This window comes from Flindersiella endophytica, from assembly GCF_054779015.1.
The window spans coordinates 54,178-111,848 of the sequence record NZ_BAAGYY010000009.1; the positions used below are offsets into that span (position 1 = coordinate 54,178).

Annotated in this window: 46 protein-coding genes (2 of these 46 only partly in view); 19 read left to right on the plus strand and 27 right to left on the minus strand. The window is 70.1% G+C overall.

Features of this window, described 5'->3' with window-relative positions; all coding sequences use genetic code 11:
• A protein-coding gene (locus ACYVF6_RS05575; protein ID WP_460516562.1) for an amidase crosses the window boundary here: on the plus strand, positions 1-869 show its 3' portion. It extends 562 nt beyond the left edge of the window; only the last 869 of its 1,431 coding nucleotides appear in the window; its start codon lies off the left edge, out of view; the stop codon is at positions 867-869.
• Here the strand turns inward: ACYVF6_RS05575 and ACYVF6_RS05580 are convergent.
• The gene (locus ACYVF6_RS05580; protein ID WP_460516565.1) at positions 845-1,759 is read right to left on the minus strand and encodes a S41 family peptidase; all 915 of its coding nucleotides are present in this window, start codon (positions 1,757-1,759) and stop codon (positions 845-847) included. The genes ACYVF6_RS05575 and ACYVF6_RS05580 overlap by 25 nt on opposite strands.
• A gap of 53 nt (positions 1,760-1,812) precedes the next feature.
• Between ACYVF6_RS05580 and ACYVF6_RS05585 the strand changes: the two genes are divergently transcribed.
• Positions 1,813-2,319 carry an ArsR/SmtB family transcription factor gene (locus tag ACYVF6_RS05585; RefSeq protein ID WP_460516568.1) on the plus strand — a complete coding sequence of 169 codons (507 nt, stop codon included), beginning with the start codon at positions 1,813-1,815 and terminating at the stop codon, positions 2,317-2,319.
• 118 nt (positions 2,320-2,437) lie between these two features.
• Here the strand turns inward: ACYVF6_RS05585 and ACYVF6_RS05590 are convergent, their stop codons facing one another.
• Positions 2,438-3,232, minus strand: coding sequence for a phytanoyl-CoA dioxygenase family protein (locus tag ACYVF6_RS05590; RefSeq protein WP_460516571.1), 795 nt, complete (start codon positions 3,230-3,232; stop codon positions 2,438-2,440).
• A 39-nt stretch (positions 3,233-3,271) separates the two neighbouring features.
• Entirely contained in the window at positions 3,272-6,286 is a 3,015-nt protein-coding gene (locus ACYVF6_RS05595) for an AfsR/SARP family transcriptional regulator (protein ID WP_460516574.1), read from the minus strand.
• A gap of 94 nt (positions 6,287-6,380) precedes the next feature.
• Here ACYVF6_RS05595 and ACYVF6_RS05600 point away from each other — a divergent pair, with 94 nt between their 5' ends.
• Together ACYVF6_RS05600 and ACYVF6_RS05605 are read left to right on the plus strand one after the other, a co-directional pair.
• On the plus strand, positions 6,381-7,694 hold the full coding sequence (locus tag ACYVF6_RS05600) for a VWA domain-containing protein (protein ID WP_460516577.1): 1,314 nt from the start codon (positions 6,381-6,383) through the stop codon (positions 7,692-7,694).
• The gene (locus ACYVF6_RS05605; protein WP_460516579.1) at positions 7,691-8,614 is read left to right on the plus strand and encodes a hypothetical protein; all 924 of its coding nucleotides are present in this window, start codon (positions 7,691-7,693) and stop codon (positions 8,612-8,614) included. Before ACYVF6_RS05600 ends, ACYVF6_RS05605 begins: the two co-directional genes overlap by 4 nt.
• Here ACYVF6_RS05605 and ACYVF6_RS05610 read toward each other — a convergent pair.
• Genes ACYVF6_RS05610 through ACYVF6_RS05620 form a run of 3 tightly spaced genes read right to left on the minus strand, consistent with a single transcriptional unit; the run spans position 8,598 to position 9,688 of the window.
• Positions 8,598-8,777 (minus strand): CsbD family protein, encoded by a 180-nt coding sequence (locus tag ACYVF6_RS05610; RefSeq protein WP_460516582.1) that lies wholly within the window; start codon positions 8,775-8,777, stop codon positions 8,598-8,600. The two genes, ACYVF6_RS05605 and ACYVF6_RS05610, sit on opposite strands and share 17 nt — an antisense overlap.
• A gap of 41 nt (positions 8,778-8,818) precedes the next feature.
• Positions 8,819-9,280 carry an SRPBCC family protein gene (locus tag ACYVF6_RS05615; RefSeq protein ID WP_460516584.1) on the minus strand — a complete coding sequence of 154 codons (462 nt, stop codon included), beginning with the start codon at positions 9,278-9,280 and terminating at the stop codon, positions 8,819-8,821.
• 36 nt (positions 9,281-9,316) lie between these two features.
• Entirely contained in the window at positions 9,317-9,688 is a 372-nt protein-coding gene (locus tag ACYVF6_RS05620) for a VOC family protein (protein WP_460516587.1), read from the minus strand.
• A 215-nt stretch (positions 9,689-9,903) separates the two neighbouring features.
• Between ACYVF6_RS05620 and ACYVF6_RS05625 the strand changes: the two genes are divergently transcribed.
• The 4 genes from ACYVF6_RS05625 to ACYVF6_RS05640 all read left to right on the plus strand — a co-directional run bounded on the left by ACYVF6_RS05625 (position 9,904) and on the right by ACYVF6_RS05640 (position 16,063).
• On the plus strand, positions 9,904-10,926 hold the full coding sequence (locus tag ACYVF6_RS05625) for a Gfo/Idh/MocA family protein (protein WP_460516590.1): 1,023 nt from the start codon (positions 9,904-9,906) through the stop codon (positions 10,924-10,926).
• Between the two features lie 32 nt (positions 10,927-10,958).
• Positions 10,959-12,365, plus strand: coding sequence for an alpha,alpha-trehalose-phosphate synthase (UDP-forming) (locus ACYVF6_RS05630; protein ID WP_460516593.1), 1,407 nt, complete (start codon positions 10,959-10,961; stop codon positions 12,363-12,365).
• A complete protein-coding gene (locus ACYVF6_RS05635; RefSeq protein ID WP_460516596.1) occupies positions 12,362-13,768 on the plus strand; it encodes an FGGY family carbohydrate kinase in 1,407 nt (468 codons plus the stop codon). Before ACYVF6_RS05630 ends, ACYVF6_RS05635 begins: the two co-directional genes overlap by 4 nt.
• 108 nt (positions 13,769-13,876) lie before the next feature.
• Entirely contained in the window at positions 13,877-16,063 is a 2,187-nt protein-coding gene (locus ACYVF6_RS05640) for an ATP-binding SpoIIE family protein phosphatase (protein ID WP_460519390.1), read from the plus strand.
• On the opposite strand, the gene ACYVF6_RS05645 is transcribed toward ACYVF6_RS05640, so the two are convergent.
• Together ACYVF6_RS05645 and ACYVF6_RS05650 are read right to left on the minus strand one after the other, a co-directional pair.
• On the minus strand, positions 16,056-16,466 hold the full coding sequence (locus ACYVF6_RS05645) for a nuclear transport factor 2 family protein (protein WP_460516599.1): 411 nt from the start codon (positions 16,464-16,466) through the stop codon (positions 16,056-16,058). The genes ACYVF6_RS05640 and ACYVF6_RS05645 overlap by 8 nt on opposite strands.
• 105 nt (positions 16,467-16,571) lie before the next feature.
• A complete protein-coding gene (locus ACYVF6_RS05650) occupies positions 16,572-17,090 on the minus strand; it encodes a calcium-binding protein (RefSeq protein ID WP_460516602.1) in 519 nt (172 codons plus the stop codon).
• Positions 17,091-17,237: 147 nt separating this feature from the next.
• Here ACYVF6_RS05650 and ACYVF6_RS05655 point away from each other — a divergent pair, with 147 nt between their 5' ends.
• The gene (locus tag ACYVF6_RS05655; RefSeq protein ID WP_460516605.1) at positions 17,238-19,592 is read left to right on the plus strand and encodes an ATP-binding protein; all 2,355 of its coding nucleotides are present in this window, start codon (positions 17,238-17,240) and stop codon (positions 19,590-19,592) included.
• Here the strand turns inward: ACYVF6_RS05655 and ACYVF6_RS05660 are convergent.
• Positions 19,577-19,942: a winged helix-turn-helix transcriptional regulator gene (locus tag ACYVF6_RS05660; protein ID WP_460516608.1), complete on the minus strand. Its 366-nt coding sequence runs from the start codon at positions 19,940-19,942 to the stop codon at positions 19,577-19,579. The genes ACYVF6_RS05655 and ACYVF6_RS05660 overlap by 16 nt on opposite strands.
• A 53-nt stretch (positions 19,943-19,995) precedes the next feature.
• On the opposite strand from ACYVF6_RS05660, the gene ACYVF6_RS05665 reads away from it, so the two are divergent.
• Together ACYVF6_RS05665 and ACYVF6_RS05670 are read left to right on the plus strand one after the other, a co-directional pair.
• Positions 19,996-20,631, plus strand: coding sequence for an NAD(P)-dependent oxidoreductase (locus ACYVF6_RS05665; RefSeq protein ID WP_460516611.1), 636 nt, complete (start codon positions 19,996-19,998; stop codon positions 20,629-20,631).
• Positions 20,632-20,674: 43 nt separating this feature from the next.
• Positions 20,675-21,307: an HAD family hydrolase gene (locus tag ACYVF6_RS05670; RefSeq protein WP_460516614.1), complete on the plus strand. Its 633-nt coding sequence runs from the start codon at positions 20,675-20,677 to the stop codon at positions 21,305-21,307.
• Here ACYVF6_RS05670 and ACYVF6_RS05675 read toward each other — a convergent pair.
• The 5 genes from ACYVF6_RS05675 to ACYVF6_RS05695 form a co-directional block, all read right to left on the minus strand.
• Positions 21,304-22,056 carry a M28 family peptidase gene (locus ACYVF6_RS05675; RefSeq protein WP_460516616.1) on the minus strand — a complete coding sequence of 251 codons (753 nt, stop codon included), beginning with the start codon at positions 22,054-22,056 and terminating at the stop codon, positions 21,304-21,306. The two genes, ACYVF6_RS05670 and ACYVF6_RS05675, sit on opposite strands and share 4 nt — an antisense overlap.
• A 201-nt stretch (positions 22,057-22,257) precedes the next feature.
• On the minus strand, positions 22,258-23,355 hold the full coding sequence (locus ACYVF6_RS05680) for a sugar kinase (protein ID WP_460516619.1): 1,098 nt from the start codon (positions 23,353-23,355) through the stop codon (positions 22,258-22,260).
• Positions 23,348-23,998 carry a beta/alpha barrel domain-containing protein gene (gene eda, locus ACYVF6_RS05685; protein WP_460516622.1) on the minus strand — a complete coding sequence of 217 codons (651 nt, stop codon included), beginning with the start codon at positions 23,996-23,998 and terminating at the stop codon, positions 23,348-23,350. Before eda ends, ACYVF6_RS05680 begins: the two co-directional genes overlap by 8 nt.
• 77 nt (positions 23,999-24,075) lie before the next feature.
• On the minus strand, positions 24,076-25,026 hold the full coding sequence (locus ACYVF6_RS05690) for a sugar kinase (protein WP_460516625.1): 951 nt from the start codon (positions 25,024-25,026) through the stop codon (positions 24,076-24,078).
• The gene (locus ACYVF6_RS05695; RefSeq protein ID WP_460516628.1) at positions 25,023-25,655 is read right to left on the minus strand and encodes a bifunctional 4-hydroxy-2-oxoglutarate aldolase/2-dehydro-3-deoxy-phosphogluconate aldolase; all 633 of its coding nucleotides are present in this window, start codon (positions 25,653-25,655) and stop codon (positions 25,023-25,025) included. Before ACYVF6_RS05695 ends, ACYVF6_RS05690 begins: the two co-directional genes overlap by 4 nt.
• A 125-nt stretch (positions 25,656-25,780) precedes the next feature.
• Here ACYVF6_RS05695 and ACYVF6_RS05700 point away from each other — a divergent pair, with 125 nt between their 5' ends.
• A complete protein-coding gene (locus ACYVF6_RS05700) occupies positions 25,781-27,217 on the plus strand; it encodes an Nramp family divalent metal transporter (RefSeq protein WP_460516631.1) in 1,437 nt (478 codons plus the stop codon).
• An 11-nt stretch (positions 27,218-27,228) separates the two neighbouring features.
• Here the strand turns inward: ACYVF6_RS05700 and glsA are convergent, their stop codons facing one another.
• The 9 genes from glsA to ACYVF6_RS05745 all read right to left on the minus strand — a co-directional run bounded on the left by glsA (position 27,229) and on the right by ACYVF6_RS05745 (position 36,637).
• Positions 27,229-28,182, minus strand: coding sequence for a glutaminase (gene glsA / locus ACYVF6_RS05705; protein WP_460516635.1), 954 nt, complete (start codon positions 28,180-28,182; stop codon positions 27,229-27,231).
• A 47-nt stretch (positions 28,183-28,229) separates the two neighbouring features.
• Entirely contained in the window at positions 28,230-28,985 is a 756-nt protein-coding gene (locus ACYVF6_RS05710; RefSeq protein ID WP_460516638.1) for an SDR family NAD(P)-dependent oxidoreductase, read from the minus strand.
• Positions 28,986-29,022: 37 nt separating this feature from the next.
• Positions 29,023-30,021 (minus strand): hydroxyacid dehydrogenase, encoded by a 999-nt coding sequence (locus tag ACYVF6_RS05715; RefSeq protein WP_460516641.1) that lies wholly within the window; start codon positions 30,019-30,021, stop codon positions 29,023-29,025.
• A 13-nt stretch (positions 30,022-30,034) separates the two neighbouring features.
• Complete coding sequence (locus ACYVF6_RS05720) at positions 30,035-30,766, minus strand: SDR family oxidoreductase (RefSeq protein ID WP_460516644.1); 732 nt, start codon at positions 30,764-30,766, stop codon at positions 30,035-30,037.
• A complete protein-coding gene (locus ACYVF6_RS05725) occupies positions 30,763-31,578 on the minus strand; it encodes a sugar phosphate isomerase/epimerase family protein (protein ID WP_460516647.1) in 816 nt (271 codons plus the stop codon). The genes ACYVF6_RS05720 and ACYVF6_RS05725 overlap by 4 nt, the downstream gene beginning before the upstream one ends.
• Positions 31,575-32,609 (minus strand): LacI family DNA-binding transcriptional regulator, encoded by a 1,035-nt coding sequence (locus tag ACYVF6_RS05730; protein WP_460516649.1) that lies wholly within the window; start codon positions 32,607-32,609, stop codon positions 31,575-31,577. Before ACYVF6_RS05730 ends, ACYVF6_RS05725 begins: the two co-directional genes overlap by 4 nt.
• Positions 32,610-32,771: 162 nt before the next feature.
• Positions 32,772-34,241 carry an aldehyde dehydrogenase (NADP(+)) gene (locus ACYVF6_RS05735; RefSeq protein WP_460516652.1) on the minus strand — a complete coding sequence of 490 codons (1,470 nt, stop codon included), beginning with the start codon at positions 34,239-34,241 and terminating at the stop codon, positions 32,772-32,774.
• Positions 34,238-35,161, minus strand: coding sequence for a fumarylacetoacetate hydrolase family protein (locus tag ACYVF6_RS05740; RefSeq protein ID WP_460516655.1), 924 nt, complete (start codon positions 35,159-35,161; stop codon positions 34,238-34,240). The genes ACYVF6_RS05735 and ACYVF6_RS05740 overlap by 4 nt, the downstream gene beginning before the upstream one ends.
• Before the next feature lie 231 nt (positions 35,162-35,392).
• Positions 35,393-36,637, minus strand: coding sequence for an MFS transporter (locus tag ACYVF6_RS05745; RefSeq protein ID WP_460516657.1), 1,245 nt, complete (start codon positions 36,635-36,637; stop codon positions 35,393-35,395).
• A 323-nt stretch (positions 36,638-36,960) separates the two neighbouring features.
• Between ACYVF6_RS05745 and ACYVF6_RS05750 the strand changes: the two genes are divergently transcribed.
• From ACYVF6_RS05750 to ACYVF6_RS05765, 4 genes are all read left to right on the plus strand, one after another.
• Positions 36,961-38,757: an IlvD/Edd family dehydratase gene (locus ACYVF6_RS05750; RefSeq protein WP_460516660.1), complete on the plus strand. Its 1,797-nt coding sequence runs from the start codon at positions 36,961-36,963 to the stop codon at positions 38,755-38,757.
• Positions 38,758-38,779: 22 nt separating this feature from the next.
• Complete coding sequence (locus tag ACYVF6_RS05755) at positions 38,780-40,777, plus strand: acyltransferase family protein (protein ID WP_460516663.1); 1,998 nt, start codon at positions 38,780-38,782, stop codon at positions 40,775-40,777.
• Between the two features lie 374 nt (positions 40,778-41,151).
• Positions 41,152-41,715 carry a hypothetical protein gene (locus ACYVF6_RS05760; protein ID WP_460516666.1) on the plus strand — a complete coding sequence of 188 codons (564 nt, stop codon included), beginning with the start codon at positions 41,152-41,154 and terminating at the stop codon, positions 41,713-41,715.
• 30 nt (positions 41,716-41,745) lie between these two features.
• Positions 41,746-42,624, plus strand: a complete 879-nt coding sequence (locus ACYVF6_RS05765) for an SMP-30/gluconolactonase/LRE family protein (protein WP_460516669.1) — start codon at positions 41,746-41,748, stop codon at positions 42,622-42,624.
• 10 nt (positions 42,625-42,634) lie between these two features.
• On the opposite strand, the gene ACYVF6_RS05770 is transcribed toward ACYVF6_RS05765, so the two are convergent.
• Positions 42,635-44,299, minus strand: coding sequence for a phosphodiester glycosidase family protein (locus ACYVF6_RS05770; protein ID WP_460516671.1), 1,665 nt, complete (start codon positions 44,297-44,299; stop codon positions 42,635-42,637).
• A gap of 86 nt (positions 44,300-44,385) precedes the next feature.
• Positions 44,386-47,757, minus strand: coding sequence for a S8 family serine peptidase (locus ACYVF6_RS05775; RefSeq protein WP_460516674.1), 3,372 nt, complete (start codon positions 47,755-47,757; stop codon positions 44,386-44,388).
• Positions 47,758-48,092: 335 nt separating this feature from the next.
• Here ACYVF6_RS05775 and ACYVF6_RS05780 point away from each other — a divergent pair, with 335 nt between their 5' ends.
• Together ACYVF6_RS05780 and ACYVF6_RS05785 are read left to right on the plus strand one after the other, a co-directional pair.
• The gene (locus ACYVF6_RS05780; RefSeq protein ID WP_460516677.1) at positions 48,093-51,419 is read left to right on the plus strand and encodes a phosphodiester glycosidase family protein; all 3,327 of its coding nucleotides are present in this window, start codon (positions 48,093-48,095) and stop codon (positions 51,417-51,419) included.
• A 367-nt stretch (positions 51,420-51,786) separates the two neighbouring features.
• A complete protein-coding gene (locus ACYVF6_RS05785) occupies positions 51,787-53,574 on the plus strand; it encodes a S15 peptidase family protein (RefSeq protein WP_460516680.1) in 1,788 nt (595 codons plus the stop codon).
• Between the two features lie 18 nt (positions 53,575-53,592).
• Here ACYVF6_RS05785 and ACYVF6_RS05790 read toward each other — a convergent pair whose 3' ends face one another.
• Entirely contained in the window at positions 53,593-55,998 is a 2,406-nt protein-coding gene (locus ACYVF6_RS05790; protein WP_460516682.1) for an excinuclease ABC subunit UvrA, read from the minus strand.
• Positions 55,999-56,047: 49 nt separating this feature from the next.
• Positions 56,048-56,458, minus strand: coding sequence for a VOC family protein (locus ACYVF6_RS05795; protein WP_460516685.1), 411 nt, complete (start codon positions 56,456-56,458; stop codon positions 56,048-56,050).
• Positions 56,459-56,757: 299 nt separating this feature from the next.
• Here ACYVF6_RS05795 and ACYVF6_RS05800 point away from each other — a divergent pair, with 299 nt between their 5' ends.
• Positions 56,758-57,671, plus strand: partial view of an MFS transporter gene (locus tag ACYVF6_RS05800; protein ID WP_460516688.1) — the 5' portion only. The gene runs 415 nt beyond the window's last position; 914 of the gene's 1,329 nt are visible here — the first part of the coding sequence; its start codon is at positions 56,758-56,760; its stop codon lies off the right edge, out of view.

Consider the following 57,671-nt stretch of genomic DNA (forward strand, 5'->3'; position numbering starts at 1 on the left):
CGACGGTCGGGCTGGTTCCCGGCGCCGGCATCCTGCCGGTCGCCCACAGCCAGGACACCGCCGGGCCGTTCGCGACGAACGTACGCGCCGCGGCGACCCTGCTCGATGTGCTCGCCTCACCTGAGTACACAGGCCACTTCACCTCCGCATGTGCCATCGACGGCCTGCGGGGCGCTCGAATCGGAGTCCCCCGTAAGGCGCTGTGGGGATACAGCGCCCGCACGGACATCGTCGTCGAAGCCGCGATCGGGTTACTCGCCGAGCAGGGCGCGACGATCGTCGACCCCGCCGACCTGCCGAGCATCGACGAGCTCGCCGCCTCCGAGGCCGAGGAAGTCGTCCTCCACACGGAGTTCAAGGCCGACCTGGAGGACTACCTCGCCGGCTGCGTCGCGGACGGACCGCGCACGCTGGCCGAACTGGTGGCGTTCAACCAGGTGCACGCGGCGCAGGAACTGCGGCACTTCGGCCAGGACCGCTTCGAGCGGGCCTTGCTGACCGGAGGTCTCTCCGACCCGGCCTACACCGCCGCCGTCGCCGACTGCCGGCGGCTGGGCCGCGACGAGGGCATCGACGCCGTACTCCACGCGTTCGACCTGGACGCACTGGTCATGCCGGCCTACCCGCCCGCATGGAAGATCGACCTGGTCAACGGCGACCACGTGACCGGCGGCTGCCCGCAGCCGGCAGCCGTCGCCGGCTATCCGATCATCACCGTCCCCTGCGGTGACGTCGACGGGCTGCCGGTCGGGCTGGCGTTCATGGGCACCGCGCTCAGCGAGCCCGTGCTGATCCGGCTGGCGTACGCGTTCGAGCAGGCGCTCGGCTGGTCGCTCGAGCCGTCCTACCGTCCCGCCGAGATCGGCTGAACCGGCTGGGCGGCGCGCCGGATCGCTTCGTCCAGCGCCTGATCGGCCGGCATCTTCACGTCGGGCTGGATCCCGGTGCCTTCCCAGTTGGTGCCGCTCTCCGGATGCACCGAACGCGCGAACGGGATCGTCGCCGCCAGCCGCGGGTGCACGCGGAAGCTCTTGCACGGATGCGCCCCGCCCATGGTGGTCTCACCGATCACGAGCCCGCGCGAGCGCTGCTGCAGGTTGTAGGCCAACTCTTCCGCTCCGGAGAACGACGTGGCGCTGGTCAGCACGTAGACCGGCTTGGTGCCGCCGAACTTGCGACCCGGCACGTACGGCAGCGACCACGACTGCCAGAGGTTCGCGCCGTCTCGCTCCTCGATGCTGTTGAGGTGGACGCTCTCGTCGAAGAAGTAGCTGCAGACGAACTGCACGGTCTCCGGCGAGCCACCGCGATTGGAGCGCAGGTCGATGATCAGCGCGTCCGTCGACGCCAGGATCGTGAACGCGGCCGTCAGCGACTCGGCCGACACCGACAACGGGTAGAGGATCGGGCACAGGTCGAGGTATCCGATGTTGCCCTCCAGCCGCTCGACCTTGGCGACCCCGCCGGTGTTGCGGGCGGCCGACTCGGTCAGCTCGGCGAGCATTCGCGCCTCGTCGTCCTGGTCGGGCAGATCCTCGGCGCTGTATCGAAGCCTCAGGTGCTTGTCGCCGTTCACCGACTGCAGCTCGGCCGTGACGAGGGTCGCGAGCTCCTCAGGCTCGAGCTGGTCGGTCTGCCAGGCGGCTGTGCCGGCTCGCAGGACCTTGCTGATGGCCGCGGCCGCGTCCTCGAACACATAGTGCTCCTCGACCAGCCGGCTGACCTGCCCGATCACATCGTCGATCTCGTTCGATCGCATGGGTTCCCTCCCAGGGCTTGACTAAAGCGTCAAGAATTCTCGACACTTAGATTGTGGCAGACGCAGACCAACTTCGCCAGGTCCTCGACATCGCGGAACCGGAGCACTTCAAGGCACTGTCGCATCCGGTGCGGCATCGCCTGCTGTTCGAGCTACGCGACCGGGCCGCGACTATCAGCCAGCTCGCGGCAGGGCTCGACCTGCGCAAGGGCACAGTCGCCCATCACCTCAAGGTCCTCGCCGAGGCCGGGATGGTGCGTGTCGTCTCGACCCGGCAGGTACGGGGCGGGACCGAGCAGTACTACCGGCGAACGGCCGAACGGTTCCGCTACGTCGGTGAGGAGTCGGGCGAGATCCACGCCGCGATGCTGCGCACCATCACCGGTGAGATCGCGACGGCCACGAGCACGCCGGTGCTGACGTTGCGCCAGGTCCGGCTGACCGCCGAGCAGGCCGAGGAGCTGGCCAGGACGCTGGAGGAGCTGGCCGAGAACGTCGAGCAGGCAGACGAAACCCAGCCGCGATACGGCTTGCTGCTCGGGCTCTACCAGCCGGAGTGAACGGCGGCGCTCAGCCCATCGGACGCCCACGGCGTCGGCCATGTGGTCGGGCTCGTCGAAGCCACACTCGCCGGCGGTCGAGCGAGCCGTCCTTCGGACCGAAGACGTGGACGGCGTCTCAGAGCCCGTCACGGTCGTGCCAGTGGTTTTGCCAACGCGTGTCGATGTCGTCGTCGGAGCGCTGGTAGCGGATGTCGGTCGACAGCCGCACCACGCCGTCGGGATCGACGTTGTCGAGCGAGGCGTGCACGGTGTACGCCGAGTGCACCACGACGTCGCCGGCTTCGTAGTCGGCGAGCAGCCAGCGGCTGTCGTAGCGGTTGGCCAGGCCGGGCAGGTCCGCGGTGATCGACGCGGCCGGCGGGCGGTCGCCGTCGCCCTCGGACACCCGCGTACGCAGGTGACTGCGCTCCAGGTAGATGAGGCTGCCTCGCGTCGTCGGGCAGTCGCCGAGCGGGATCCACGACGTCAGCACCTCGTCGGTGCCGCCGCGGAGGTAGAGCAGGTCGTAGTGCGCCTGCGTCGCCGTGCCGATGCCCGTCTCGCCGGGACGCAGCGCACGCAGGATCTTCCGCCTGTGCAGGAACGGTGATCCGGCCAGGAACCAGGCGTACCAGTCGCGGATCGCCGGCTGCGTGCAGAACGCGTGGTACTCCTCGCCCGGCACGATCTCGCGGAACAGCGTGCGCCGCAGGCTCGCCGGATCGGTCGCGGACGCGAGCGTGTCGAAGTAGTACTGCCGAAAGCCCCGCACCCGTTGCGGATCCAGCGCACCCTTCAGGAAGAGGTAGCCCTCCGAGCGCAGCCGCCGCCAGAGCGCGTCGCGGTCGCTTCGTTCGGAGTCGGGCACCGGCGAAAGCTCACCCAGCCGCGCCGGACTCTCGTCCAGGACGTAGCCGTTGGACGTCAGCATGCCTTCCAGCCTGCCAAGTGCCCGTTACCCGAGCCACGCTCACGCCGGTTCCGGCCGCGCCGGTACGCCGAGCTGGGTGTAGAGCTCCTGCGCCCACTGCCGATGCTCGTGCGCCTCGCCCGATCGCCCGAGCTCGGCCACGGCGGCGCCGAGCACCTTGTGTTCCCGGGCCTCGTCCAGCGGTTGCTCGAGGCGCACAGCCAGGTCGAGCGCGACGGTCAGGTGCTCGACCGCCTCTTCTGCCCGCCCGCAAGCCAGCAGCACCTCACCGAGCGAGTGGCTGGCCTCCAGCTCGCCGTTGCCGAACTGGATCTCCCTGGCCAGCGCCAACCCGCGCTCGGCCGACTCCAGAGCTTCGCCATCCCGCCCGAGCCCGCACAGCGCCGTGCCGATCAGCGCGTGGATGATGCACTCGTCATGCCGGCGGCCGCTCTCCACGCCGAGCCGCAGCGCCACCCTGAGGTGCTCGAGTGCGGACTCATGGCGCGCCATCGCGACGTAGGTGAAGCCGAGCGAGTGGTGGCTGTACGCCCGCGTCCAGCTGTCACCGAACTCCTCGGCCAGCGCGACCGCCCGCAGGCCATGCTCCTCCGCCGCCTCGAACTCGCCGAGGACCTGCGCCACCTCACTCATCCCGCACAGTGCGTGGGCCTCCCCCTTGCGATCACCATGCTCCCGATACAGCTCGGCGGCCGTCCGCAGACAGTCGCGGGACTCGGAGAACGCCGAATGCGCGCGCAGCGCCGCGCTCAGGTCCGCGAGCAGGGACGCGCGCCGCGTCCTGTCGTCCTCCGGCAGCAACGCCAGCGCCTGCCGGAGGTAGTCGACGGTGGTGGCCTTGCCGGAGGTGTGGAAGGAGATGCTGCCGAGCAGCCAGAGCGCCAGGGCCTCCTCGGTCCGGTTCCCTTCGGCCCGGGCCGCCCGCAGGTGGTGCTCGTGCAGAGCCATCGCGTCGGAGTTGAACGGGCCGTTGCGCAAGTAACGGCTGACCACGTTGGAGAGCTGATAGGCGCGGGCCGGGCGACCCGCGTCGGCCGCGCAGCCGCCGGCGGCGACCAGGTTGGCTCGTTCGCGGTCGAGCCAGGCGAGTGCACGGCGATTCCCGGCGCCGAAGTCCGGTGTCTGAACCTCGGCGGCTCCCACCTCCGGGCGTTGCCTTCGCCGGTCGGGCACACATGCGTCCATCGCGTCGGCGGCGGTACGGGTGTAGTAGCTGAGCAGGCGGTCGATCGCGGCGGCGCAGTCGGGCTCGGGATCCTCGGACTGCGCGGTCTCGGCGGCGTACGCGCGAACCAGGTCGTGGAAGGTGTAGCGGGCGAACGAGTGCGACTGCAGCAGGTTGACGTCGACCAGTTCTTCCAGCGCGCACTCGGCCGTCCGCAGGTCCAGGTCGGCGAGGGCCGCCGCCGCGTAGGCGTCGAAGTCCGCTCCCGGATGCAGGCCCAGCCGCCGGAACAGCCTGCGCTGGTCCGGGTCGAGCGGTTCGTACGACAGCGCGAAGGCCGCGGCGACACTGCGTTTGCCGGTGTCCAGCTCACCGACCCGGGCGTGGTCCTGCCGTAGCCGGTCGAGCAGGTCGGCGAGCCGCCAGGCCGGACGTTTGCGCAGCCGGCCGGCCAGCAGCCGGATCGCGAGCGGGAGACGGCCGCACAGCTCGACGGCTTCGGCGACGGACTCCTCCGGCTCGCCGTCGAGCCGGCCCGGTCCGGCCGCCAGCCGGAACAGGTCGATCGCGGCATCGGACGAGAGCACGTCCAGCGCCACCGGGACCGCGTCGTCGAGGTCGCCCAGCCGGTGCCGGCTCGTCGCGAGGACCAGGCAGCCTGACCCCGGCAGCAACGGCCGTACCTGGCTCTCCGACACGGCGTTGTCCAGCAGCAGGACGAGCCGTTTGCCGGCCAGCCGGCTACGCCAGAGCGCGGCACGGTCGTCCACACCGTCCGGAACGGCCTCGCCGGGTACGCCGATCGACCGCAGCAGCCGTTCCAGCGCGGTCGCCGGTGCGAGCGGCTCCAGGCCCCGGGTGAAGCCGTGCAGGTCGAGGAACACCTGCCCGTCGGGTAACGCGTCCGCGACCCGATGCGCGGCGTGCACCGCGAGCGCGGTCTTTCCGATCCCGGCCATCCCGTCGATCGCGGCGATCACCGCGGCACCCGGATGCTCGCCCACCCGATCCGCGAGCGCCAGCAGCTGGTCCAGTTCGGCCTGCCGTCCGGTCATCGACGGCAGGTCGGTCGGGAGCTGGGCCGGCCTGGCCATGACCATGGCGAGCTCGAGGGCCGGCCCCGACAGCGCAGGATCGGCGCGGAGCATGCGTTGCTGCAGGTCGCGCAGCTCCGGGCCGGGCTCCACGCCGAGCTCCTCGACCAGCCGGCGGTGCGCCTGCCCGTACGCCTCGAGTGCCTCGGCCTGGCGGCCGGAACGGTAGAGCGCGAGCATCAGCAGGCCGCGGAACCGCTCCCGGAACGGATGCTCCTCGGCCAGCCGCTGCAGCTCGCCGGTCACCGCGGCGTGCCGGCCCAGCCTGAGCTCGGCGTCCAGCCGCGACTCCAACGCCGCCAGGCGAACCTGCTCCAGCCGGGTGGCCTCGGCCGCGGCGGCCCCGGAGGCCGACGTGTCGGCGTACGCAGGGCCGCGCCACAGCTCCAGCGCCTCGGTCAGCTGCTGTACGGCCAGGTCCAGCTCGCCGCCGGCGAGCGCCCGCGACCCGCGTTCGGCCAGTTGCTCGAACCGCCCGGCGTCGACGTCGCCGGGGGCCAGCGCACAGACGTACCCGGGGTCGATCGTCCGGATCAGCTGGGCACCGTCGGCGCCGAACACGCGGCGCAGCCGGGAGACCAGCAGGTAGACCTGGTTGGTCGGGTCGCCGGGCCGCTCGTCCGGCCACAGCTGGTCGACGAGGCGGTCGATCGAGACCGGCGAACCACCGCCGAGCAGCAGAGTGGCCAGCAACATCCGCTGCTTCAGGGCCCGGACCGGCTGCCAGCCGCCGTCGCCGTCGACCTCCATCGCGCCGAGCACACGCAGGCGCAACCCGGTCTCCCTTCTCGTCACCGGCCGTTACTACCACGAACGCCGCCGTCCAGTACAGGTCGAGGACAGCTCCCGGAACCAGACTCCATGGCTTGCGATCCGGCACGGGAGTGAGATGACCAACAGAATGCGGCTTGGCGGCCTCTTCGTCCTGGCCCTGACCGCGGTGCTGGGCGCCGGGTTCGGCCCGGCGGCCCGGGCCGACGAGCAGCCACCGAGGATCGAGCTCGTCCTCGACGTCTCCGGTTCGATGCGGGAGAACGACGCCGGCGGGATGACCAGGATGGCTGCTGCCAAGCAGGCCTTGACGGCGGTCATCGACGGCGTGCCGGACGAGGCCGAGGTCGGACTGCGGTTCTACGGGCACACCTACCCCGGCGACGACAAGGCCGCCGGCTGCAAGGACACCGCACTGGTCGCGCCGGTCGGGCGGCTGGACAAGGCCGCGGCCAAGGCGAAGGTCGACGCGCTCGAGCCCGTCGGATTCACACCGATCGGGACGTCCCTACGCCAGGCCGGTGCCGACCTCGGCACGCGGGGGCAGCGCCGGATCATCCTGATCTCCGACGGCGAGGACACCTGCGCGCCACCCGACCCGTGCGACGTCGCGCGGGAGTTGAAGAAGCAGGGCATCGAGCTCGCGATCGACACCGTGGGGTTCAACGTGAACGCCAAGGCCCGGGCCCAGCTGCAGTGCATCGCGCGCGTGACCGACGGCACGTACGGCGACGCCAAGGACGCGGGCGAGCTTTCCTCCCGCGTACAAGGGATGTTCAAGCGCGCGCTGCAGGCCTACGAGCCGGTCGGCAAGCCGGTCAAGGGCTCGCCGAACGGCTGCGAGGACGCACCCGTGCTGACCGCCGGCCAGTACGTCGACCACATCCGCGGCGGATCGCAGCGTCACCTCCGCTATCGCCTCGATCTCGCGCCCGGGCAGCGCGTGCGCGTGTCGTTCACCGCTGTGCTCAACCAGGACTCCGGCACCGGGTGGGGCCTGGCGGCCTGGATGGGCCGGGCCGATGAGCTGGACTCCCTTCCCAACTACGACAACGACGCGATCGCCGACGGCCAGGCCCAGGTCACCGTCGCCACAGGGCTCGGCCGCACGACGTGGGAGGACCTGCACACGAACGAGAGCAGCGTCCCGTTGTGCGTCGTGGTCTGGCCCAGGGTCGGCAGTGAGGGCACCGAAGTGCCGGCCGAGATCCAGGTCGCGATCGACGGCAAGCAGCTGACCTACGACGACCTACCGGAGAGCATGCGTACCGCCAAGCCCGTGCCGACGAAGACCGCGACCCCCACGCCCACCACCGAGCCGGTGTCCAACAAAGCGAAATCCGGTCCCAGCGCTCCGCTGGCCGTCGGAGTCGGTATCGGCGATCTGCTGGCCGGATGCCTGGCCGGCGTGGCTCTCGGAGGCCGTCGATGACGCCGGCCCGGATCCTGGCGGCGGCGTTCGCCGGCGCGCTGGTGTGCTTCCCGGCAGGTGCACTGGCCGAGCAGCCGAGCGAGGGCGGGTACTCCTTCAACGACGCGACGCGACTCACCGGCCCGGCGACGATCAAGCAGGACCTGGTCGTGGGCGAAACGCTGTTCTGGCGGATCGACCTGAAGCCCGGCCAAACGCTGAAGCTCACGTCGACGACCGCGTTCGGCGCGGACTACCAGCCGGACCTCAACCTGGTCGTGCAGTCGCACCTGCTCACCATCTACGGGCCGAACCGGAAGGCCGCGACCTGCCTGGGCGGCGGCCAGTCCTCGGTCAGCCAGGCCGACATCACCGGCACGGTCGAGCTGACCTGCGACTCCGGCCTGATCGGCGACGGCACGAGCGACGACGAGTGGAGCCAACCGGGCACCTACTACTTCACCGTGGCCACCACCCGGCCGGCGGAGAACGTCCGCGGCCTGGTCAAGCCACTCACGCTGAACGTCGAGGTCGAGGGCGAGCCCCGGCCCGCCGCAACGCTCGACTTCGACCCGGGAGAGCCCGTGGACGGCGCGATCGTTCCGACGGCGCCACCTCCGAAGCAACAGAGGAAAGAAGGGGAGAACCAGACCAACCAGAAGGATGCCGAGGCGGACGCCCCTGACGCCGCGGCGTCGCCGGGCGGTGCGGCCCGGGTGCTCGTACCGGCCAGCGCCGGCGCGCTGGGCTGCCTGGTCGGAGGTGGCCTCGGCTTCGCCGTACGCCGGATGCGCCCGGGTCCGCCGCCCGGCCCTCCAACGGGACCATCGGGCGGCCCACCGGCCGGACCGCGGACCGGGCCGCCGCCGAACCAGCCGCCGTGGCCGCAACAGCGGCCGCCGGGGCCGGCCGGACCCACCAGGCCTACTTGGCCTTCTTGACGGCGTCCTTCACCTTCTCGGCCGCCTGCTTCAGGCTGCCCTTGGCCTGCTCGGCCTTGCCTTCTGCCTGCAGGTCTTCATCGTCGGTGGCGTCGCCGACGCCTTCCTTCGCCTTGCCCTTGAGCTCTTCTGCCTTGTTCTTGGCCTTTTCTTCAGCGCCCATGAGTCCTCCTCACGTAGCTCTCGTAACTCCCCTGACTCGAATCACGGCTCGGAGCGTGGCACCTCGCCGCGCCAGCCGCCGGTCTCGGTGCCGCGGGCCTCGACGAAGTCCTTGAACTTGCCGAGGTCGGCCCTGACCTGACGGCCGACGACGCCGAGCTTGTCGGCCGCCTTCTCCGCGACACCGACGGGATCCATCTCCATCTGGACCATGATCTTGGTGTGCGTCTCGTCGAGCCGGTGGAACGTGACGACGCCGGACTGCTCCACCTCGCCCTCGACACTGGTCCAGGCGATTCGCTCGTCGGGTAGTTGCTCGGTGATCTCGGTGTCGAACTCCCGCTCGACACCGCCGATCGAGGTGATCCAGTGATTCCGCGTCGGTGTCACCTGGGTCACCCGCTCGACGCCCGACATGAAGCGGGGGAAATCCTCGAACTGCGTCCATTGGTTGTACGCCGCGCGCACGGGCACGGCCACTTCGATCGATTTCTCGGTACCCATCGCATGGCCGTACCCGGGGCGTGGGCGTGCATGCGCTCAGCCGCGGCAGAGGCAGAACGGGTGCCCCACCGGGTCGAGGAAGACCCGGAAGCTGCTGCCCGGCTGATACTCAGCCTTCGTGGCACCGAGCTTCAGTACCTGCTGTTCGCCTTCGTCGAGGTCGGGTACGTAGAAGTCGACGTGCGCCTGCTGCGGCACGTCCGCGCCCGGCCACTTCGGCGGCGCGTACTCCTCCGCGAGCTGGAACGCCAGTTCCGGCCCACCGTTCGGCGGGCTCAGCACGACCCAGCCGTCGTCGCTGTCGTTGTCGTTGACGGGCCAGCCCACGATCTCGCTGTAGAACGCGGCGAGCTCACGGGGGTTCGGGCAGTCGATGGCGTACGTGCCCAGGCGGGCGATCCCAGTCATGAATCCACTCCTTGTTCGAACACCAGTAAAACCACTATGCCGGTTACGCAAGTCTCGGCGCAAGCCCTTGTGGGATGTCACGATTCAGGTCCAGATGTGTCGTTTGAGTGACCAACTTGGGCCATCCTCCAGCTCAGCGGTTCGCGCGTTTGAACCGCTTTGGCAAACTCGAAGCAGAAGTTGACCTTGGGGACGGATCAGAATGAGGTGCCGACGTGCTTGATCGCCTGCGATGGGGGATCATCGCCACCGGCAACATCGCCAGCTGTTTCGCCAAGGATCTAAGGCTTTTACCCGATCACGACATCGCCGCTGTCGGTTCCCGCAGCCTCGAACGCGCACAGCGGTTCGCGGCCGAGTTCGCCCTGAATGGCAACAGCCCGCACGCCCACGGCAGCTACGCAGAGGTCATCGACGACCCCACGGTCGAAGCCGTCTACGTCGCCACACCGCACTCCGACCACTACGCCACGACGAGGTACGCGCTCGAGGCCGGCAAGGCGGTGCTGTGTGAGAAGGCGTTCACCGTCACCGCCGCACAGGCCCGCGACCTCGTGGCGCTGGCCCGTGCCAAGGGCGTGTTCCTGATGGAAGCCATGTGGATGCGGACCAACCCGCTCCACCTGAAGCTCCGAGAGGTCGTCCAGTCCGGCGCGATCGGGGAGGTCAAGCACGTCCGCGCCGAGCTCGGATTCACTCCGGACTACGATCCGAACGATCGGCTCTGGGCACCCGAACTGGCCGGCGGCGCCCTGCTCGACGTGGGCGTCTACCCGATCAGCTTCGCGTACCACCTGCTCGGCTCTCCACAGGACATCCGCGCGACCGCGCGCCTCGCACCCACCGGCGTCGACGCCGCTGTCACGCTGCAGTTCACCTACGCGGGCGGTGTGTCGGCGAGTCTCGCCGGCGCGTTCGACACCAACCTGCCCAACACCGCCGGCATCGGCGGCACCGAGGGCTGGATCGACCTACCGCGCAGCTTCCACGACACCAACCGGTTCACCGTGTGGCGTCCGGAAGCCGAGCCGGAGGAGTTCGAGGTCGAGCTTTCCGGCGTGGGCTACACCTACGAGGCGGAGGAAGTCGCCCGCTGCCTGCGGGACGGCCGGATCGAGAGCAGCCTGGTGTCGCTCGACGACAGTCTTGCCGTGATGGACATCGCGGATGTTACGCGAAGTCAAATCGGCGTTACTTATCCCGACGAGGTCACCTTCGTAATGTCCGACCTCTCTTAGGGTAAGAGAGGCAGCCAGGAGGTCGAGGCCCCGTGCCCAGCAGTAGCCGAAGCTCATTCGTTGTCGTGGCGAACCGACTCCCCGTCGACCGAGTCACCGCACCCGACGGAAGCACGCGTTTGCGGCGCAGCCCCGGTGGTTTGGTCACCGCGCTCGATCCGGTCATGCGCGCCAACAAGGGCGCCTGGATCGGCTGGGCCGGCTCGACCGGAGAAGCGCCCGAGCCGTTCGACGATTCCGGCATGCACCTCGTGCCGTTGGCGTTGTCGGCGGAGGAGATGGAGACCTACTACGAAGGTTTCTCCAACGCCACGCTCTGGCCGCTCTACCACGACGCGATCGCACCCCCGGAGTTCCGCCGCGAGTGGTGGGACAGCTATCGCGACGTCAACCGCCGGTTCGCCGAGCAGGCGGCGGAGATCGCCGACGAGGGCGCGCTGGTCTGGGTCCACGACTACCAACTGCAGCTCGTTCCCGAGCTGCTTCGCGAGCTGCGGCCCGACCTCCGGATCGGCTTCTTCCTGCACATCCCGTTCCCACCGGTCGAGCTGTACGCACGGCTGCCGTGGCGGCGCAGCATCCTGCAGGGCCTGCTCGGCGCCGACCTGGTTGGCTTCCAGCGTCCCGGCGCGGCGTCCAACTTCCTGCGGCTGACCCGGCGGCTGCTCGGCTACCAGACCTACCGCGACCGCGCGATGCTGCCCGACGGGCGGATCGTACGGGCGGCGGCGTTCCCCATCTCGATCGACGTCGCACAGATGGACCAGCTCGCCCGCGACCCTGCCACCGAGGCGCGTGCGCAGGAGATCCGGCGTGAGATCGGTTCGCCCGAGCACGTCCTGCTCGGCATCGACCGGCTGGACTACACCAAGGGGATCACCGAACGCCTGCAGGCATTTCGCGAGCTGCTCGACAGCGACCAACTCGAGACCGAGGACGCCGCTTTCATTCAGGTCGCGACTCCCAGCCGCGAGCGCGTCGAGCAGTACCAGCTGCTGCGCGACCAGGTGGAGCTGCAGGTGGGCCGCGTCAACGGTGAGCACGGGCGGATCGGGCAGCCCGCTGTCACCTACCTCCACACCTCCTTCGACCGCTCCGAGCTCGCGGCGCTCTACCGCGCGGCCGACGTCATGGTCGTCACCCCGCTCCGCGACGGCATGAACCTCGTCGCCAAGGAGTACGTCGCCGCCCGCCACGACAACACCGGCGTACTACTGCTCAGCGAGTTCGCCGGTGCTGCCGACGAACTGCGGCACGCGATGCTCGTCAATCCCTACGATGTGGACGGGCTGAAGCAGGCGCTGCTCGACGCGGTGCGCATGGAACCGAAGGAGGCGACCCGCAGGATGCGATCGATGCGCCGGATCCTGGCCGACCACGACGTCGACCGGTGGGCCAACACCTTCCTCGACGCGCTGTCCGGAGACCAGGCCGCATGACGCGGTTGCTGGCGCTCGACCTGGGTTCGTCGTCGGTCCGCGCGGCCGTGTGCGACGAGCTGGCCGAGATGATCGACGGCGCCCTCGCGCGGCGCAAGGTGGAACCCCATCAGGACGACGACGGCGCCGGCGAGCTCGACCCGGCGGACTACGTCAACGGGCTGATCGAGTGCATCGACGAGCTCTCCGACGCCGGGCAGCTGTCCGGCGTCACGCAGGTCGCGTGCGCGTCGCAGTGGCATTCCGTGCTCGCGCTCGACGCGTCCGGCGAGCCGGCGTCGGCGGCATTGACCTGGCTCGACACCCGCGCGCAGCCACGCATCCGGCTCGCCGACCCGGAGGCCTTCCACGCGCGCACCGGGTCGTACCTCCACTCGCTCTACTGGACGGCCAAGGTCCCCTACATCGCGGCCGAGCTGGGCGACTCCGGGCGGCGGTTCGTCGGGCTGCCCGACTATGTACGCCGGGTCCTGCTCGGCGACGACGCCACGTCGGTGTCGGTCGCGTCCGGCACCGGCATGCTCGAGCTCACCACCTGTGACTGGGACGAGGAGGCGCTCGAGCTCGCGGGTGTCTCGCGGGACCAGCTGCCGGAGATCACGACCGCGCCGGGCCGGCTCGCGCCGGAGTGGCGGCGGCGCTGGCCGGATCTCGCCGACGCCGAGTGGCAGCCGGTGATCGGCGACGGCGCGGCATCCAACCTCGGCAGCAGCAGCGCCGCGCAGGACTCCGTGGCGATCACGGTCGGCACGTCGATGGCGATGCGGGTCGTTCACGGCGACGGCGTGGCGCCGCCGCCATGGAACGTCTGGCGTTATCGCGTCGATGAGAAGACGCTGGTCAGCGGCATCGCGTTCTCCGGAGGCGGCGTGCTGCACGCCGCCGCGGTCGGCCTGCTCGGGCTCGACGAGCACCACGAGCCGGCCGGCATCCGGCCCGGGGAGTCCGGGCTGCTTGTCGTTCCGCTGCACGCCGGCAGCCGGCCGCCCGGCACGGCACCCGCCGGCTCGGGCGTGGTCGCCGGGCTCTCGCTCGACACCACCGCCGAGCAGTACCTCGCCGGAACGATGGACGGCGTGGCGCTGGAGGCGGCCCGCAGCCTGGCGAGCCTGGAGTCGATGTTCGGCGAGCGGCTGACGGTTGTGCTCGGCGGCGGCGCGGTCCATGCTTCGGAGTGGTGGTGCCAGTCGTTCGCCGCGGCGCTCGGGCGACCGGTGCACGTCGCGGACGACCCCGAGGTCGGCGCGCGCGGCGCCAGCGCCCACGCGCTCGGGATCACGCTGCCCAAGCCCTCGCGGGTGGTGCGACCGGACGGCGGCGACGCCGAGCGGATGGAGCGGGCGCTGGGCCGCTACGTACGGCTGGTCGAGGCGCTCAAAGACCTCACATCCGCCCAAACCTAGATAAATTCCCCATTTTGGCGGAGTCTAATCCGCATGGGAGCTTTTCTGTCCGGCGAAAAACCGGCAGGATGATCCTCTGTAACGGAAAGGGGCCGGGGAGTGACAGCTATGCAGGGGCGGGGTGAGCAGCTCGAGGCGCTGCTGGACCTGGTCACCTGCGGCGTCGTCGCTCTCGACCGGTCCGGGGTGATCACGGCCTGGAACGACGGCGCCGGGTCGATCCTCGGCTGGACCGCCGAGCAGGCGATCGGACACGACGCCGTTGAGCTGACCCTGCCCGAGTCTGCTCGCGAGTCCGCACACGCCGGGCTGGCCCGGCTCGCCGCGGGTGACAGTCCAGGCGGCCCGGGAAACGGCACCGCCGCCCCGGCTTGGAAAGGCAACCTCCTGCTCCGCCGGCACGGCGGCGCGACCGTGCTGTGCGCGGTACGCGCCCAGACCCTCGGTGACGGCTCGGTGCTGGCCGTCTTCGTCGACCTCGCCGACCAGCGGCTGATCGAGGACGAACGCACCAACCTGCTGCGCGCCGAACGCGCCGCGCGGGCCGAGCTCGAGCACGTACGCGACCGGCTGGCGTTCGTCGTCCATGCCAGCAGTCGGCTGGCGTCCTCGCTCGACGTCGGCATGACCCTCGAGACCGCCGGTGACCTGCTGCTTCCGCGCTTCGGCCGGCTGTGCATCATCGACCTCTGGGACGGCCGGCGGCTCGACCGGGTCTACATCAAGGACAGCGCCGGGGCGGGCAGCGGCACCGGCGGACCACCCGGTGGTGCGACGGCCGGCCCGCCGTCCTCGCTGGTCAGCGACCTGAAGATGCTGTCCGGCATGCAGCGCGACGACCACCCCGCGATGCAGGCGATCCGCACCGGCCGGCCGGTCGTGATCACGCGAACCGACGACGAGCTGGTCGCCCAGATGTACGACGACGAAGAGTGCCGGTCGGTCGTGCTGCGGGCGACCGATGGCGGCGGTTTCACCGCGATCCCGTTGATCACCCGCGGCCGGGTGATCGGCGTTCTCACGCTGCTCGGCGCCGGCCGCGACCCGGGCGACAGCGCGTCGCCGGCCGAGGACCTCGCCGTGCTCGAGCAGATCGCGACCCGGGCGGCGCAGTCGATCGAGAACGCGCGGCTGTTCGACGCGGAGCGGCGGCTGGCCCGCAGCCTGCAGGACAGTGAGCGACGGCAGCGGCAGGCCGCACTCACGTTGCAGCGTTCGTTGCTGCCGCCGTGGACGCACCAGCCGGAGGAGCTCGAGGTCGCCACCCGCTACTTCCCCGGAGCCGAAGAGGCCGAGGTCGGCGGCGACTGGTACGACGTGATCCCGGTGGCGCCGGGCCGCACCGCGCTGGTGATCGGCGACGTGATGGGCCGGGGCTTACGCGCGGCGACGCTGATGGGCCAGGTCCGCACCGCCGTCCGCGCGTACGCCCGGCAGGACCTCGCACCGAAGGAGATGCTCGAGCTGCTCGACGGCGTGGTCGCTGACCTCGGCGAGGCCGAGATCGTCACCGGCGTCTACGCCGTCTTCGACGCCGTACGCGGAACGCTGACCTACGCCTCGGCCGGGCACCTGCCGCTGCTGATCGTCGACAAGTCGGGACGCGCGCGGCGGCTCGACCACGAGTCGGGGTTGCCGCTGGGTGTCGGCACGTGCGCGGCACCCGAACACGTCGTGGAGATCCCGGCTGGGACGCTGGTCGCGTTCTACACCGACGGCTTGGTCGAGCACCGCCAGCGCGACGTCGACGCCGGAATCGACGAGCTGGTGACCGCGCTGTCCGGCGCGACCGGCGGGCTCGAAGGGCTCTGCGACACGGTGATCGACGCCCTCCGGCCCGAAGGCGGCTACGACGACGACGTGGGATTGCTGCTGGCGCGGTCGCGCACTCCGAAGGACGGCAAGTCCGGCTCGGGAGTGACGGTCACGGTGCCGCACGACCTGTCGGCGGCACCGTTCGCGCGGTCGCGGGTCGAGCAGGCGCTGCGGCAGTGGGGCATCGACGGCGAGCTGTGCGACAACATCGTGCTCACCGCGGCGGAGCTGGTGGCCAACGCTCTGCAGCACGGCGCGCCACCGATCCTGCTGCAGCTACGCCGCCTGCCCGGCACGATCGTGGTCGAGGCACACGACGGGTCGAGCGCACCACCGCGACCCGGCAACCCCTCACCCACCGACTACGACGCCAGGCGGCGGGGCCTGCAGCTGGTCAAGCTGCTGTCGGCGCGTTGGGGCTGGCGGCGTACCCAGCGCGGCAAGACCGTCTGGTGTGAGCACGTCCTGCCGGTCAGCTGACCCTGCCGCCCAGCGGCACCCGACGGGCGAGGATGACGCGATGGCTGATCCGCCAGCCGGACTCGGTACGAACGACGGTGTCCTCGTAGCTCGCGCTGCCACAGCTGCCGTCCGCCTTGACGGCGAAACCCTTCGAGCGCGCCAGCACGCGGTCGCCGGCCAGTTCCTCGAGCACGATGTTCGTGACGTGGTGGGCGACGGGATTGCCGGCACCCAGTCGCAGTCCGACTTCGCGAAGAGCCGCGAGGCCCTCGACCACCCCGAAGCCGACGTCCGAGATGTCGTACGTGACGTCGGGTGTGAACACCTCGTCCCACCGTTCGAGCTCACCGCTGTCGGTGTACTGACCGTGCAGCGCGAGGATCTCCATGATCTCGAGCCGGTCCGCCACATCCAACGCCATGTCATGATCTCCTCGAACAGACTAAGTGGGGAGTCCCCCGGTAGTCGAACCGTACCGGGGAACTCCCCACTTTTGCAAGGGTGGTTGTGCGGCGAGATCAGTCAGTCAGCAGCTGACCTGGGCTTCAGTCGTCAAGCAGGCGTCGACGCCCGCCTGGCCGTTGCCGGTGTCGCCGAAGACGTGGGCCTGGCCGATCAGCCAGTCCTGACCGCCACCGCCCTGCATCTGGTCGTCGCCGGGCTCGCCGTAGATCGTGTCGTTCCCGTCCCCACCCTGCACCTGGTCGTCGTCCTCGCCGGCGCACACCAGGTCGTCGCCGTCACCGGCGTAGACCGAGTCGTTTCCCGAACTGCCGAGGATCACGTCGGCCCCTCCGCCGCCGAAGACAACGTCGTTGCCACCCCTCGCGTCGATGACGTCGGCTCCGGGTCCGCCGTTCAGCACGTCGTTGTTCGGCCCGCCGACGATGGTCGGCAGCGCGCTGAAGCAGGCCGACTCCAGCTGCTGCGGGCTGGCCGGGTCGCCGTCGTCGTCGGCCGCCTGAGCCATACCAGCGGCGAAGAACCCGCTGACGGCCAGCAGTGCCGCGGCACCGAATACGGCGAATCGTGTACGTAGCTGCATTTTTTCCTCCGTTTGAAGATGCCCCCGCTTTTCGGTGGCTGTCGCCAAGCATGGGAATGAAAGGGCAATCCCGGTAGCCTTTAGGGCTGTCCAAGCTGTCGCTGACAGTCAGCCCTGACAGCACGACCCTGTCGCACAGGGGGACAGATGGCGCGCGTACGAAAGCCAGAGGTGCCGGCCGGCCCGGTCCGGTTGTTCTTCGACCGTGTGCACGGGCTGCACGAGGCGGCCGGACGGCCGAGCATGCGCGAGATCCAACGCCGGACTCGCAACGCACAAAGGCCTTCGGGCATCAACCCCACGACGATCCACGACGTGTTCGCCGCGCCGCGGGTCGCGCGCTGGGAGGTCGTCGAATCCGTCGTGCGACACCTCGGCGGCGACGTCGAGGAGTTCGCCGAACTGTGGCGGCAGGCGCGCAACGCCGAAACGCGCATTCCCGCCGAGTCGGAGAAGCAACGACGGCGGCCGACGTCCGGAATCGCGCAGCTCCCCCTTGACGCGTACGGCTTTATCGGACGACACACGGAAATCGCCCGGCTCGACACAATTCTGGCCACAGGCGACGAGCAGCCGACTTCGGTTCTGATCGCGGTCCTGTCGGGGATGGCGGGGGTGGGCAAAACCACCCTCGCCGTGCATTGGGCGCATCGGGTTGCGGACCGGTTCCCCGACGGCCAGATCTACGTCAACCTGCGCGGCTTCGAGCCGGCCGGCGCCGCGCTGCCTCCGGCCGAGGTGATCCGCGGCTTCCTCGATGCGCTCGGCGTACCCGGCCATCGGGTTCCGGAGGGCCTCGCGGCGCAGGCCGCGTTGTTCCGCAGCATGCTGACCGGCCGGCGCGTGCTGCTCGTCCTCGACAACGCGCGGGACGCCGATCAGGTCCGGCCGCTGCTGCCGGGTGCGGCGGGCTGCCTGGCCGTCGTCACCAGCCGCGACCGGCTGACCGGCCTGGTCGCCACCGAGGGAGCGCACCCGATCGAGCTCGGCCTGCTGCCGGTCGCTGACGCCCGCGACCTGCTGACCCGGCGGCTCGGCGCCGACCGGCTGCTGGCCGAGCCGGCCGCCGCCGGCGACATCATCGAACGCTGCGGGCGGCTGCCGCTGGCGCTCTCGATCGTCGCGGCCAGGGCGGCGACCCGCCCGGAGTGCCCCCTTGGCGCCCTCGCCGACGAGTTGCCGGGCGCGACGTACGGGCTCGAAGGCTTCCGCGGCACGGATCGGCAGACCGACCTGCGAGCGGTGTTCTCGTTGTCGTACCGGACGCTCAGCCCGGCCGCGGCCCGGCTGTTCCGCTACCTGGGCTCGCATCCGGGCCCCGACTTCGGCCTGCCGGCCGCCGCGAGCCTGGTCGGTGAGCTGCCCGAGTCCGCACGACTGGCGCTGGCCGAACTGGTCGAGGCGCACCTGGTCACGACGTACGCGCCCGGCCGGTTCGGCCTGCACGACCTGCTGCGTGCGTACGCGACGCAACAGGCCGGACTCGTCGACAGCGAGCTCGAGCGGGCAGGCGGGCTGCAGCGGATGGTCGGCCACTACCTGCACACCGCGTACGCCGCCGATCGGATGCTCAACCCACGCCGCGAGCCGATCACCCCCGAGCCACCGCCGGCCGGAGTGATGCCCGAGTTCGTCAACGGCGCCGAATCGGCTCTCGGCTGGTTCGAGACGGAACGGTCGGTGCTCCCGGCCGTGCTCGGACAGGCGGTCGGCGCCGGGTTCCACGCAATGGTCTGGCAACTGGCCTGGGCGATGACGACGTACCTCAACCGGCGCGGATACTGGCCCGACCAACTGACGATCACGGCAGCCGGCCTGGAGTCGGCCCGGCTGGCCGGCGACCTCCGCGCCGAGGCACACGCCCACCGGACGATCGGGATCTCCTACATCGGTCTCGGCCTGCTCGACGCGGCCGACTCGCACCTGCACGACGCGCTCGACCTCTTCACGGCGGCGGGCGACATCGCGGGCCAGGGGCATGCCCATCGTGCACTGGCGCGGGCGGCCGCCCAGCAGGGTCGCTACGACCTGGCGCTCGACCATGCGGAGCAGACGCTCGCGTTCTACCGGGAGGCCGGCCACGAGAACGGCGTTGCGATCGCGCTGAACGCGGTCGGCTGGTTCCACGCCCATCTCGGCGACTACGACAAAGCCCTGCAGTACTGCGGCGACGCGCTGGCCCGGCACGAGAAGAACGACGACCGCGACGACGCCGCCGCCGACTGGGACAGCCTCGGCTACATCCACGCCCACCTCGGCGACCACCAGCAGGCCGCCCGGTGCTACGAGCGGGCGCTGACGTTGTTCAGGGAGCAGGGAAACTCCTACCAGGAAGCCAACTCCTACATCAGCCTCGGCGACCTCCACTCCGGCACCGGCGACCTGGCCGGAGCTCGACAGGCCTGGCAGCAGGCCCTCGAGCTCCTCGACAACATCAGCGACCCGGGCGCCCTCGCCGTCCGGGACCGCCTGGCCGGGCTGCCCGCTCAGCGGCCCTCGTAAGCCTCGCGAGCCGTCCGGACCCGATCTAGGTGCCGCACGGCCCACTCGCGGCAGGCCTCGATCGGCTCGAGGAGCGTGCGGCCCAGGTCGGTGAGCTCGTATTCGACGTGCTTGGGGACGCCGGGGTATTCGGTGCGCGAGATCATGCCGTCGCGTTCCAGCGCGCGCAGCGTCTCGGTCAGCACCTTCGGGCTGACGCGGTGCATCGGCACGCGCAGCTCGGAGAACCGCCGCGGCCCGTCCGCCAGGCACTGGACGACCATTCCGCCCCACTTGTCGGCGATCTGGAACGGCGTCAGCGTGGACGGGCAGGCGGCGTCGAACAGGTCCGCGCGAAGAGGTGCCGGCATGAGCCCGAGCTTACGTTGAAGTAACCAACCCTTGCGGAGTTACGGTCTCGCCCATGACACAACGCATCGTGGTGTTCGGCGCGGGCGGCCGCGCCGGACGGACACTGCTGGTCGAGGCCACCGCACGTGGACACCAGGTCACCGGTGTCGTACGAGAGCCCAGCAAATACAGCGATCTGACCGTCGTGGCAGGCGATGTAACCGATCCGGCGAGCGTGGCCGCCGTCGCGGCGGGGCACGACGTCGCGATCCATGCGGCCGCCTCGCTCGAGCCGCCGCACGACGTCTACTTCGTCTCGGCGGTCAATGCGCTGCTGGCCGGCCTGGCCGAAGCGGGCGTCGGACGCCTGCTGGCGTACGGCGTCGGCAGCAACCTGGAGGTCTCGCCCGGCGTCCGGGTGATGGACACGCCCGACTTTCCGAAGGAGTACCTGCCGTTCTCGCTCGGGCACACGGCAGCACTGCACGTCCTGCGCGCGGTCACCACACCGGTCGACTGGGTGATGCTGACGCCTGCGGGCGACTTCGTACCCGACGGTGAACCTACGGGCCGCTACCGGATCGGTGGTGACGAGCTGCCGGATCAGCCGAAGCCCTTGTCGTACGCCGACTTCGCGATCGCAGTGCTCGACGAGATCGAGCACCCTCGCCACCACCGCACCCGGATCAGCGTGGCCGCGGCGGACTAGGCGGTTTTCGGGTTCGACGATCGGTCGGGTACAACATCTCTTCATGCACACCTGCTGGGTCTTCGACCTCGACAACACGCTCTACCCGCGCACGACTGGTCTCACTCAGCAGATGGACCGCCAGCTCGGCCGCTATCTGCAGCAGAGGTTCGACCTCGATCCGCCGGCGGCCGAAGCCATGCGCCAGGACCTCAGCCGCCGGTTCGGGACCACGTTGCGCGGGTTGATCGAGGAGCACGACTTCGACCCGCGGACGTTCGTGGAGTTCGAGCAGGACATCGACTACTCCGCGCTGGTGCCCGATCCAGTCCTGGTGGCGGCGATGTCCCGCCTTCCCGGCCAGAAGTACATCCTGACGAACGCCACGCGCCGGCACGCGGTCACCGTGCTCGGCACGCTGGGGCTACCTGGCGACTTCGCCCCGATCTTCGACATCGTCGACGCGGGGTTCCTGCCGAAGCCGGACCGGCGCATGTACGACCTCTTCCTGGACCGGCACGGCGTACAGCCCGAGCACACGGTCATGGTCGAGGACATCGCCGCGAACCTCGTGGAGCCGAAGGCACTCGGCATGACCACCGTCCTGGTCGATCCGACTGGCGGGACGGTGGCCGCCGGGCAGGTCGACCATGTCACCGACGACCTGCCCGGGTTCCTGGACCGCTGGCCGGGCTAGGCAGCCAGGGTCCAGAGGGCGTTGGCGATCGCGTCGGAGTTGCGGTCGAGGGCGGTCTCGTTGAGGTTCTCGGTGGTGTCGCAGGCGCTGTGGTAGCACGCGTCGAACGCCTCACCGGCCTGGCCGCCCCACTGCTCGGCCTGCTCCGCCGTCATCTCGGCCTCGGCTCCGGTGAACAGGCCGCCCACCGCGACGCCCGCGTCGGCGAACGGGGCGTGGTCGGAACGGCCGTCGCCTTCGGTTTCCGGTGCTGTGGTGATCGAGAGGCCGGCGAAGTAGTCGGTGAACACCTTCTCGATCGCGGGGTCGTCGTCGTAGACGAAGTAGCCGGCGTTCGGCGAGGCGATCATGTCGAAGTTGAGGTACACCGAGATGCTGTCAAGCTGCTCTTGCGACTGCTGATCGACATAGAACGACGAGCCGACCAGGCCGCTCTCCTCCGCGGTCCACCACGCGAAGCGTACGTGCTTGGCCAGCTGCGGTTTCTGCTCCGACAGCGTGAGCGCCGTCTCGAGCAGCGCGGCCGACCCCGGGCCGTTGTCGTTGATACCCGGACCGGCGGACACGCTGTCGAGGTGGCCGCCGAGCATGATGGTCTGTGCCTCGTCGCCGCCCGGCCAGTCGGCGATGATCCACCACTGCCCCCGACCACCACCCCTCTGGGCCCGGGCAGCTGGTGCACTGCTGGCGGGTGATCGTGAAGCCGGCCGCCTCCAGCGTCGACGCGATGTAGTCGGCGGACGCGGCATAGCCCGGCTCCCCGGCGGCGCGGTTGCCGCCGTTGTCGGTGGCGATCGTCTGGAGCTTGTCCAGGTGCGCCACCACGTCGGCGACGTTGATGTCAGGAGCGGCGGCGGGTGCTGGTGGCTCCGCGAACGCCGGCGCCGAGGCGGTGAGGGTGGCCGCTTGGGGCCTGTTCACGAACTAGGTGCGATTGGTGAAACGGCTGGTCAGCGCTGCACGCGAGCCCCGGCGCCGCGCACGAGCGCCTCGACTTCCTTGAGGTTGGCCATCGAGGTGTCGCCGGGCGTCGTCATCGCCAGCGCGCCGTGTGCCGCGCCGTACTCCACCGCCACCGCGAGGTCGCCCTTCTCGATCAGGCCGTAGATCAGGCCGGACGCGAAGCTGTCGCCGCCGCCCACGCGGTCGAGGATCTCCAGCCCCGGCCGGTGTGTGGCCTCGACGAAGCCGGAGTCCGACGACCAGGCGATCGCGCCCCAGTCGTTGACGGTGGCACTCTTGACGCCGCGCAGCGTCGTGGCGACGACCTGGAAGTTGGCGTATTCCTTGGTCACCGCCTCGATCATCCGCTTGAAGTTCTCGGTCTCGAGGTTGGTCAGCGACTCGTCGGTGTCGGGCACCGCGAAGCCGAGGCTGGCGGTGAAGTCTTCCTCGTTGCCGATCATCACGTCGACGTACTGCGCCAGCTGCCGGTTGACCTCCTGCGCCCGCGCCTCGCCGCCGATCGCCTTCCACAGGCTCGGGCGGTAGTTGAGGTCGTACGACACGATCGTGCCGTGGCGGTGCGCGGCCGCCATCGCGGCCTCCATCACGGCCGGCGTGCCCTCCGACAGCGCCGCGAAGATGCCGCCGGTGTGCAGCCAGCGCACGCCGAGCGTGCCGAAGATGTGCTCCCAGTCGAAGTCGTCCGGGCTCAGCTGCGACGCCGCCGTGTGCCCGCGGTCGGACGTGCCGGTGGCGCCACGAGCGCCGAACCCGCGCTCGGTGAAGTTGATCCCGTTCCGGACAGTCCGGCCGATCCCGTCGTAGGGCACCCATTTGACGAACGAGATGTCAACTCCGCCTTGCAGGATGAGATCTTCGAGCAGGCGTCCGATCTCGTTGTCGGCGAACGCGGTGAGCACACCGGTCCGCTTGCCGAAGCACCGGCGCAGCCCGCGCGCGACGTTGTACTCGCCGCCGCCTTCCCAAGCCTGGAACGAACGCGCGGTGCGCACCCGGAGGTCACCCGGGTCGAGGCGCAGCATGATCTCGCCGAGCGACAGCAGGTCGTAGCGGCACTCCTCGGCGGGCCGGATCTCAAGCATCGGAGGTTCCTCCATCGATCGACTTGACGGCGGCGACGGCCTCGGCGGTACGCCGGGTCACCTCGTCCCAGTTGCCGGCCTTCAGCAGGTCGGGCGCGACCATCCAGGTGCCACCGACCGCCGCCACGGCCGGGATCGCGAGGTAGTCGGCGAGGTTGGCGGTGGTCACGCCACCGGTAGGAATGAAACGGACGTTACGGAACGGCGCCGACAGCGCCTTGACCATGCCGGGTCCGCCCAGCTGCCCGGCCGGGAAGAACTTCACCGTGGTGATGCCGAGCTCCAGCGCCTGCTGGATCTCCGTGGCCGTCGCGACGCCGGGGAAGACCGGGATCCCGACCTCCTGGCAGTGCTTGACGACCGTCGGCGAGAAGCCGGGGCTGACGATGAACCGCGCTCCGGCGGAGACGGCCTGGTTGACCTGCGCCGTGCTGACGACCGTGCCGGCGCCGACCAGCAACGACGCGTCCTCGGCGAGGATGCGCAGGCTCTCGGCCGCGGCGTCGGTGCGGAACGTCACCTCCACGCAGGTGAGGCCGCCCGCGAGCAGCGCCGCACCCAGCGGCGCGGCCCCGGCGGGATCGTCGAGCACGACGACCGGCACCAGACGGGACTGGGCGATCGGGTCGGTGGCGTCGGACACGGAGACCTCCTCAGGTTCGCACCCTCACGGGCGCCAAGGAAAGCGTATTCCTTCCAGGCTGCAACGGTGCGCGCCCCTCACCGTCCTACGTTGTCGGCGCTGAACATCGTGGCCAGCTCCGGTCGCCGGGGCAGGCCCTCCCAGTCGCCCTCGACGGAGACCGCGTACGCGCCGCAGACGTTGCCGCGGACCAGCCGCTCGTGCGGCGGCAGGTCGTCGAGCCGGGCCGAGAGGTAGCCGGCGACGAACGCGTCGCCCGCGCCGACCGGGTCGACCAGACTGACCTTCAGGCCCGGCGCGCGTACGACCTCGTCGCCGGTGAACGCAAGCGCGCCTTGCTCGCCGAGCTTGATCACGACCTCGGCCGGGCCGCGCTTGGCGAGCTCGCGGGCGAGGTGCTCCGGCTCACCCGCGCCCACGACCAGTTCGGCCTCTTCCGTGCCGGCGAAGGCCACGTCGGACTGCTCGACCAGAGCAGCCAACTCCTTTGCGGCATCGGGTTTCGACCACAGCGCGGCGCGATAGTTGAGGTCGAACGACACCGCGACGCCCGCCTGCCGGGCCAGCTCCACAGCACGATGCACGCACGCACGAGCCGGCTCCGAGAGCGCCGGCGTGATGCCGGTGACGTGCAGGATCCTGGCCCCGTCGATCGGCACGCCGTCGAGGTCGCCGGGCGAGAGCCGCGAGCCGGCCAGGCCCTTGCGGTAGTAGCTCACCCGTACGCGATCGGCGGTGCGGTGCTCGCGCAGGATCAGCGCTGTCGGCGCATCGGAGCCAAGCCGCACGCCGCTGACGTCGACACCCTCACCGCGCAAGGCGTCGTGGATCAGCTGCCCCAGCGGGTCGGATCCCAGCCGGGAGACGAACGCCGGCCGGTGCCCGAGCCGCGCCAGCCCGATCGCGACGTTGCTCTCGGCGCCCGCGAACGAGATCCGCGCCGCCGAGCCGACCGCGAACGGTCCGGTGCCGGTCGCCGCGATCAGTGCCATGGTCTCGCCGAGGGTGACGACCTCGGGGTTACTCACCGGTGGCCTCGCACGCTGCCGACGATGATCCTGGCCCGGTCGGCCAGCGCGTCGAGGCTGCCCGACGGATCACAGGCGTTCTCCACAAGGGGTTTCCCGACGCCCACCGCGGTCGCGCCGGCCTGCAGATAGGCGCCGGCGTTGGCGATGTCGACCCCGCCGGTCGGGACCAGGGGAATGTCGGGCAACGGGCCACGGATCGCCCGGAGGTAGGAAGTGCCGCCGACGGAGATCGGGAACACCTTCACCATCGTGGCGCCCGCCCGCCAGGCCGTGAGGATCTCCGTGGGCGTGAACGCGCCGGCGATGATCGGAACGCCCAGTCGCCTGGCCTCCGAGATCACCTCGAGGTTGGTGTCGGGAGAGACGAGATAGGTCGCGCCCGCCTCGACGGCGACGCGGGCGTTGTCCGGCGTCGTGACGGTGCCCGTCCCCAGCGCCACGAACTCGGGCTTGCGTTCTGCGTAGGCGGAGATGGCGTCGGCGACGCCCGGCGTGGTGAACGTGAACTCCACCGCGCGAATCCCCGCGGTGACGAGCGTCTCGGCGACTTCGACGAACCGGTCGGCTGCCGGCGCACGCAAGATGGCCACGATCGGACACTCGGCCAGCGCGCCGCTCAGGTCCATCGAGTATCCCTCCGATTGACGGGTATCGCAGCAAACAGTACTCGACGAATTCCTTGACCGATCCGTCCGGTTTTTGTTGACTAGCGGGTAATGCACAGCAACCCCGGCGAGAGACGGGAGAGCAGATGGCAACGGGCGAGGCCGGCTTCACCCCAGCGCTTTCGACCAAACACCTACCCGGTGTGGAAGTCCGCGAGCTCCCGCCCGCACCGACCAACACCTGGCGGATCATCGGGCCGGGCCTGGTGGGAGCGGGCGTCGGGCTCGCGTCCGGCGAGTTCATTCTCTGGCCCTACATCGCGTCCCAGGTGGGCATGGTGTTTCTCTGGGGCGCTGTGCTGGGCGTTATCACGCAGTGGTTCCTCAACATGGAGATCGAGCGCTACACCCTGGCCACGGGCGAAACCGCGCTCACCGGTTTCAGCCGCTTGTGGAAACACTGGGGCCTGGTCTTCGCGGTGCTGACGTACTTCGCGAACATGTGGCCAGGCTGGGCGACCAGCTCGGCCACGATGGTGACCTACATCTTCGGCGGCGGCAACGTCGCGGCGATCGCGGTCGTCATGTTGCTCGCGTGCGGCGCCGTCCTGACGCTCGCGCCGATCGTCTACAACGCCTTGGAACGCGTCATTTTCGTCAAGGTCGCCGCGATCGTGGTGTTCCTCCTGATCGCCATCGTCTTCGCGATCAACGCCGACACCTGGCGCTCGCTGGGCGACGCCGTGACGCACTTCGGCCGGATCCCCGACCTGGAGTTCGCGCTGATGCTCGGCGCGATCGCCTACGCCGGTGCCGGCGGTGGCCAGAACCTCTGCCAGAGCAACTGGATCCGCGACAAGAGCTTCGGGATGGGCAAGTACGTTCCGCGGCTGGTGAGCCCGGTCACCAACGAAGCGGTCGCCGCGCCGTCGACCGGATACGCCTTCGCTCCCACGGCTCAGAACATGGAGAACTGGCGGCGCTGGTGGCGGTTCGCCAACGTCGAGCAAGCCGCGACGTTCGTCCTCATCACCTGCTTCACGATCGGCTTCATGTCGATGCTGGCGTTCTCGACCGTGTACGGCAAGAGCGGGCTGGAGAACTCCATCGACTTCCTCGGGGTTGAGGGTGAGGCGCTGAAGCAGTCGGTCGCACCGTGGTTCGGCTACCTGTTCTGGGTCATCGGCGCCTACTCCCTCTTCGCGGCGGCGATGGGCATCATCGACTACACCAGCCGGCTCGCCTCCGACCTGCTGGCCACGGTCTACCTTCGTGGCAGGGGCATCTCGGAGAGCCGGATCTACTTCTGGCTGGTCTGGGGACTGGTGGCGTTCGGCATCTTCGTGCTGCTGATCGGCGTCGACCAGCCACTGGTGCTGCTCGTGATCTCCTCCTGCGTCAGCGGGACGATGATGGCGATCTACGGCGTGCTGCTGATCTGGATGAACAAGCGGGCGCTGATGCCGCAGATCCGGATCAGGACGTTCCGTACGGTGGTGATCGGGCTGGCGGTCCTGTTCTACGGCACGCTCGCCGTCATCACGATCTACCAGCAGGGAGCGAAGCTCTTCGGCGGCGGCTGACTCGAACCTGCTCAATCCCCTGCCCGAGCGGGGTTGTGCAGCATGTGCAGGCCGTAGTTCTCCGACATCTCGCGCAACGCCGCGACGGCCCGCACGGAGTTGCCGACGTTGTCCAGGGGCGGGCTGTAGACCGCCACACCGAAGCGGTCCGGGCAGGCTGCCAGCACCGCGCCGGACACGCCACTCTTGGCGGGCAGCCCGACCCGGACCAGCCAGTCGCCGGCACCGTCGTACATGCCACAGGTCGCCATCACGGCCATGGTCTGCACCGTCACCGGCTCGGGCATCACAGCCTCGCCGGTGACGGGGTTGACGCCGCCGTTGGCCAGCGTCGCCGCCATCACCGCGAGGTCGCACGTGGTCACCTGGACGGCGCACTGGCGGAGGTAGAGGTCCAGTGCGTCCAGCCCGGTGCCGGGCAGCGCGCCGAGACTGCGGATCAGGTACGTCAGCGCCCGGTTGCGGTCGCCGGTCGCAAGCTCCGAGGCGTAGACCGCCTCGTCCATCCGAAGCCTGCGGCCCGCGCACGCGCTGAACCAGTCGAGGATCCGCTCGAAGCGTTCGTCCTGGGTGGCTCCGGGCACCAGCCCGCTCACCACGATGGCGCCGGCGTTGATCATCGCGTTCGCCGGGCGGCCGGTCTCGGCTTCCAGGCTGATCGCGTTGAACGCGTCACCGCTCGGCTCGGCGCGGACCCAGCGATCGACCACCTCCGCGCCCAGCTTCGCCAGCACGAGCGCGTAGACGAACGGCTTGGAGACCGACTGCATCGTCAGCGTCTCCATCGCGTCGCCGGCGTGATAGCGACGCCCGCTCATGCCGACGATGGCCAGCCCGAAACTGCCGGGGTCGGCCGACGCGAGCTCGGGAATGTGATCCCACACGGTGCCGTCGGTGATCGGCTTGATCTGCGTGTGCAGTGTCCGCAGGGCGGCCTCGACGACCTCGGGAGAGATGAGTTCCATGGCCCCTACTTACCCCTAGAGGGCCGGCCTCATCTCGAAGCCGGGACTCAGGCGAAGTAGGTTCCGCCGTTGAGGTCGATGACCGTGCCCGTCGCGAACGAGCCGAGGTCGGACGCGAAGTAGAGCACCGCACCGGCGACGTCTCCGGGATAGCCCGCGCGCCCCAAGGGGGTCGACTCGATCGTCGCCTGCTGGTCGGCCTCCGGCGTGTGCTGCGGATGGAAAGGCGTGTCGAGGATCAGCCCGGGCGCCACGGCGTTGACCGTGATCCCGAGCGGGCCGAGCTCCTTGGCCATGCCCTTGGTCAAGCCGTGGACGCCGGCCTTGGCCGCGGCATAGGCCGCCGCGCCGTGCCCGCCGCCGTTCTGGCCGGCCAGCGAGGAGATGTTGACGATCCGCCCGCCCGGCGGCATGTAACGCAGGATCGCCCGGCTGCACAGGAAGCAGCTCGTCAAGTTGAGGTTGATGACTTGGTACCAGTGCTCGTCGGACATCTCGGCGATCGGCGTGCGACCGACCAGCCCGCCGGCGTTGTTGACGAGGATGTCGAACTTGCCGCCGAGCCGCTTGGCGGCCCGTCCGATCGCGGACTCGACGTGTCCGCTGTTGGTCGCGTCCATGGCGTACGCCGCGCACCGGCGGCCGAGTGCCGAGATCTCCTGGCCGGTCTGGGTGGCATCGCTACGGAGGTAGGTGAACGCCACGTCCGCGCCCGCCCGGGCCAGCGCGAGCGCGACGCCGCGACCGATCCCGACCGCGCCACCTGTGACCAGCGCGGTCTTGCCTCGCAGGTCGATCGACATTCGTTCCTCCTCGTGGCCCCCCGTGGCAGCAAGCCAATCAAGCTAATACAGTTACCATCTCTGCCGCGACTTCGTACTGCAGGGGCTCTCCCGCCACGAACCGTCGAATCTCCCGCACCATCGCGTCACCTTGCATCCGATGCGACTCCACCGTGTGCCCGGCCGCGTGCGGAGAGATCAAAACCCCAGGCAGGCGGCGCCATTCGCTGTCGGGCTGCAGGGGTTCCGCTGGGAAGACGTCGAGCGCGGCCTTGATCCGGCCACTCCGCAGCTCCGCGAGCAACGCCTCCGGCTCGATCAGGCCGCCACGTGCGCTGTTCACCAGGAGCGCGCCGTCGCGTAGGCGTGCGAGCTCGCCGGCGCCCAGCAGGTTCTCGGTCTCCGGCAGGAGCGGTACGTGCAGCGTCACCACGTCGCTGCTCTCGAGCAGTACCGGCAGTGTCACCAGCTCGACGCCGAGCTCGTTCGCCGTCGGCTCGTCGAGCAGCGGATCGACGACGAGCACACGGCAGCCGAACGCCCGGAGCAGGCCGATCACCGCCCGGCCGGTTCGGCTCGCACCGATCACACCGACGGTCTGCGCCCCGAGCAACCGGCCGGGATGCCGTTCGCGCAACACCGACCAGGACTCGCCCGCGCGGAGGCCGGCGTCGTGCAGGTGCAGCTCGCGGATCGACGACAGCATCTGCAGGATCACCAGCTCCGCAACGGATTCCGCGATCACGGCCGCCGACTGGCAGACCACGACCCGCTTCCCGACCAGCTCCTGCGGAACGAGCCGGCGGATGCTGCCCGCGGTGTGCGCGACCAACCGCAGCTCCGGCCGGGCGGCGAGCAGCTCGGCCGACAGCGGCGGAGTTCCCCAGCCGGACAGGCAGGCGATCGCGCCTCGTACCAGCTCGGGCAGGTCCCAGCCGCCGGGCTCACCCGACGCGAACCGGACGTCCGCCACTTCGGCGAGCCGCTCCTCCGCGGCCTCGGACAGCACCATTCGACGAGTCGGCTCGGACAGCAGTACGGCAACGCGGGGGCGCATGTTCCAACCTTCGTCAGGAGTGAGTGGGGTAGAGCAGCAGCTCGGGTACGTGCGCCCGGGCCGGCAGCTGCATGACGGCGACGCACATCTGGGCGATGTCCTCGGGCCACAAGGCGTTCGCGAGCATCTCCGCGGTCGGCGGCGTGGGCCGCTTCAACACCAGCGCCGTGTCGGTGAAGCCGGGATAGATGACCGTCACGCGGACTCCGTTGGCGCGTTCCTCCTCCATCGTCGCGTGTGCGAGCGCGGCGACGCCGGCCTTGCCCACCTGGTATCCGGCGCCCGAGGCGTCCGGCCGCTTGGCGGCGGACGACGAGTAGTGGATCAGCAGGCCCTCGCCCGCCCGGCGGAAGACCGGCAGCACCGCCTGCGTCAGCACGAACGCGGAGTTGATGTTGACGTGGAGCAGCTCGCTCCAGCCTTCGGCGGTGAGCTCGGTGAGCGCGCGCTCGCGGATGTTCGTACCGACGCTGTTGACCAGCACGTCCAGCCGGCCGAACGTGTCGATCGCCGCGTCCACCGCCTGCTTGACGGCTCGGGCGTCGGTCGCGTCACCGGCGACGGAGACCGCCTTGCTGCCCGTCGCGCGGACCGCCTCCTCGGTGAGTGCCAGCTCGTCTGCCCGCCGGGCGAACAACACGAGGTCGGCACCGGCCTCGGCGGCGGCGAGCGCGGTCGCCCGGCCCATGCCGCTGCTGGCTCCGGCGACCAGGACCACCTTGCCGGTAAGGGATGTCAGGCTCATCGGCTGCTCCCGAGCAGATCGCGTACATAGGTCAGGTCGGCGCCGGTCTGCTCGAGCACCTTGTCGTACGGCCAGGTGTAGTGGCTGTGGAACGACAGCGGTCCGGTGAACCCGGTGCGCCGCAGGTGGGTGAGGATGGCGGGCCACGGCACCATGCCATCGGCGAGGCCGAGCCACTCCGACTCCCAGCCGGTCGCCTGCCGGGCCCAGCCGCCGTTCTTCACGCCCACACAGGCGAGCCAGGGTTCGAGCACGTCGAACGTCAACCGCCAGTCCTCGCGGCCGTCCTGCACGGCCTGGTTGCCCGGATCGGGATACGCGCCGAGCAGCGCCGGGTCGTGGCCTTCGAGCAGTGCCGAGGTGAGTGCGCCGGAGGAGTGGATCGTGCCGCCGTGCAGCTGGATCGCCAGCCGGACGCCGAACCGCCCGGCCGCGCCGGCGAGCTCGGCGAGGTGGGCGCGCGCCTCGGCCCGGAGGTCGGCGTAGCGCCGCGTGCCGTCGTAGGTCCAGTAGCCGAGCCGGATCAGGCCGATCCCAGCCTCTGCGCACGCACCGAACACCCCGTCGACGGGGAAGGCGTTGACGTCGGTGAGGTCGGTCGTCGCCATCGGCACCGACAGCCCGGATGCCCGGAACTCCTTCACCAGCTGGGGAATCCGGCTCGCCTCGGCCGGATCTATCGTGCAGCCCGGACGGATGAGCAGATCGATGCCGTCGAAGCCGAGCTCGGCCGCGACCCGGCCGATCTCGCCCGGGTCACGTTGCCCGAACAGTTTCGTGAACAGGACCATGGGATTGGTGGCTGAGCTCAATGCACCCTCCTCGTGGATTGGCGGATCACCAGCTCCGGCTGGACCACCTGCGATGCCGCCGCGCCGGCGCGCAGCAGCTCGATCGCGAGGCGGGCCAGCTCGCCGAGCGGCTGGCGTACGGTGGTGAGCGGCGGGTTGTGCAGGGCGGCCAGCACGATGTCGTCGAAGCCGACCACCGACACGTCCGGCACCTCCAGGCCGGCGTCGCGAACGGCCGTGCAGGCGCCGATGGCATACATGTCGTTGACCGTGACGACCGCGGTCGGCGGATCGTCCAGCCGGAGCAACGCAGCCATGCCGGTACGCCCGAGCTCGGCGCTCTCCGCGCCGCCGTAGTCGCTGACGCCGCCTTCCCAGACGAGCCGCTCGTCGATGTCAAGATCGGCTTGCGTCAACGCGGTCTGGTAACCCGCCAGCCGCCGGCGCCGGCTGATCGTCGTGACCGGCCCGGTCAGGAAGCCGATCCGGCGGTGTCCGAGCTCGAGCAGATGCTCGGTCGCCGTCCGCGCACCGGCCTCGTTGTCGATGCTGACGCTGCACAACGTGGATGGATCGCCGGGCTGGGGCTCCCGGTCGACGGCGACCAGGCGCAGCCCCCGGTCGAGGGCGGTTTGCAGGTGGTCGAGTTTGAGTGGCGAGCTGCCGAGCACGACCGCTCGTACGCCGGTCGCCCACAGCTCGTCGACATAGGCCTGCTCGCGCTCGGGGTCGCGTTCGCTGTTGCAGAGCAGGACCTGCAGCCCGTGGGTGAGCGCCTCGGCCTCGACCGCTCTGGCGAAGCCACCCCAGAACGGGTTGGCGACCGACGGCACCACCAGCCCGACGATCCCGCCCTGCCCTGTGCGCAGCTGCCGCGCCAGCCGGCTCGGCCGGAAGCCGAGCTCCGTCATCGCCGCCGTGACGCGGTCGCGCGTCTCAGGCCGCATCCGCCGGTCGCGGCCGTTCAGCAGGTTGGAGACGGTCGTGACCGAGACCTGCGCGAGAAGCGCGACGTCGCGAATCGTGACTTCCCGCTCGCGATCGACGCCCATACGGACTAGTTTAACGATTCACCACCGCAGAATCGACGCCACGACCGATCCCGGCCGCGTGCTTCGCCACGCTAATAGGTGCTTCGCCACGCCCCGGGGCGTGGTTAACCCGCCAATTACGTGGTTAACGTGGTCATTCGCGGCAGGCGGGGGATGGCTGGCTCACACGACGAGCTTGCCGTCGATCCGGCGGACGATGCCGAGCAGGTTGCCCTCGCGCAGGGCCTCCGGGAGCAGCGCCTCGGGCAGGTCCTGGTAGCTCACCGGCCGCATGAAGCGGCGCGCCGCCGTCGTGCCGACCGAGGTGTGGATCGACGCCGACGTGGCGGGCCAGGGGCCGCCGTGCTGCATCGCGTACGTCACCGAGACGCCGGTCGGCCAGCCGTTCCACAGCACCCGCCCGACGCGTTCGCGCAGCACCTCGAGCACTGGCGCAACCGCGTCGGCCTCCTCGACCTCGGCGTGCAGCGTGCCGGTGAGGTTGCCCTCGAACGCGGCCGCCGCCGCGACCGCCTCGTCGAGGCTGTTGTAGTCGACGATGAACGAAGTCGGGCCGAAGCACTCCTGCAGCAGCTCGTCGGAGCGCTCGAGCAGCGCCGGGACGGTCGTCTTCAGCAGCGTCGGCGCGACCGACAGCCCGTCGGCCGGGGCGGCCTGCACCAGCACCTCGACACCGTCGGCGGCGGAGAGCTTCGCGAGCTCCTCGTTGTAGCCCTTGCCGATCCGGGGGTTGAGCAGCGACGCCGGCCCGATCTCCTGCGCGGCGGCGGCGATCGCCGACTCGAGCCCGTGCCCTGCCGGCAGGAAGAGCAGCCCGGGCTTGGTGCAGAACTGCCCGACGCCGAGGGTGTACGAGCCGACGAAGCCCGAGGCGATCGCGTCGCCACGCGCCTTCACCGCGCCCTCGGTCACGAACACGGGGTTGAGGCTGCCGAGCTCGCCGTAGAACGGGATCGGGTCGGGCCGCGACGACGCCACGTCGAACAGCGCGCGCCCGCCCGGGATCGAGCCGGTGAACGAGCCGGCCTTCACCCGCGGGTCCTTCAGAGCGGTCGAGCCGTTCTCGGTGCCGGTGATGACCGCGAACGAGCCGGCCGGCGCGCCGGCGCCCGCCAGCGCGGCCCGGACGATCTCGCCGGTACGCACCGACAGCGCTGGGTGACCCGAGTGTGCCTTTAGGATCACCGGGCATCCGGCGGCCAGCGCCGACGCGGTGTCACCGCCGGCCACACTGAACGCGAACGGGAAGTTGCTCGCGGCGAACACGACCACGGGCCCGAGCGGCACGAGCATCCGGCGCAGGTCGGGCCGCGGCCCCATCCCCCACGACGGATCCGCGTGGTCGATCGTCGCCTCGAGGTAGGAGCCCTCCTCGAGCACTTCGCCGAACAGCCGCAGCTGGAACGTCGTGCGGGTCAGCTCGCCGCGCAGCCGGCCTTCGAGCAAGTGGGTCTCGGCCATCGCGAGCTGAACCAGCTCGTCGGCGGCTGCGTCCAACTGGTCGGCGACGGTGCGCAGCAGAACGGCGCGCTGGGAAGGACGCAGCGCCCCGAGCGGACGAGCCGCGGCGTGGGCGGCCGCGAGGATGCTCTCCAGTTCCTCGGGCGTGGTGGCTGGTGTGGTTGCGGTCATCGAACAGTCTCCCGGACAAAGGGATCGGACACGGCGTCGGCGAGCCAGGCCAGAGCGGCCTTGCCCGCGACCACCGGGTTGGACAACGTGCCGACCGAGGCGATCTCGATGTCGACCCGGTCGCCGGCGGCCAGCGTGAAGCTCATTTCGGGGATGATTCCCGTCCCGGTGGCGAGAAACGCTCCCTCGGGGAACGACTCACCGCGGAAGAGGTAAGCCACCAGCTCGTCCAAGGGCCGCTTCATCCGCGCGGTCGAGGTTTCGCCTTGCCAGGCAGGCTTTCCGTCGCGGTGCACGGTCAGCTCGATGTCGAGCGAACGGGCGTCGGCGACCTCCCAGACCGGCCGGATGCCGGACGAGATCGCGCAGCTGCCGGCGTAAACCTTGGCCTGCGGCAGGTAGAGGGGGTTCTCGCCTTCGATCGAGCGCGAGCTCATGTCGTTGCAGACGACATAGCCCACGATCTCGGCGCGGGAGTTGATCACCAGGCCGAGCTCGGGCTCGGGCACGTCGAGCCCGGAGTCGTCGCGGATCGCGATCGGCTCGCCGTCGGTGACGACGCGCCAGGCGACGGACTTGAAGAACAGCTCCGGCCGCTCGGCGTCGTAGACGCGTTCGTACACGGACTTCTCGGTGCTCTCCTCGACCCGCGCGGCCATCGAGCGTTCGTAGGTGACACCCGACGCCCAGACCTCGGTCGCGCCGTCGACCGGCGGCAGGAGCAACACCTGGTCGGAGGGTACGGAGTCGCCGGACTTCACCGTTTCGGCGACCAGCGCCTCGAGCTCCGCGACGGACAACCGCAGGAGGTTCGAGATGCTCCCGGCGACGGACAGTTCGGTGATCGTGGCGCCGTCGTCGCTGAGCACCCCCACCGTCACCTGTTGCTTGCGCCGATCTGCGTACCGGACTATCTGCACCTGTCCTGCTCCCTTCGCGCGCTCACGCGGTCCCCCACCGACCCTAGCCCGTCGCTCATGGATATCGCCTGACTCGCGACGCCCCGCATCCACGCTGACGGCACCGCAACCCTCGCCCGTATGCCCGACACGATCTTCGGGCCGCGGCACCGCCAGCGCGGCGCGGATGCGCCGCGAGCTTAACCAGCGCTCTCCATGAGCGACGGACTAGTAGGTGCGGGCGAACGGGCTTCACCGTCCGATTTCGGCCCCGTCGCCTGAGGGCAGGCGCGCGTCCCGGATCTCGCGGGAGGCCAGGATCCACGCGACGGTCGCGACGAAGGCGATCACACATCCGACGCCGACCCAGTTCAGCCCGAAGACTCCGACCAGCACGCCGAACAGCGCGTTGGCGACCGGCGTCACGGCGTTGGCCAACATGGTCACGACGCTCTGCACGCGGCCGAGAACCTCGGGTTTGGTCGACGTCAGCAGGATCGCGGCCAGGATCGAGCTGACGTAGCCCGTGCACGCCGTCCACAGACCGGTCGCCACGCAGACCCACGGAAGCGACGTGCCGACGGCGACGATCGCGAGTGGCGCGACGCCGGTCAGCGCACCTAACCCGACGGCCAGCCCGGCCCGGGTCGGCGGCCGGACCACCGAGCCGATGAAGCTGCCGACCAGCCCGCCGACGCCGAGGAACGCGGCGACCAGGCCGTACCCCTGCGAGCCCCAGCCGGCCGGCTCGGCGCGTAACGCCAGGCCGACGGTCGTGACCGGCGTCGTGACCGCGTTCAGGATCAGCACCAGTCCGGCCAGGCCGCGGATCAGCGGCGTCGCGGCGACGTACCGCAGACCCTCGGCCAGCGCCTGCCGGACCGAGGTGGACGCCGGCGGCTTCGGCAGCTCCCGCCGCGGCCGGACGAAGACCAGGATGACGAAGCAGACGAAGAACGACGCGGCGTTGGTGAACGCGGCCAGGCTGAACCCGCCGAGCGCGACCAGGATGCCGCCGAGGCTGCGGCCGCCGGCGTTGGCCAGCCCGTTGGTGAACTGCCGGATCGTGGCGCCCCGGGCCAGCCGGTCCTGCGGAAGCAACGTGGCGAGGTAGGAGTTGGCCGCGGGCAGGTAGAACGAGTCGATCGTGCCGAACACGATGCCCATGCCGATCAGCAGCCAGGCACCGACCTCGTCCTGGCCGAGCGCCACCACCGCGGCGATCGCGGCCGCGACAGCGGCGGCGAAGTCGCTCAGCAGCATGATCGGCCGAGCTCCGCGCAGGTCGGAGAGCGCGCCGCCGAACAGCATCAGCAGGACCCTGGGTACGCCTGCCGCGGCGAGCACCACGCCGGTGAGGCTCGGGTCGCCGAGCTGGGCCGCGGCCCACCCGACGGCCACCCACCAGATGTTGTCGCCGACCACGCTGAGGCCGCGCGCGAGGATGTATCCGAGGAACCTGACGTCGCGGTACGGCGACGGTGTGCGCTCGTGCACGTCTACCCGTACACGGACATGCTCACGGACGCTCGGGCGTGACCCGTGCTCCTTCTGTCCCCCCGATTCTGGACGCGCTGTTCTTTCACTCGTCCTCCCCGACCCTCTTCCTGCCTGCGCCCAGCGCTGCCCAGTTCCCTGCTGGCCGGTGCGTGACATTCCCGTGTCTTCTTCGACATCAGATGTCTATGCTGTCGCAACTGGAGAGAACGCTATCCGTCAGGGTGTCCTGACGCACGGCATCGGGGCCGTCCGGAACCGGACACGGCGATAGGGCACTCTGCGTAAATGCGGACTAACGCAGGCGATGGGACAGGACAGCCGTGAGTAACACCACAGGCAGCGGGGAGCCGGACGCCAAGCCGGCGACCAAGACCACGTACGGATCGCGTGACTGGCCCAACCATCGCCGAAGTCAGGCGTGGTTCGGCGCGACCGGACGTTCCGGGATGGCGCACCGGTCGTGGATGCGCAACCAGGGCTTCGGGCCGGACGTGTTCGACGGCCGGCCGGTGATCGGTATCGCGACCACGTGGTCGGAGTTGGCACCGTGCAACGCCCACCTGCATCGCGTGGCCGAGGCGGTCAAGCGTGGCGTGTGGCAGGCCGGCGGGTTCCCGCTGGAGTTCCCGGCGCTCGCGACCGGCGAGTCGCTGATGCGCCCGACCGCGATGCTCTACCGCAACCTGCTGGCGATGGAGGCCGAGGAGTTGATCCGGGCCAACCCGCTCGACGGTGTTGTGCTGCTGTCCGGCTGCGACAAGACCACGCCGGGCCTGCTGATGGGAGCGTCGTCGGTCGACCTGCCGGCGATCATGGTGACCGGCGGTCCGATGCTGAACGGCAAGTTCCGCGGCGAGGACGTCGGCTCCGGCACCCACGTCTGGAAGTTCGAGGAAGACCTCAAGACCGGCAAGATGACCCAGGAGGAGTGCTACTTCGCCGAAGGGTGCATGGCACGCTCCAACGGGCACTGCATGACGATGGGCACCGCGTCAACCATGGCTTGCGTCGCCGAGGCGCTCGGCATGCAGCTGCCGGGGTCGGCGACCTGGCCGGCGGTCGACGCGCGGCGCTACGAAGTCGCCGCCTCGGCGGGCCAGCGGATCGTCGCGATGGTCGAGGAGGACCTGCGGCCGAGCCAGATCATGACGAGGGAGGCGTTCGAGAACGCGATCCGCGCCAACGCGGCGATCGGCGGCTCGACGAACGCGATCATCCACCTGACGGCCATCGCCGGCCGGCTGGGTGTGGAGCTGAACCTCGACGACTTCGACGTCCTGGCCAAGCCGGTGCCGACGCTGGTCAACCTGATGCCGTCGGGCAAGTACCTCATGGAGGACTTCTGCTACGCCGGTGGGCTGCCGGTCGTGCTGAAGGAGCTCTCGAACGCCGGCCTGCTCAACGACTCGCAGATCACGGTGACGGGCCAGGGCATCGGCGCGAACGTGGCAGACGCCGAGAACTGGAACACCGACGTGATCACGCCGCTGGCCTCGCCGTTCCAGCCGGCCGACAACGGAACCGCCGTCCTGCACGGCAACCTGGCGCCCGGCGGTGCGGTCATCAAGCGGTCGGCGTCGACGCCCGAGCTACTGCGGCACGAGGGTCGGGCGCTGGTGTTCGACTCGCCGGAGGCGTACCACGAAGTCGCCGACGACCCCGACTTCGACGTCGACGCGTCGGACATCCTGGTGATCCGCTACGCCGGGCCGAAGGGCTACCCGGGCATGCCGGAGGTGTCGAACGTCCCGCTGCCCGCCAAGCTGCTGCGGGCCGGCGTCACCGACATGATCCGCATCTGCGACGGCCGGATGAGCGGCACCGGCTACGGCACGGTGGTGCTGCACGTCGCGCCCGAAGCGGCGCTGGGCGGGCCGCTGGCGCTGGTGCGTACGGGCGACCGGATCAAGCTCGACGTACCCGCGCGGTCGCTGTCGCTGCTGGTGTCCGACGAGGAGCTGGAACGGCGGCGGGCGGAGTGGAAGGCACCCGACCCGGAGCACACCAGCGGGTACGCCTGGCTCTACACCGAGCACGTCCTGCAGGCCGACGAGGGCGCCGACTTCGACTTCCTCCGCGGCGGCCGCGGTGCTCAGATCCCACGGGAGTCGCATTAAGGCCCGGCTCTAACCTGAGCGGGTGCAGCCCGAGCCGAACGCCCGGCGAACCAGGGCCGACGTCGAGGGCCTACGTGCGATCGCCGTCGGCCTGGTGTTGCTGTACCACGCGGGCCTGCCGTTCCTGCCGGCCGGATACGTCGGCGTCGACGTCTTCTTCGTCATCTCCGGCTTCCTCATCACCGGACTGCTGACCAGGGAGCTCGACGCCACCGGCCGGATCGGGCTGCTCGCGTTCTACGCCCGCCGCGCCCGGCGGCTGCTGCCCAGCGCCGCAGTGGTGCTGCTGGCGACCGGCATCGCGACGGTCGTGGTGCTACCTGCCGTCCGCTGGTCGGAGGTGGGCGGCGACATCGCGTCGGCCGCGGGGTACGTCGTCAACTGGCGGCTGGCCGGCCGTTCGGTCGACTACCTCGCCGAGGACTCGATCGTGTCGCCGGTGCAGCACTTCTGGTCGCTGGCGGTCGAGGAGCAGTTCTACCTGCTCTGGCCGCTGCTCCTGCTCCTGCTGGCCAAGCTCTTCCCCGGCGGCCGGCGTGGCCCGGGCCGGGGCCGGGCGATCGGACTCGCGGTGATCGGGGGCGGGTCGCTGGCCTGGTCGGTCCACCTGAGCGCCCAGCAGCCGGCCGTGGCGTTCTTCGTCACGACGACGCGCCTCTGGGAGCTGGCCGTCGGCGCGGGCGCGGCACTGCTCGCCGCCCGGGAGGTGCGACTCCCTCCTGCCGTCGCGGCCGGCGTCGGCTGGGTCGGGCTCGCGGGCGTCGCCGTCTCCGCGTTCTGCTTCTCGCCGCTCACGGCCTGGCCCGGCTACGCGGCCCTGCTGCCGACGCTCGGCACGGCCGCCGTCATCCTGGCCGGGTCGTCGAGCCCGCGCCACGGGCCGGCGGTGTTGCTGGGCCTGCGGCCGTTCCAGTTCACCGGCCGGCTTTCGTACGTGCTCTATCTGTGGCACTGGCCGATGGTCGTGTTCGCCGCCGCGTACTTCGGCGAGCTCGAGCCCTGGCAGGGGCTGGCCGTGGTCACGCTGTCGTTCGTTCCTGCCTGGCTGACGCACAAGCTGGTCGAGAACCCCGTCCGCTTCCACCGCGCACTGGTCCGGCGGCCGGGCCGGGCGCTCGGCGTCGGCGCCGGTCTCACGCTGGCCGGCGCGGCGACCGGACTGCTGCTCGTCGCCGTCATCGCCGTCCGGCAGATCGCCCCCGGCATCACACCCGACCCGCTGGCCGCCACCAAGGACGTACCGGACTCCTACGCCCGTGGCTGCCAGGTCAACGGCGAGTCCGCCGAGCCGGTCTCCTGCACGTACGGCGATCCGGCCGGCCGCTACGACGTCGCGGTTGTCGGCGACTCCAAGGTCCTGCAGTGGATCTCGGCGCTCGACCGGATCGGCGAAACCCACGGCTGGCGGATCCGGACCTACACCAAGTCGGCCTGCCCCTTCGCCGCCGCGACGATCGTCGACCCTGGGGACGGCGGGCCGTTCGTCAGTTGCACGAAGTGGAACCGGAACGTTCTCGCCACGCTGCTGGCCGACCCGCCGGACGTCGTGGTCACGTCGCAGCACAAGCCGGACGCGCTCGACGATCCCACCGACCCGGCCAAGGGCAGCAGCCCTGCCGCGATGATCCGTGGACTGCGCGACCACTGGACGCGGCTTACCCGGGCAGGGGTCACGATCGCGGTGGTGCAGGACAACCCGCACCCGCCGACCGCCTCGACGTACTCCTGTGTGGACGAGCATCGCGCCGATCCCGATGCCTGCACGTTCGACCGCGCACCCGCCGAACGCGTTGGTGCCGCCTTCTCGTTGCTGACGGCGGCGAAGGCCGTGCCAGGCGTGTCGGTCGTCGACCTGAACGACGCGATCTGCGAGGGCTCGCGCTGCCCGGCCGTACGCGACGGCCTGCTGGTCTATCGGCAGACCTCGCACCTGACCAAGACGTTCGTCGACCGGTTGCGGCCAACGCTGGAAAGGGCCCTGGTCCCGGTCGTCGAGCGGCACCGGCACCCCCGGTTCTAGTACCCCGCGACATCGGCGCCTGTGGTTGGATCGTGCGATGGCCCTTCCGCGGTGGCACTCGGTTCTCGCCGGCTCCGACGAGCTGGCCGCGCTCGGATTCCGTTTCCTGCCGGCCGACGCCGAGATCTCCGACGCCGCCCTGATCCGGATCGGTGCCATCGGCGAGTTCGGCGCCGCGACCGGCCGCGGGATCGGGCTGCTGCTGCGCGCCGGTGAACCCGACGTCCCGTACGCACGGTTCGCCGACACCTTCGAAGAACCCCTGTCGCCGAACGTCGAGAATCCCACGACCTCGCTCGGCGGATCCGTACCGCTGGTCGAGGTGCCGGTCGAGCCGACAGTGGCTGCTCTGACAGGCGGCGATCGAGGACGTCGTGGAGCTCGAGCGCGCGCTGATCTTCAACGGCTTCCTCACGATGTACCAGTGGACGCTGCACAGCGGCCACTACACCGACGCCGCCGGCGAGTCGTTCAGCACGCCGTACACCTCGATGGACACGTTGTTCTCGCGTTCGCTCGTGACGATCGACTGCCAGTACTCCTGGGCGGGCTGCCACCTCACGCTGGAGGTGGACTACCCGCCCGAGCCGGACCGGTCCGCCGTCGCCGGGCTGCTGGCCGGGCTGGAGAAGGACCACTGGCCGGCCAACGACCAGCTGCCGGACGACCTTCCGTACGACGTGATCGGCGCGATCGCGTCGATGGGTGTCCAGCTGCCTTCGGCGGCGACCCAGCGAGAGTGGCTCGACGAAGGCGACGAGTCCACGTTGATCAGCCAGTACTTCGCGATCGCGGGCAACGACCTGCTGAGCCGCGAAGACACAGCCGCCCGGCTGCGCGAGCTGGTCGCTCCGTACCTCCGGTCGCCGCACGAGCCGTTTCGGGAACTGGTCGGGCGGATAGTCGAGCAGCATCAGCTGACGGACCCGACCGAGTAGTCCGGGCAACAGAGCAAGGAGATCTCAGCGATGGCGGATGCCGTAGCCGAACAGGTCAGTGCTGTCGAGGCGCACCACGGCGAGGGGCCGGTGTGGTCGGAGTCGTGGGGCGGCCTGCGGTTCGTCGACATGCTGGCGGGCGACGTGCTCGCGTTCGACCGTACGACGGGCGCGATCACGCGGTTCCCCGTCGGCACGGTCGTCGGCGTGATCCGGCCACGTGCGGGTGAGCACGCGGGCGGGATGGTGGCCGCGCTGGAACGCGAGTTCGCGCTCGTCTCCGCGTCCGGTGAGGTGCGGGGCCTCGGCGAGCTGTGGTCCGACACCGGCATCCGGATGAACGACGGCGCCACCGACCCGTTGGGACGATTCCTGGCGGGCACCATGGCGTATGCCGCGACGCCGGGCGCCGGCACGCTGTTCCAGCTCGACCCGTCCGGCTCGACGGCGGTGGTGCTGAGCGGTGTGACCATTTCGAACGGGCTCGCGTGGAGCCCGGACCACTCGGTGGCTTACTACATCGACACCCCGACGCACAACGTCGACGCGTTCGACTGGTCGCCGGAAGCGGGCTTGGTGCTCGACTCCCGCCGTACGGTGGTCTCGATCCCGGCTGACCAGGGCTCGCCGGACGGCATGACGGTCGACGGGCAGGGCTACCTCTGGGTCGCCTTGTGGGGCGGCTCGGCGGTGCACCGCTACACCCCGGACGGCAAGCTCGACGGCGTCATCGACGGGCTGCCGGCCAGGCAGGTGTCCGCCTGCACCTTCGGCGGCCCCGACCTGGACGAGCTCTACATCACCACGTCCCGCCAAGGCCTCGCGGACGACGAGCAGCCCCAGGCCGGCGCGCTGTTCCGCGCCAAGCCGGGTGTCCAGGGCCTGCCCGCTCTCGACTTCGCCGGCTAGCCGAATACAGCTAGCGGCCGGCCTGCAGCGCTCCCCAGGTCGCCGGGCCGACGATGCCGTCGACGCCGAGACCGCGGGTGCGCTGGTAGTCCCGCACGGCGGTGTCGGTCTGGGTGCCGAAGGCGCCGTCGACGCCCACGGTCCGGCCGAGGGTTGCCGTCAGCGCGCGCTGCAGCCGGCGCACCGCGATCCCCGAGGAGCCGCTGCGCAAGGTCGGTGCGGAGCCGAGGGAAAGCAGGGCTGTCCAGGTGCCGCGGCCGGCCACGCCGTCCACCGATAGTCCACGGCTCTGCTGGAACGACCGCACAGCGGATTCGGTTTCCGAACCGAAGGTCGATCCCGGTACGCCGGGCAGGGATCCGCGGAGCTTCAGCAGGCAGTTCAGCGCCAGCACCGGCGCGCCCGAGGCGCCGGAGCTCAACGACGGGTACGACGTGAAGTCGAACGTCGCTTTCACGCACGCGGCCGGGAACGCCGTCGAGGTGAGCCCGAAGCCGTTCGGCACCGAACGCTGCGAGCCGTCCGACGGCACGTTCTGCACCGAGAGTTCGACCTCGCCGGGTGCCTTGGCGACCATCGTCGTCGAGCCGCCGCCGTCGAGGTTGATCGCGTCGTCGGCGCCGAGCGACTTCATGAACGCACCCAGCTCCGCGTACGTCATGCCCTGGCTCGTCGTCGACCGGCCGTCCAGCGCCACCAGCCACATCCGCGTCCCGTCGGCCGAGAAGCCCACGGCGGTACGCGGGTTGCGCGGATGCGACGGCACGTCGACGACGCCATCTCGAAGCAGGACGAGGTTTCCGCTGATCGCGACCTCCGCGGCCGCGCCGGTGTACCGCGGCCGGTACGTCACCGACACCGCGTCGCTCACCTGCAGGCCGGCCAGCGCGTCGCCGCCGGCCTCGCGGCCGACGAGCACGACACCGTTCGACGGGATCGCGGTCGAGCCTGCGGCGGTACGCACCGCGGACACCACGCCCGCTCGTACCTCCACCTCGCGGATCCGCGCGCCGCCGCTCACGGTCAGCGCCCGGCTCGCCGATCCCCAGGCAGGCGTGAAGACCGCGAGCCCGTCGACCGGGATGCCAGGAGAGTTGAGCTTCGTCGCCGGCCGCGAAACACCGCCAGGCAAGCCGATCACCGCGTCCAGGAAGATCGGCACGAGCCGCCCGACGTGGGCGGAACCCGACGCGCTGATCGCCAGCGACTCGTTCCAGCCCGAGGCGGGCGCGTTCAGCAACGTGCCGGCGTCGATGCCGACCCCGCGCGGCGCGTTGGTGTTGCCGATGTCGAAGAAGTCACCGTTGACCGCGGCGATCGCCCCGACCCGCTTGGCCTGCGTGGTCATCGCCGTCGCCGCCGCGACCGTGCCCGGATAGGTGTACGTCACGCCGACGGCCGGATTGCTGAGGTCGACGTCGAGGATGTCGGCCTCGTCGACGCCGTTGTCGTACTGGCTGTGCACGATCCCCGGCGCGATCGTGGTCGCCTGCACCTCGATCATCGGCCGTGCCGGAAGCAGCTTCGCCCGCGGGACGAGATGGTCGGTGACCTGTTCGCCCGACCCGGCGCCCTCCCTCGCCGGATCCGGACCGCCCGAAGCCAGCGCCGGCCACCCACCGGCCAGCAGCAGTGCCGTTGCCCCGCACAACACCGTCGTTCGTCGCAGCCGCATGTCCCCTCCCAGCCCCGGTGTTACTCGTTGCTGAGATGTTCGGCTCGAACGAAGAGAATTGGCAGAGCAACGGCACCAAGCTGCCGCTACCGGCTCAGCCCGTACGCCCGCACGATCGTCGCCTCGTACGTGTTGCCCTTGCTGTCCGAGGCTTTCGTCCGCAACGAGACGAACGACGCAGCCGTGTTCCCGGTCGCGACGACCGCCAGGTACCTGCCGTTGCCGACCGGCAGCACCGGCGCCTTCCACCAGCTCACACCGTCATCGGTGGAGGCCTCGACGTCGACCGCACGCAACGTCCCGACCTTCGAGCCGGGGTTCGGCGTCACGTCTACCGGCACGAACTGCACCGGCCCTTCGTGGTTGCGGTTGTGGTCGTCGACGCTCGGCGCGAAGCCCACCACCCACGCGGGAATCGGCCGCCAGCCCTCGATGGTCTCCGGGTCGGTCAGCGGCACGTGCTCGGTGTCGAACGTCCACTTGGCGGCGAGCCGGGTCGAGACCTCCGAGTTGCCGATCTGTTCCCTGGACGTCGAGACCGCGAAGCTGCAACGCGACCGCTCCGCGGGCACGGCGTACCGGCCGAAGCTCGGCACGCCGTAGTCGAGCACGAGCTTCGCCGGCTTGCCGTCACAGGTCATCGTCCGCTCCCAGCCGTCGTCGACGATCGAGTCGCCGCCGTGCCCGTTGCCGTCTCCGAACAGCATGAACGTGGCCTGGACCGTGTCGCCGTTGCGGCCGAGCGGCGCCACCGGCTCGAAGACGTACGGCGTGAACCGTGGCGAGAATGCTGCGACGTTCCACCGCTCGCGATACGTCCTGCCCGGGCGGTACGTCCGCCAGTCCTGCTGCAGGAAGTGGTCGGACTCGTACCAGCCGTCCTCGCCCAGCCTGCCCTGGCTGGCGAAGCCGGCCCACCGCATCGGCTGGTCGGGCGTGTGGAACACCGTGACCTGGCCGGGCAGGTCGTCGTACAGGAACGACAGCCACGAGCCACTGTTGGCGTCCGGCGAGCCGAAGAACTCCCGGTTCGCCAGGCGTCCCTCGGTCTGAGCTGCCTGCTCGTGCACGACCTTGACCAGGTCGCGGTCACGTACGACCCGGTCGAGCCCGGTGAAGTAGGCGCCCTGCTTGGTGTAGCCGAGCGCGTAGATGTACGGCGTGTTCCTGAAGTCGCCGTCCGGCCCGGGCACGCCACCCTGCACGTCGAGCCAGCTGACCAGCTCCTTGCCCGGCACCGGAGGGCCGAGCTGTGCGGTGTAGATCTTGACGCCTGGCGACTGGCCGCTGTACGAGGCGAACCGCCGGCCGCCCGAGCCGTACTGCACATAGTTCACCGAGTAGACGTCGACCATGGCCTCGGCCCGCTCCGCGCGCACCGACACCGGCTTGGCCGCACGCAGGTCCTGCGCCACCGACACGTCGTGGTCCAGCCGGACCAGCGGCCGCAGCGCGCTGTAGTGGGAGAGCTCGTCGCCGTCCTCGAGGTCGAGGTACGACGCGACGGCGTAGCGCCCCTTGGGCAACCGCAGCGTCCACGGCTCGCTCCCGGACTCGACGAGCTCGAACACGTCGTTGTCGAGCCCGTAGACGACGTCCAGACCCTCGGCCGGGCCGCCGTCCGGGCCGGTCAGCGTACCGGTGAGGTCGTAGCTCTCGACCTCCTTCTCCAGCCCGATAGGGGTTCCGACCGACTGGCCGGCCGCCGTCGCGGTGATCCGCCCGCTGTAGACGCCGTCCGGCCCGCCGTGGTCGGTGTCGGACGTGACGGTGACCGGGGCACTGCCGCCGGCCGGAATCGTCAAGCTGGTGGCGGAGAGCTCGACCGCACCCTCCGGCGCCGGCTTGCCGTCCGGACCGGTGAGCTCGGCCGCGAGTCGTACGGTGAGGGCGGAGTCGCCGAGGTTCCGGTAGGTCAGCTGCTTGCTCACCGGAGTGTCGTCGGCGTGCGGCCACAGCTGCGTTCCGAAGCCCAGTCCGGACGGCTCGGCGACCAGCGTGGCGTCGATGACCTGGTCGACGGCTACCCGGCCCGCGCCCTGCTGGAACGCGCTCAGCTCGGCGTTCGGCTCGGCGGTGCCGGTCAGTGCGGCCTTCAGCTGCGGACCGGTCCACGTCGGGTGCTGCTGCGCGAGGATCGCGGCGGCGCCGGCGACATGGGGCGTCGCCATCGACGTGCCGCTCAGGCTCACGTAGTCCTCACCGGGCTCGCCGAGCTGCCCGTTCGCCGCCCGCGCGGCCGTGATGCCGACGCCGGGAGCCGTGATGTCCGGCTTCAGCGCGTTGTCGCCGACGCGTGGGCCAGGGCAGGAGAACCGTGCGATCGCCTCTTCGCCGTCGACCGCTCCGACCGCGAGTGCCGCGTCGGCGCTGGCCGGCGAGCTGACCCTGCACTTCTGCTCCCAGGGCAGCAGGTTGCCGGCCGCGATCACGAACAGCGTCCCAGTCTGCTCGGTGAGCGTGCCGACCGCTTCCTCGAGCGGGTCGACGCCAGGCGTGTCGGTGCCGCCGAGGCTGAGGTTGACCACCTTGGCGTGCTGCTCGACGGCGGCCCACTGCATGCCGGCGAGAATCCACGACTCCTCACACGAGCCGAAGCCGTCGCAGACCTTGCCGTTCAGCAGCTCCGCGTCCGGCGCGACACCCCTGTACTTGCCGGCGGACGCGGCGCCGCTGCCCGCGATGGTCGACGCGACGTGGGTGCCGTGACCATACAGGTCGTCGGTGCCCTCACCGGTGAAGTCCTTGGCCGCCGTGACCTTGCCGGCCAGGTCGGCGTGCGTGGTGTCGATGCCGGTGTCCAGCACGGCGACGTCGATACCGTCGCCGGTCAGCCCGCGCTCCCAGGCCGCCGGGGCACCGATCTGCGGGACGCTCTCGTCGAGCGACACCTGGCGCTTGCCGTCCAGCCAGATGGTGCCGACGCTCCTGGCCGTACGCAACCGGTTCCAGGCGCTGGTCGCGTCGCGCTTGGCGACCGTGGCGGCCGAGCCCGCGACCGCGGGCAGGTCACGCCGCGAGGACACCGGAACGCCGGCCAGCGCGGTTCTCCCGTTCTGCTTGGGATGCCGGACGATCAGCGGAATGTCGGACCGTTTGGCGTCGTCGTACCCGGCCCGCACCAGCTCGGTGACGTCGAACAGGCGGCCGTCGAGCTTCCCGGACGCGACCAGGCGCGCAGCGTCGTTCGGGATCACCATGGTGTGGCCGGCGGTCTGGAACCGGAGGTATCCGATCCGTTCGCGCCCCTTGGCGGCCACCACCCTGACCTGTCCCGAGCTGCCCGGCCAGACGACCACCCGCTCGCCGGTCAGCAGCGTGACGGTCCGCGTCCCCGGCTGACCGGCCACGATCCCGTTGACTGTGCCTTCCCCGGGTCCGGCCCAGCCCGAGGGGCTGAGACCGAGGACGAGGAGCGCGACAGTGGCGCCGAAACCGGCGATTCTCTTGAAACGCACAGAAATCCCCTCCGTTGGCAGACTTGTGTCCGGTTTTCAAGACGTGTCGACGTGACCAATTGGTTGGGGCCGGGAGAACGGCCGGCGAAACTCTTGTCCAGTTCGGTCGACCGCGTTGACAATTGTTGCCGCCGCGGATTCACTGCCTGGCAAGTGCTCCGAGCAGCTCGGTCCGGGTGAGGTTCCCGTCTTCGACGACATCCAGCCCGCAGCCCAGCCCGGGCAGCGGCTCTGCTTCGTCGCCATGGCCTGGGGCAACGACAAAGGCCAAGCCTGCTTGACGGTTGCTTGACGGTTGCTTGACGACTGCTTGACGAACGACCGAAGGATCCGGCATGACCATTAGTACGGTTTGGTGGCGGCGCCTGGCATTCGGCGCCGCCTTCGCCACGCTTGGCGCGCTCGCCGTGCCAGTGCCCGCAGGCGCCGGGCAGGCCCCTGCACAACCCGCTCCGGTGCCGCCGAGCTCGCAGGCTTCCACGTCCGACGCGGAGCTGTACGGTCTCACGACCGGGCAGCGCACGCGGGCCGCGACGACCGAGGCGGTCGAGCCGCGGCTCGAGACCTACTCCGCGAGCCGCCCGGTCGCACCTGGCGTCACGTTGCGCTCGTTCGACAGGTACGGCCCGGACGCGTACTCCGGAACGCCGAACTGGCTGCAGTCCGACAGTCTGACCGTCGACCTCACCAAGGGCGCGACGGTCGACTACCTGTTCCCGGGTCGCGTCGCCGCCGGCGAGCCGATCTCCACGCAGGCCAGTCGCGTCGGCGCGGTCGCGGCCGTGAACGGCGACTTCTTCGACATCAACAACTCCAACGCACCCCTCGGCGTCGGCATCAAGCACGGCGAGCTGCTGCAGTCGCCCGGCACCGATCCCGCCTGGCGGCAGTCCGCGGCCATCTTCACGCCGGACGGCATCGGTTCGATCGGTGAAGTGTTCTTCGAGGGCACGATCACACTGCCGGGCGGGTCGACTCCCCTTACCGGCTTGAACAAGACCGCGCTCCCGGCCGACGGCATCGAGGCGTTCACGCCGGTGTGGGGTACGTACTGCCGGTGCCGGGTGACCCAGGGCGTGGCCCGGGTGACCGAGGTCGAGGTACGGAACAACCACGTGACGGCGGTCCGGCAGGCCGCCGGCGAGGGTGAGATCCCCTCCGACGGCTTCGTACTGGTCGGCCGCGAGGCGGGAGCGGACCGGCTCGCCCAGCTGGCCGTCGGCGACCCGGTGTCGATCGACTACCAGGCACGTACGGACGACGGCGCGCGCATCCAGGCGGCGATCAACGGCCGGCAGCTGCTGGTCGTGAACGGCGTCGCGCAGCAGGCGTCGCAGGGCAACAACATCCCGCCCGCGCCGCGTACGGCGGTCGGCTTCAGCCAGGACGGGAAGAAGATGTTCCTGCTGACGGCCGACGGCCGGCAGCCCGCGTTCTCCGACGGGCTCGGGCTGGACGAGCTGGCCCAGATGATGGTCGAGCTCGGCGCGTACAACGCGGTCAACCTCGACGGCGGCGGCTCGACGACGATCATCGCGCGCAAGCCGGGCGCGACCACGGGCCGCGTCGAGAACGTCCCGTCCGACGGGCGGGAACGCAACGATCCCAACGGCCTCGGCCTGTTCGCGCCGAAGGGCAGCGGACGGCTCACCGGCTTCTGGGTGGAGACCGCGCTGGACCCGACCCGTGCCACCGGCTCGTCGACGATCGCGCTGGCGCGACCGGAACGCGTCTTCCCCGGCTTCTCCCGGCGGCTGACCGCGGCCGGCTACGACGAGACGTACGGTCCGGCAGCCGGAACCCCGCGGTGGGCCGAGTCGGGCGATGCCGGAACCGTCAACAGCAGTGGGGTCTTCCGGGCCACCCGGCCCGGCCAGGCCACCGTGACGGCATCCAAGGGGCAGGCGCACGGCTCGGCCAAGCTCACGGTCCTGCAGCCGGCTACCCGGATCGGCGCGACGACCGAGCAGGTGACGCTCACCGGCTCCGGCGCGATGTCGACGTTCGGCGTACTCGGGTACGACCGGACCGGTTCCAGCGCTCCGTTCGAGCCGTCCGAGGTCTCCTTCAGCTATGACACCTCGCTGCTCGACATCACGACCGACGCCAACGGCACGTTCGTCGTCACGGCCAAGCAGGCGTCCGGCAGCTCGCTGGTGACCGTCCAGGCCGGCTCGCTGGCCACCGTCGTTCCCGTCACGGTCGGCCTGGAGGAGGTGCTGATCTCCGACTTCGAGGACGCGTCGAAGTGGAGCTTCTTCGGCGAGCGGGCGACCGGCACGGTCAGCTCGGCGCCCGGCAAGGAAGGCAACGGGCTGCGGCTGACGTACGACTTCGCGAGCACCACCGAGATCCGGACCGGCGGCGCCACGCCGACGCAGACCCTCGCCATTCCCGGGCAGCCGCGGGCGTTGCGGCTGTGGGTGAACTCCTCGGCCAAGGGCGAGTGGGCCAGCATGCAGGTCTACGACGCGACCGGTGCGTTGCTGCCGGCGTTCCGTGCGGGCTATCTCACGGGTACGGGCTGGCAGCAGCTGGAGTTCCCCGTACCGGCCGGAACGCAGTACCCGTTGACGTTCCGGCGCTACTACTCCGCCGAGACAGTGGCGACCAAGCAGTACCAGGGCGACATCGTGATCGACCAGCTGACCGCGCTGGTGCCGCCGTCGATCGACGTGCCGGCCGCACCGAAGGTCGAGGATCCCGTTGTGGTGCAGGACGGAACGCTCGACGACTCGTCATGGCGCTTCGCGGTGATGTCCGACGCGCAGTTCGTTGCCCGCAGTCCCGACAGCGACATCGTCAAGCAGGCCAGGCGTACGCTGCGCGAGGTGCTGGCGCAACACCCGGACTTCCTGGTCATCAACGGCGACCTGGTCGACGAGGCCTCCGTCGCCGACTTCGAGCTGGCCAGGCGGGTGATCGACGAGGAGTTGCAGGGCAGGCTGCCGTACTACTACGTGCCAGGCAACCACGAACGGTTCGCCGGAACGCTGGACAACTTCAAGGCGGCGTTCGGGGCGACCCAGAACGTGTTCGACCACAAGGGCACGCGGTTCCTGACGTTCGACAGCTCCGGAATCTCGATCCGGGCGAGCGACTGGACGCAGCTGCGGACGTTGCGCACCCAACTCGACGCGGCGGCTCGCGATCGTTCGGTGAAGTCCGTGGTGGTGCTGCAGCACGTACCGCCGGACGACCCGACGCCCGCCAAGGCGAGCCAGCTGTCCGACCGCAAGGAAGCATTGACGATCCAGAACTGGCTGGCCGGGTTCGAGCACACCTCCGGCAAGCAGGCCGCGTTCGTCGGCGCTCACGTCGGCACCTTCCACGCGACCTCGGTCGACGGCGTGCCGTACGTCGTCAACGGCAACTCCGGCAAGAACCCATCGACCGCTCCGGCCGACGGCGGCTTCACCGGCTGGTCGTTGTGGGGCGTCCGGGGAGCTGACGTGCGGGTGGAGATCCGGCCACACGTCGACGCGCTGACGCTGAACGCGCCGACCACGTTGCAGGCCGGCCGCTCGGCCGACGTGTCGGCAACGCTGACGCAGGGCAGCCGGGTCGTGCCGGTGGCCTACCCGGTGTCGGCGGACTGGTCGGGCTCACCCAACCTGCACGTCGGCTCGAAGTCCGGCCTCAGGCCATGGCACACCGCCTAGTTCGACCCGTCGACCGGCAAGCTGACCGCGTTCTGGCCGTCCCAGGTCCAGCTCGCTGTGACGGTCAACGGCCTCACCCAGAAGTCCACGATCCGGATCGCGGCCCGCTCAGCCGCCTAACCGGAGTACGGCGCACGGAACGGCCAGCCGAGCGGCTGGATCGATGGCACCGGTGGAAGACGATGGTCTCCCGCCGCCGCCACCAATCCAGCCGCCCCAGCCCCGGCCACCAAACAACAGACCCCAGCCCAAGCCACCAAACAGCAACCCCCCAGCAAAAGCCGGCAACCTCCACTCACAAGTAGTGACAGCCCGACTCGCCGCCGTTATCCTGCGAGCAACACCAGGGCAGACCCAAGGGGGTCCCGTGAGAAGTCGCCGCAGCCAACTCCTTGTCGCCAGTGCCGCCACCTGCGCGCTCTCGTTCTCGTTGCTCGCCGCCGCGACACCCGGCAACGCCGCGCCCGAGCCGGCGCTCGCCGAGGTCACGGTCACCCCGGTCGAGGTCGACGTCCTGGTCGGACCAGCCAAGGACACTCCCTGCCGGATCGTCGCCGACCTCTACCTACCGTCCACCGCGACTCCACAGCAGCGCCAGCCCGCGGTCCTCACCACCAACGGCTTCGGCGGCAGCAAGGCCGACCAGGCCGGCATCGCGACAGCACTCGCCCAGCGCGACTACGTCGTCCTCTCCTACTCCGGCCTGGGCTTCGGCGGCTCCCAGTGCAAGATCGCCCTCGACGAGCCGGCCTTCGACGGCCTGGCCGCGAGCCAGCTGATCGACTACCTCGCGGGTACGAAGAAGGACACAGCCGGCGCCACCGTCGACGTCGTGGCCCTCGACGCACCAGGCGACCCCAAGGTCGGCATGTTCGGCGGCTCCTACGGCGGCGGCGTGCAGTTCGCCGCGGCCTCGGTCGACCCCCGCCTGGACACCATCATCCCGACCATCACGTGGAACGACCTGTCGTACTCCCTCGCACCCAACAACACCGGCTCGGCTTCGGACCCGGGCGTTCTCAAGCGCGTCTGGACCGACCTGTTCGCCGTCGGCGGTGTGCTGGCCGGCCTGCAGTACGCCCCGGGCGACCCGCGCCGCCTGCTCGGCTGCCCGAACTTCCGCGACTGGATCTGCCCCGCGCTGATCGAGCCCAACGTGCTCGGCTACGGCACGCCGGCAACCGTCGCCAACATGCGGCGCGCGTCGGTCTCGTCGTACGTCGGCAACGTGCACACGCCGACGCTCATCCTGCAGGGCGAGGACGACACACTGTTCAACCTGCAGGAGGCGGTCCGGACCTACCGCGCGCTCGACGCGCAGGGCACGCCGGTACGGATGATCTGGCACCGGTGGGGCCACTCCGGCTCCACCCCGCCACCCGGCGACCTCGACCTGTCGGGTCAGCGCGCACCGGAGACGACCTACCTCGGCCGGCGGGTACTCGACTGGTACGCCTACTGGTTGCGCGGCGACCACACCCGTGACCTCGGCCCGAAGCTGGCGTACTTCCGCGACTGGATCCCCTACGACGGCAACGCGGTCGCGGGCTCCGAACCCGCCTACGGCGCGAGCGAGACCTACCCGATCGGCACCACCAAGCCGTTCTACCTTTCTGGCAACGGCAGCTTGACGGCAGATCGCACAGCTGTCGTCGGCGGCTCACGCTCCTGGGCCAACCTCTCGGCGATACCGACCTCGTACTCCGAGTTCCCGCCCGACTGGGACGGCCTACCGCCGACCGACCTGCCCGGCACGTACGCCGCCTGGACCAGCGCGCCGCTCGCCGAAAGCATCGACACCGCAGGCGTTCCGACGCTTGACGTCCGGTTCACCTCGCCGCTCGCGGCGATCACCCAGCTCACCGGTCCGGCCGGCCGGCTGGTCGTGTTCGCCAAGATCTACGACGTCGCTCCGGACGGCGCGATCAACCTGGTCAACCGCCTGGTCTCGCCCGTCCGCGTCCCGAACGTCAACCGGGCCTGGCGAGTCGAGTTGCCGGGCGTCGTGCACCGCTGGCAGCAGGGGCACCGGATCCAGGTCGTGCTCGCCGCCAGCGACATCGCGTACGCCGGCAACACCGCGGTCCTTCCGGTGTCGGTGAACACCACCTCGTCGTACGTGCCGGTGCTCAACCTGCCGGTCACGACAGGCTGAACACCGAGGCGCGCCGGATCAGGCGCCGACGTAGTCGGCGAGGTGCTGGGCGGTGAGCGTCTTGCGAGCTGCCGTGAGGTCGGTCGGCGTGCCCTCGAAGACGACCTTTCCGCCGTCGTGCCCGGCACCCGGCCCGAGATCGATGATCCAGTCGGCGTGGGCCATCACCGCCTGGTGGTGCTCGATGACGATCACCGACTTGCCGGAGTCGACGAGCCGGTCCAGGAGCCCCAGCAACTGCTCGACGTCGGCGAGGTGGAGACCGACCGTCGGCTCGTCGAGCACGTAGATGTCGCCCTTCTCGGCCATCTGTGCGGCCAGCTTGAGCCGCTGCCGCTCGCCGCCGGACAACGTGGTGAGCGGCTGTCCGAGCGAGAGGTAGCCGAGCCCGACATCCGCCAGCCGGTCGAGGATCTTGTGCGCGACCGGCACCTTCGCGTCGCCGGACTCGAAGAACTCCACCGCCTCGGTCACCGGCATCGCGAGCACGTCGGCGATGTTCTTCCCTCCCAGGGTGTATTCCAGCACGGCCGCCTGGAACCGCTTCCCCTCGCAGTCCTCGCACGGCGACTCGACGGTCGCCATCACGCCGAGGTCGGTGTAGATGACCCCGGCGCCGTTACACGTCGGGCAGGCGCCCTCGGAGTTGGAGCTGAACAGCGCCGGCTTCACGCCGTTGACCTTCGCGAACGCCTTGCGGATCGGCTCGAGCAGGCCGGTGTACGTCGCGGGGTTGCTCCGCCGGGAGCCGCGGATGCCGGTCTGGTCGATCACCACCACACCCTCGCGACCGGCGACCGAGCCGTTGATCAGCGAGCTCTTACCCGAGCCTGCGACGCCCGTGACCACGCAGAGCACGCCGAGCGGGATGTCGACGTTCACGTTGCGCAGGTTGTGTGTCGACGCGCCGCGGATCTCGAGCGCGCCGGAGGCCGGCCGTACTGAGCCCTTGAGCTTCGCCCGGTCGTCGAGATGCCTGCCGGTGATCGTGTCGCTCTTGCGCAGCCCGTCGACCGAACCCTCGAAGCAGACCGTGCCGCCCGCTGCACCCGCGCCCGGGCCGAGGTCGACCACGTGGTCGGCGATCGCGATCGTCTCCGGCTTGTGCTCCACGACCAGCACGGTGTTGCCCTTGTTGCGCAACTGGAGCAGCAGCGCGTTCATCCGCTCGATGTCGTGCGGGTGCAGCCCGATCGTGGGCTCGTCGAAGACGTACGTCACGTCGGTGAGCGACGAGCCGAGGTGCCGGATCATCTTGGTGCGCTGCGCTTCACCGCCGGACAGCGTGCCCGCCGGCCGGTCCAGCGAGAGGTAGCCGAGGCCGATCTCCGCGAACGAGTCGAGCAGTGCCCGCAGGCCGTCGAGCAGCGGCCGCACCGACGGCTCGGACAGCTTGCCCACCCATTCGGCCAGGTCGCTGATCTGCATCGAGCAGAGATCGGCGATGTTCTTGCCCTTGATCTTCGACGACCGCGCCTCCTCGCTGAGCCGGGTGCCGCCGCAGTCGGGGCAGGTCGTGAATGTCACGGCCCGCTCGACGAACGCGCGGATGTGCGGCTGCATCGAGTCGAGGTCCTTGGAGAGGAACGAACGCTGGATCGACGGGATCAGGCCGGCGTAGGTCAGGTTGATGCCCTCGACCTTGATCTTGGTGGCCTCCTTGTAGAGGAGGTCGTGCAGTTCCTTCTTGGTGTACTTCCTGATCGGCTTGTCGGGGTTGAAGAAGCCGCTGCCGCGAAAGATGCGGCCGTACCAGCCGTCCATGGAGTAGCCGGGGATGGTGAGCGCGCCCTCGTTGAGCGACTTGCTGTCGTCGTAGAGCGCGGTCAGGTCGAAGTCGTCGACCCGGCCCATGCCCTCGCAGCGCGCGCACATGCCGCCGAGATAGACCCGCTTGCGTACGACGACCTTCTCGCCCGCGCCCTTGGCGACCTCCATCGCGCCGGTGGCCGTACGGGTCGGGACGTTGAACGAGAACGCCTGGGGCGACGAGCTGATGTGGGGCTTGCCGATCCGGCTGAACAGGATGCGCAACATGGCGTTGGCGTCGGTCGCCGTACCGACGGTCGAGCGGGGGTTGGCGCCCATCCGTTCCTGGTCGACGATGATCGCCGTCGTCAGGCCGTCGAGCACGTCGACCTCGGGCCGGGCCAGCGACGGCATGAAGCCCTGCACGAAGGCGCTGTAGGTCTCGTTGATCAGCCGCTGCGACTCCGCGGCCACGGTGTCGAACACCAGCGAGCTCTTGCCGGAACCGGAGATGCCGGTGAACACCGTGAGCCGGCGCTTCGGGATCTCGACACTGACGTCCTTGAGGTTGTTGACCCGCGCACCGAGCACCCGGATCAGGCCATGGCTGTCGGCGACGTGCGGCGCAGGCGACTGCGGCTGGGCTTTGGTTCTCGCGGCCTTCTTGGCGGTCATCGTGTCTCCATGGTTCCTCGTGTCGCCTGCCTTGTAACTCTCTGTGTACCTAGCGCTGCTGGATCCGGATCATGTTGCCGGCGGGGTCGCGGACCGCGCAGTCCCGGACGCCGTACGGCTGGTCGGTCGGCTCCTGGATGACCTCTGCGTGCTCGCTGGCCTGCAGCTTCTCGAACAAGCCGTCGACGTCGGGAGTCGACAGCACGATCCCTGCGTACGTGCCCTTGGCCATCATCTCGACGATCATCTTGCGCTCGTCGTCGGTGAGGCCGGGAACGACGGTCGGCGGGCTCAGCACGATCTGCGTGTCGGGCTGCCCGGCCGGGCCGACCGTGAGCCAGCGCATCCCTTCGTACCCGACGTCCATCCGGAGCTCGAAGCCGAGCGTGTCGCGGTAGAACGCCAGCGCTGCCTCCGGGTCGTCGTGCGGCAGGAAGCTCGCGTGAATCTTGATGTCCATGCCGGTCAGGCTAACCGTGGCGGCTGGATCCATGCTTCTCGATTCCTGATCGTTCCGAGTCGATCTTGCGCCGCCACGGCGGGGAAGGCGCGCTTCTCACCGTGGTGGTCGCGCCGGCGCTTGCGGGCCAGACGGCGGGTGGCGTACTCCAGGGCAGTGCGGCCCCGCAGGCAGCCGGTTCCGGACAGTGACGCCTGAACGGTGAGACCCGTGCGGGAACCGTTTGCCCGGCAGAGCTAAAGTCGAGTCGGTCTCACTTCTTGAAGTCGAGATACCAGGCGCAGAAGGAGTCGGGGTCGTTGTCAAGACCGAGTGGACGGACTGACCAGCACGACAACCTCGGCGTACCCGGATCCAACGGCAAGGACAAGGCCAAGCCCAGGTTCAGCCTGCGCCGCTTCGTCGTCGACACTCGCCCGCTGCGCGTCGCCCCGTACCGGCGGCTCTGGAGCTCGACGATCGTCACGTCGGTCGGGAGTCAGCTGACCGCCGTCGCCGTGCCGTTCCAGATCTACGACGTCACCAAGTCCTCCGCCTACGTCGGTCTCGCGGGGCTGGTCGCCCTGGTGCCGCTGGTGATCTTCGCGCTCTGGGGTGGGGCGATCGCCGACGCCGTGGACCGGCGGAAGCTGATGCTCGTCACCAACTGCGGGGTCGCGCTCACCAGTGTGCTGCTGTGGGCACAAGCCGCGGCCGGCATGCGGTCGGTCGAGGTCCTGTTCGCGTTGCTGATGCTGCAGCAGGCCTTCGCCGGCGCCAACATGCCCGCACGCAGCGCCTCCATTCCACGGCTGGTCCCCGTCGAGCTGCTCCCAGCCGCCAACGCGCTCGGCTCGACGGTCTTCCAGATCGGGAGCGTGGTCGGGCCGATGCTGGCCGGCGCGCTGATCCCCGTCCTCGGCCTGTCGACCCTCTACCTGCTCGACGCGATCGCGCTGACCGCGACGCTCTGGGCGGTCTGGCGGCTGCCCCCGCTCCCACCCCTGGACGGCGCACCCAAGCGCGCCGGGCTCCGGCACGTCATCGAGGGCTTCGGCTACCTCGCCACCCGCAAGGTCCTCCTGGTCTCGTTCCTCGCCGACGTCATCGCGATGGTGCTCGGCATGCCGAGGGCCCTGTTCCCCCAACTCGCCCAGCAGAGCTTCGGCGACCCCGCGGAAGGCGGCTTCGCGCTCGGCATCCTGTATGCCGCGATCCCCGCCGGCGCGATCAT

What these genes read in the sequence shown, in the direction of transcription:
- glsA (WP_460516635.1), bottom strand. Translation starts at nt 28,182, where the DNA reads ATGGAACTCATCTCTCCCGAGGTCGTCGAGGCCGCCCTGCGGACACTG.
- ACYVF6_RS05650 (WP_460516602.1), bottom strand. Translation starts at nt 17,090, where the DNA reads ATGCAGCTACGTACACGATTCGCCGTATTCGGTGCCGCGGCACTGCTG.
- ACYVF6_RS05640 (WP_460519390.1), top strand. Translation starts at nt 13,877, where the DNA reads ATGCAGGGGCGGGGTGAGCAGCTCGAGGCGCTGCTGGACCTGGTCACC.
- ACYVF6_RS05670 (WP_460516614.1), top strand. Translation starts at nt 20,675, where the DNA reads ATGCACACCTGCTGGGTCTTCGACCTCGACAACACGCTCTACCCGCGC.
- ACYVF6_RS05710 (WP_460516638.1), bottom strand. Translation starts at nt 28,985, where the DNA reads ATGTCGATCGACCTGCGAGGCAAGACCGCGCTGGTCACAGGTGGCGCG.
- ACYVF6_RS05700 (WP_460516631.1), top strand. Translation starts at nt 25,781, where the DNA reads ATGGCAACGGGCGAGGCCGGCTTCACCCCAGCGCTTTCGACCAAACAC.
- ACYVF6_RS05695 (WP_460516628.1), bottom strand. Translation starts at nt 25,655, where the DNA reads ATGGACCTGAGCGGCGCGCTGGCCGAGTGTCCGATCGTGGCCATCTTG.
- ACYVF6_RS05735 (WP_460516652.1), bottom strand. Translation starts at nt 34,241, where the DNA reads ATGACCGCAACCACACCAGCCACCACGCCCGAGGAACTGGAGAGCATC.
- ACYVF6_RS05790 (WP_460516682.1), bottom strand. Translation starts at nt 55,998, where the DNA reads ATGACCGCCAAGAAGGCCGCGAGAACCAAAGCCCAGCCGCAGTCGCCT.
- ACYVF6_RS05715 (WP_460516641.1), bottom strand. Translation starts at nt 30,021, where the DNA reads ATGCGCCCCCGCGTTGCCGTACTGCTGTCCGAGCCGACTCGTCGAATG.
- ACYVF6_RS05580 (WP_460516565.1), bottom strand. Translation starts at nt 1,759, where the DNA reads ATGCGATCGAACGAGATCGACGATGTGATCGGGCAGGTCAGCCGGCTG.
- ACYVF6_RS05665 (WP_460516611.1), top strand. Translation starts at nt 19,996, where the DNA reads ATGACACAACGCATCGTGGTGTTCGGCGCGGGCGGCCGCGCCGGACGG.
- ACYVF6_RS05645 (WP_460516599.1), bottom strand. Translation starts at nt 16,466, where the DNA reads ATGGCGTTGGATGTGGCGGACCGGCTCGAGATCATGGAGATCCTCGCG.
- ACYVF6_RS05610 (WP_460516582.1), bottom strand. Translation starts at nt 8,777, where the DNA reads ATGGGCGCTGAAGAAAAGGCCAAGAACAAGGCAGAAGAGCTCAAGGGC.
- ACYVF6_RS05795 (WP_460516685.1), bottom strand. Translation starts at nt 56,458, where the DNA reads ATGGACATCAAGATTCACGCGAGCTTCCTGCCGCACGACGACCCGGAG.
- ACYVF6_RS05635 (WP_460516596.1), top strand. Translation starts at nt 12,362, where the DNA reads ATGACGCGGTTGCTGGCGCTCGACCTGGGTTCGTCGTCGGTCCGCGCG.
- ACYVF6_RS05770 (WP_460516671.1), bottom strand. Translation starts at nt 44,299, where the DNA reads ATGCGGCTGCGACGAACGACGGTGTTGTGCGGGGCAACGGCACTGCTG.
- ACYVF6_RS05780 (WP_460516677.1), top strand. Translation starts at nt 48,093, where the DNA reads ATGACCATTAGTACGGTTTGGTGGCGGCGCCTGGCATTCGGCGCCGCC.
- ACYVF6_RS05605 (WP_460516579.1), top strand. Translation starts at nt 7,691, where the DNA reads ATGACGCCGGCCCGGATCCTGGCGGCGGCGTTCGCCGGCGCGCTGGTG.
- ACYVF6_RS05655 (WP_460516605.1), top strand. Translation starts at nt 17,238, where the DNA reads ATGGCGCGCGTACGAAAGCCAGAGGTGCCGGCCGGCCCGGTCCGGTTG.
- ACYVF6_RS05720 (WP_460516644.1), bottom strand. Translation starts at nt 30,766, where the DNA reads ATGAGCCTGACATCCCTTACCGGCAAGGTGGTCCTGGTCGCCGGAGCC.
- ACYVF6_RS05620 (WP_460516587.1), bottom strand. Translation starts at nt 9,688, where the DNA reads ATGACTGGGATCGCCCGCCTGGGCACGTACGCCATCGACTGCCCGAAC.
- ACYVF6_RS05730 (WP_460516649.1), bottom strand. Translation starts at nt 32,609, where the DNA reads ATGGGCGTCGATCGCGAGCGGGAAGTCACGATTCGCGACGTCGCGCTT.
- ACYVF6_RS05590 (WP_460516571.1), bottom strand. Translation starts at nt 3,232, where the DNA reads ATGCTGACGTCCAACGGCTACGTCCTGGACGAGAGTCCGGCGCGGCTG.
- ACYVF6_RS05680 (WP_460516619.1), bottom strand. Translation starts at nt 23,355, where the DNA reads ATGCTTGAGATCCGGCCCGCCGAGGAGTGCCGCTACGACCTGCTGTCG.
- ACYVF6_RS05615 (WP_460516584.1), bottom strand. Translation starts at nt 9,280, where the DNA reads ATGGGTACCGAGAAATCGATCGAAGTGGCCGTGCCCGTGCGCGCGGCG.
- ACYVF6_RS05600 (WP_460516577.1), top strand. Translation starts at nt 6,381, where the DNA reads ATGACCAACAGAATGCGGCTTGGCGGCCTCTTCGTCCTGGCCCTGACC.
- ACYVF6_RS05660 (WP_460516608.1), bottom strand. Translation starts at nt 19,942, where the DNA reads ATGCCGGCACCTCTTCGCGCGGACCTGTTCGACGCCGCCTGCCCGTCC.
- ACYVF6_RS05765 (WP_460516669.1), top strand. Translation starts at nt 41,746, where the DNA reads ATGGCGGATGCCGTAGCCGAACAGGTCAGTGCTGTCGAGGCGCACCAC.
- ACYVF6_RS05675 (WP_460516616.1), bottom strand. Translation starts at nt 22,056, where the DNA reads ATGCCGCGTCCGCCGACTACATCGCGTCGACGCTGGAGGCGGCCGGCT.